Source organism: Maridesulfovibrio ferrireducens, assembly GCF_016342405.1.
Classification (GTDB): Bacteria; Desulfobacterota; Desulfovibrionia; order Desulfovibrionales; family Desulfovibrionaceae; genus Maridesulfovibrio; species Maridesulfovibrio ferrireducens_A.
The window spans coordinates 57,672-114,364 of sequence record NZ_JAEINN010000012.1 but is presented as its reverse complement, the minus strand read 5'-3'; the positions used below and the strand labels follow the sequence as shown (position 1 = coordinate 114,364).

Annotated in this window: 64 protein-coding genes and 2 tRNA genes (2 of these 66 cut by a window edge); 29 read left to right on the top strand and 37 right to left on the bottom strand. The window is 44.1% G+C overall.

Going from position 1 to position 56,693, the window contains the following annotated elements; all coding sequences use genetic code 11:
- From JEY82_RS13665 to JEY82_RS13645, 5 genes are all read right to left on the bottom strand, one after another.
- On the bottom strand, positions 1-346 hold the 5' end (the start) of the coding sequence (locus JEY82_RS13665; RefSeq protein WP_304086381.1) for a hypothetical protein. It extends 374 nt beyond the left edge of the window; only the first 346 of its 720 coding nucleotides appear in the window; it begins with the start codon at positions 344-346; the stop codon falls past the left edge of the window.
- Between the two features lie 43 nt (positions 347-389).
- Entirely contained in the window at positions 390-578 is a 189-nt protein-coding gene (locus JEY82_RS13660; RefSeq protein WP_304086378.1) for a hypothetical protein, read from the bottom strand.
- A gap of 2 nt (positions 579-580) precedes the next feature.
- On the bottom strand, positions 581-1,069 hold the full coding sequence (locus tag JEY82_RS13655) for a hypothetical protein (RefSeq protein ID WP_304086375.1): 489 nt from the start codon (positions 1,067-1,069) through the stop codon (positions 581-583).
- 3 nt (positions 1,070-1,072) lie between these two features.
- On the bottom strand, positions 1,073-1,294 hold the full coding sequence (locus tag JEY82_RS13650; protein ID WP_304086372.1) for a hypothetical protein: 222 nt from the start codon (positions 1,292-1,294) through the stop codon (positions 1,073-1,075).
- 106 nt (positions 1,295-1,400) lie between these two features.
- Positions 1,401-2,498, bottom strand: coding sequence for a S24 family peptidase (locus JEY82_RS13645; RefSeq protein WP_304086370.1), 1,098 nt, complete (start codon positions 2,496-2,498; stop codon positions 1,401-1,403).
- 131 nt (positions 2,499-2,629) lie between these two features.
- On the opposite strand from JEY82_RS13645, the gene JEY82_RS13640 reads away from it, so the two are divergent.
- From JEY82_RS13640 to JEY82_RS13580, 13 genes are all read left to right on the top strand, one after another.
- Positions 2,630-2,884 carry a hypothetical protein gene (locus JEY82_RS13640; RefSeq protein ID WP_304086367.1) on the top strand — a complete coding sequence of 85 codons (255 nt, stop codon included), beginning with the start codon at positions 2,630-2,632 and terminating at the stop codon, positions 2,882-2,884.
- Between the two features lie 2 nt (positions 2,885-2,886).
- Positions 2,887-4,701: a helix-hairpin-helix domain-containing protein gene (locus JEY82_RS13635; RefSeq protein ID WP_304086366.1), complete on the top strand. Its 1,815-nt coding sequence runs from the start codon at positions 2,887-2,889 to the stop codon at positions 4,699-4,701.
- A gap of 81 nt (positions 4,702-4,782) precedes the next feature.
- The gene (locus JEY82_RS13630) at positions 4,783-5,199 is read left to right on the top strand and encodes a phage regulatory CII family protein (protein WP_304086363.1); all 417 of its coding nucleotides are present in this window, start codon (positions 4,783-4,785) and stop codon (positions 5,197-5,199) included.
- A gap of 26 nt (positions 5,200-5,225) precedes the next feature.
- Positions 5,226-5,498 (top strand): hypothetical protein, encoded by a 273-nt coding sequence (locus tag JEY82_RS13625; RefSeq protein WP_304086361.1) that lies wholly within the window; start codon positions 5,226-5,228, stop codon positions 5,496-5,498.
- 131 nt (positions 5,499-5,629) lie between these two features.
- Complete coding sequence (locus tag JEY82_RS13620) at positions 5,630-5,839, top strand: hypothetical protein (RefSeq protein ID WP_304086359.1); 210 nt, start codon at positions 5,630-5,632, stop codon at positions 5,837-5,839.
- 217 nt (positions 5,840-6,056) lie between these two features.
- Positions 6,057-6,626 (top strand): hypothetical protein, encoded by a 570-nt coding sequence (locus JEY82_RS13615; protein ID WP_304086356.1) that lies wholly within the window; start codon positions 6,057-6,059, stop codon positions 6,624-6,626.
- Between the two features lie 9 nt (positions 6,627-6,635).
- Positions 6,636-6,995 (top strand): hypothetical protein, encoded by a 360-nt coding sequence (locus tag JEY82_RS13610; protein ID WP_304086353.1) that lies wholly within the window; start codon positions 6,636-6,638, stop codon positions 6,993-6,995.
- Entirely contained in the window at positions 6,988-7,725 is a 738-nt protein-coding gene (locus tag JEY82_RS13605; RefSeq protein ID WP_304086350.1) for a hypothetical protein, read from the top strand. Before JEY82_RS13610 ends, JEY82_RS13605 begins: the two co-directional genes overlap by 8 nt.
- Positions 7,718-8,035 carry a hypothetical protein gene (locus JEY82_RS13600; protein WP_304086348.1) on the top strand — a complete coding sequence of 106 codons (318 nt, stop codon included), beginning with the start codon at positions 7,718-7,720 and terminating at the stop codon, positions 8,033-8,035. The genes JEY82_RS13605 and JEY82_RS13600 overlap by 8 nt, the downstream gene beginning before the upstream one ends.
- Entirely contained in the window at positions 8,028-8,879 is an 852-nt protein-coding gene (locus JEY82_RS13595) for a DNA adenine methylase (protein ID WP_304086346.1), read from the top strand. Before JEY82_RS13600 ends, JEY82_RS13595 begins: the two co-directional genes overlap by 8 nt.
- A 4-nt stretch (positions 8,880-8,883) precedes the next feature.
- Positions 8,884-9,201 carry a hypothetical protein gene (locus JEY82_RS13590; protein WP_304086343.1) on the top strand — a complete coding sequence of 106 codons (318 nt, stop codon included), beginning with the start codon at positions 8,884-8,886 and terminating at the stop codon, positions 9,199-9,201.
- Positions 9,202-9,205: 4 nt separating this feature from the next.
- Complete coding sequence (locus tag JEY82_RS13585) at positions 9,206-9,364, top strand: hypothetical protein (RefSeq protein ID WP_304086340.1); 159 nt, start codon at positions 9,206-9,208, stop codon at positions 9,362-9,364.
- A 187-nt stretch (positions 9,365-9,551) separates the two neighbouring features.
- Entirely contained in the window at positions 9,552-10,580 is a 1,029-nt protein-coding gene (locus JEY82_RS13580) for a site-specific integrase (protein WP_304086337.1), read from the top strand.
- 72 nt (positions 10,581-10,652) lie between these two features.
- Here the strand turns inward: JEY82_RS13580 and JEY82_RS13575 are convergent.
- The 9 genes from JEY82_RS13575 to JEY82_RS13535 form a co-directional block, all read right to left on the bottom strand.
- Positions 10,653-10,744, bottom strand: a tRNA-Ser gene (locus JEY82_RS13575).
- Between the two features lie 178 nt (positions 10,745-10,922).
- Positions 10,923-11,582, bottom strand: coding sequence for a response regulator transcription factor (locus JEY82_RS13570; RefSeq protein WP_304086334.1), 660 nt, complete (start codon positions 11,580-11,582; stop codon positions 10,923-10,925).
- A gap of 192 nt (positions 11,583-11,774) precedes the next feature.
- Positions 11,775-11,869 (bottom strand) — tRNA-Ser (locus JEY82_RS13565).
- A 101-nt stretch (positions 11,870-11,970) separates the two neighbouring features.
- Entirely contained in the window at positions 11,971-13,314 is a 1,344-nt protein-coding gene (gene der, locus JEY82_RS13560) for a ribosome biogenesis GTPase Der (RefSeq protein WP_304086332.1), read from the bottom strand.
- A 238-nt stretch (positions 13,315-13,552) separates the two neighbouring features.
- Complete coding sequence (gene mtnA, locus JEY82_RS13555; RefSeq protein ID WP_304086329.1) at positions 13,553-14,587, bottom strand: S-methyl-5-thioribose-1-phosphate isomerase; 1,035 nt, start codon at positions 14,585-14,587, stop codon at positions 13,553-13,555.
- Positions 14,588-14,601: 14 nt separating this feature from the next.
- Positions 14,602-16,047, bottom strand: a complete 1,446-nt coding sequence (gene gatB, locus JEY82_RS13550; protein WP_304086326.1) for an Asp-tRNA(Asn)/Glu-tRNA(Gln) amidotransferase subunit GatB — start codon at positions 16,045-16,047, stop codon at positions 14,602-14,604.
- 45 nt (positions 16,048-16,092) lie between these two features.
- Complete coding sequence (locus JEY82_RS13545) at positions 16,093-17,367, bottom strand: MltA domain-containing protein (protein ID WP_304086323.1); 1,275 nt, start codon at positions 17,365-17,367, stop codon at positions 16,093-16,095.
- Positions 17,368-17,372: 5 nt separating this feature from the next.
- A complete protein-coding gene (locus JEY82_RS13540) occupies positions 17,373-19,118 on the bottom strand; it encodes a hypothetical protein (protein ID WP_304086321.1) in 1,746 nt (581 codons plus the stop codon).
- Positions 19,119-19,124: 6 nt separating this feature from the next.
- Positions 19,125-19,976 carry an NAD(+)/NADH kinase gene (locus JEY82_RS13535; protein WP_304086318.1) on the bottom strand — a complete coding sequence of 284 codons (852 nt, stop codon included), beginning with the start codon at positions 19,974-19,976 and terminating at the stop codon, positions 19,125-19,127.
- A 378-nt stretch (positions 19,977-20,354) separates the two neighbouring features.
- Between JEY82_RS13535 and JEY82_RS13530 the strand changes: the two genes are divergently transcribed.
- The 3 genes from JEY82_RS13530 to flgM all read left to right on the top strand — a co-directional run bounded on the left by JEY82_RS13530 (position 20,355) and on the right by flgM (position 22,154).
- Entirely contained in the window at positions 20,355-21,125 is a 771-nt protein-coding gene (locus tag JEY82_RS13530) for a cyclopropane-fatty-acyl-phospholipid synthase family protein (protein ID WP_304086315.1), read from the top strand.
- A 250-nt stretch (positions 21,126-21,375) separates the two neighbouring features.
- Positions 21,376-21,792, top strand: a complete 417-nt coding sequence (locus JEY82_RS13525) for a DVU0524 family FlgM-associated protein (protein ID WP_304086312.1) — start codon at positions 21,376-21,378, stop codon at positions 21,790-21,792.
- A gap of 62 nt (positions 21,793-21,854) precedes the next feature.
- Positions 21,855-22,154: a flagellar biosynthesis anti-sigma factor FlgM gene (flgM, locus tag JEY82_RS13520; protein WP_304086309.1), complete on the top strand. Its 300-nt coding sequence runs from the start codon at positions 21,855-21,857 to the stop codon at positions 22,152-22,154.
- Between the two features lie 96 nt (positions 22,155-22,250).
- Here flgM and fliW read toward each other — a convergent pair whose 3' ends face one another.
- The 12 genes from fliW to JEY82_RS13460 form a co-directional block, all read right to left on the bottom strand.
- Complete coding sequence (gene fliW / locus JEY82_RS13515; protein ID WP_304086306.1) at positions 22,251-22,703, bottom strand: flagellar assembly protein FliW; 453 nt, start codon at positions 22,701-22,703, stop codon at positions 22,251-22,253.
- Positions 22,679-22,918 (bottom strand): carbon storage regulator CsrA, encoded by a 240-nt coding sequence (gene csrA, locus JEY82_RS13510; RefSeq protein ID WP_031482008.1) that lies wholly within the window; start codon positions 22,916-22,918, stop codon positions 22,679-22,681. Before csrA ends, fliW begins: the two co-directional genes overlap by 25 nt.
- A gap of 153 nt (positions 22,919-23,071) precedes the next feature.
- Positions 23,072-24,637, bottom strand: coding sequence for a flagellar hook-associated protein FlgL (flgL, locus tag JEY82_RS13505; protein ID WP_304086300.1), 1,566 nt, complete (start codon positions 24,635-24,637; stop codon positions 23,072-23,074).
- A gap of 39 nt (positions 24,638-24,676) precedes the next feature.
- Entirely contained in the window at positions 24,677-26,815 is a 2,139-nt protein-coding gene (gene flgK / locus JEY82_RS13500; protein ID WP_304086298.1) for a flagellar hook-associated protein FlgK, read from the bottom strand.
- On the bottom strand, positions 26,815-27,294 hold the full coding sequence (gene flgN, locus JEY82_RS13495) for a flagellar export chaperone FlgN (protein ID WP_304086296.1): 480 nt from the start codon (positions 27,292-27,294) through the stop codon (positions 26,815-26,817). The genes flgK and flgN overlap by 1 nt, the downstream gene beginning before the upstream one ends.
- A gap of 76 nt (positions 27,295-27,370) precedes the next feature.
- Positions 27,371-28,129 carry a rod-binding protein gene (locus JEY82_RS13490; protein WP_304086294.1) on the bottom strand — a complete coding sequence of 253 codons (759 nt, stop codon included), beginning with the start codon at positions 28,127-28,129 and terminating at the stop codon, positions 27,371-27,373.
- A gap of 1 nt (position 28,130) precedes the next feature.
- Entirely contained in the window at positions 28,131-29,264 is a 1,134-nt protein-coding gene (locus JEY82_RS13485; protein WP_304086291.1) for a flagellar basal body P-ring protein FlgI, read from the bottom strand.
- 60 nt (positions 29,265-29,324) lie between these two features.
- The gene (locus JEY82_RS13480) at positions 29,325-30,023 is read right to left on the bottom strand and encodes a flagellar basal body L-ring protein FlgH (RefSeq protein ID WP_304086288.1); all 699 of its coding nucleotides are present in this window, start codon (positions 30,021-30,023) and stop codon (positions 29,325-29,327) included.
- Between the two features lie 21 nt (positions 30,024-30,044).
- Complete coding sequence (flgA, locus tag JEY82_RS13475) at positions 30,045-31,052, bottom strand: flagellar basal body P-ring formation chaperone FlgA (protein WP_304086285.1); 1,008 nt, start codon at positions 31,050-31,052, stop codon at positions 30,045-30,047.
- Between the two features lie 71 nt (positions 31,053-31,123).
- Positions 31,124-31,906: a flagellar basal-body rod protein FlgG gene (gene flgG, locus JEY82_RS13470; protein WP_304086284.1), complete on the bottom strand. Its 783-nt coding sequence runs from the start codon at positions 31,904-31,906 to the stop codon at positions 31,124-31,126.
- 17 nt (positions 31,907-31,923) lie between these two features.
- Positions 31,924-32,691 carry a flagellar basal-body rod protein FlgF gene (gene flgF, locus JEY82_RS13465; RefSeq protein WP_304086282.1) on the bottom strand — a complete coding sequence of 256 codons (768 nt, stop codon included), beginning with the start codon at positions 32,689-32,691 and terminating at the stop codon, positions 31,924-31,926.
- A gap of 183 nt (positions 32,692-32,874) precedes the next feature.
- Positions 32,875-33,147 (bottom strand): hypothetical protein, encoded by a 273-nt coding sequence (locus JEY82_RS13460; protein ID WP_304086279.1) that lies wholly within the window; start codon positions 33,145-33,147, stop codon positions 32,875-32,877.
- A gap of 462 nt (positions 33,148-33,609) precedes the next feature.
- Between JEY82_RS13460 and rimP the strand changes: the two genes are divergently transcribed.
- The 10 genes from rimP (at position 33,610) to pnp (ending at position 44,080) form a co-directional block, all read left to right on the top strand.
- Entirely contained in the window at positions 33,610-34,077 is a 468-nt protein-coding gene (rimP, locus tag JEY82_RS13455) for a ribosome maturation factor RimP (RefSeq protein WP_092162116.1), read from the top strand.
- A 75-nt stretch (positions 34,078-34,152) separates the two neighbouring features.
- Positions 34,153-35,568: a transcription termination factor NusA gene (gene nusA / locus JEY82_RS13450; protein WP_304086275.1), complete on the top strand. Its 1,416-nt coding sequence runs from the start codon at positions 34,153-34,155 to the stop codon at positions 35,566-35,568.
- A gap of 15 nt (positions 35,569-35,583) precedes the next feature.
- Positions 35,584-35,814, top strand: a complete 231-nt coding sequence (locus JEY82_RS13445; protein WP_092162453.1) for a YlxR family protein — start codon at positions 35,584-35,586, stop codon at positions 35,812-35,814.
- Between the two features lie 6 nt (positions 35,815-35,820).
- The gene (gene infB / locus JEY82_RS13440; RefSeq protein ID WP_304086272.1) at positions 35,821-38,745 is read left to right on the top strand and encodes a translation initiation factor IF-2; all 2,925 of its coding nucleotides are present in this window, start codon (positions 35,821-35,823) and stop codon (positions 38,743-38,745) included.
- A 52-nt stretch (positions 38,746-38,797) separates the two neighbouring features.
- Entirely contained in the window at positions 38,798-39,085 is a 288-nt protein-coding gene (locus tag JEY82_RS13435; RefSeq protein ID WP_304086270.1) for a DUF503 domain-containing protein, read from the top strand.
- Between the two features lie 41 nt (positions 39,086-39,126).
- Positions 39,127-39,480: a 30S ribosome-binding factor RbfA gene (gene rbfA, locus JEY82_RS13430; protein ID WP_092162108.1), complete on the top strand. Its 354-nt coding sequence runs from the start codon at positions 39,127-39,129 to the stop codon at positions 39,478-39,480.
- The gene (locus JEY82_RS13425; protein ID WP_304086266.1) at positions 39,443-40,411 is read left to right on the top strand and encodes a bifunctional oligoribonuclease/PAP phosphatase NrnA; all 969 of its coding nucleotides are present in this window, start codon (positions 39,443-39,445) and stop codon (positions 40,409-40,411) included. Before rbfA ends, JEY82_RS13425 begins: the two co-directional genes overlap by 38 nt.
- Positions 40,412-40,422: 11 nt before the next feature.
- Positions 40,423-41,361: a tRNA pseudouridine(55) synthase TruB gene (gene truB, locus JEY82_RS13420; protein WP_304086263.1), complete on the top strand. Its 939-nt coding sequence runs from the start codon at positions 40,423-40,425 to the stop codon at positions 41,359-41,361.
- 68 nt (positions 41,362-41,429) lie between these two features.
- Complete coding sequence (gene rpsO / locus JEY82_RS13415) at positions 41,430-41,699, top strand: 30S ribosomal protein S15 (protein WP_092162102.1); 270 nt, start codon at positions 41,430-41,432, stop codon at positions 41,697-41,699.
- Positions 41,700-41,899: 200 nt separating this feature from the next.
- On the top strand, positions 41,900-44,080 hold the full coding sequence (pnp, locus tag JEY82_RS13410; RefSeq protein ID WP_304086258.1) for a polyribonucleotide nucleotidyltransferase: 2,181 nt from the start codon (positions 41,900-41,902) through the stop codon (positions 44,078-44,080).
- Between the two features lie 68 nt (positions 44,081-44,148).
- Here pnp and JEY82_RS13405 read toward each other — a convergent pair whose 3' ends face one another.
- Positions 44,149-44,319, bottom strand: a complete 171-nt coding sequence (locus tag JEY82_RS13405; protein ID WP_304086255.1) for a hypothetical protein — start codon at positions 44,317-44,319, stop codon at positions 44,149-44,151.
- A gap of 201 nt (positions 44,320-44,520) precedes the next feature.
- Positions 44,521-45,810, bottom strand: a complete 1,290-nt coding sequence (locus JEY82_RS13400; RefSeq protein WP_304086253.1) for a phenylacetate--CoA ligase family protein — start codon at positions 45,808-45,810, stop codon at positions 44,521-44,523.
- A 119-nt stretch (positions 45,811-45,929) separates the two neighbouring features.
- Here JEY82_RS13400 and JEY82_RS13395 point away from each other — a divergent pair, with 119 nt between their 5' ends.
- Positions 45,930-46,727 (top strand): A24 family peptidase, encoded by a 798-nt coding sequence (locus tag JEY82_RS13395; protein WP_304086250.1) that lies wholly within the window; start codon positions 45,930-45,932, stop codon positions 46,725-46,727.
- 59 nt (positions 46,728-46,786) lie between these two features.
- On the opposite strand, the gene JEY82_RS13390 is transcribed toward JEY82_RS13395, so the two are convergent.
- Positions 46,787-47,047 (bottom strand): hypothetical protein, encoded by a 261-nt coding sequence (locus tag JEY82_RS13390; RefSeq protein WP_092162096.1) that lies wholly within the window; start codon positions 47,045-47,047, stop codon positions 46,787-46,789.
- Between the two features lie 209 nt (positions 47,048-47,256).
- Between JEY82_RS13390 and lpxB the strand changes: the two genes are divergently transcribed.
- On the top strand, positions 47,257-48,384 hold the full coding sequence (gene lpxB / locus JEY82_RS13385) for a lipid-A-disaccharide synthase (RefSeq protein ID WP_304086245.1): 1,128 nt from the start codon (positions 47,257-47,259) through the stop codon (positions 48,382-48,384).
- An 82-nt stretch (positions 48,385-48,466) separates the two neighbouring features.
- Here the strand turns inward: lpxB and JEY82_RS13380 are convergent, their stop codons facing one another.
- The 8 genes from JEY82_RS13380 to JEY82_RS13345 all read right to left on the bottom strand — a co-directional run bounded on the left by JEY82_RS13380 (position 48,467) and on the right by JEY82_RS13345 (position 54,912).
- Positions 48,467-48,742 carry a hypothetical protein gene (locus tag JEY82_RS13380; protein WP_304086242.1) on the bottom strand — a complete coding sequence of 92 codons (276 nt, stop codon included), beginning with the start codon at positions 48,740-48,742 and terminating at the stop codon, positions 48,467-48,469.
- 40 nt (positions 48,743-48,782) lie between these two features.
- Positions 48,783-49,328: an N-acetyltransferase gene (locus JEY82_RS13375; protein ID WP_304086241.1), complete on the bottom strand. Its 546-nt coding sequence runs from the start codon at positions 49,326-49,328 to the stop codon at positions 48,783-48,785.
- Complete coding sequence (locus tag JEY82_RS13370; protein ID WP_304086239.1) at positions 49,318-50,316, bottom strand: ATP-grasp domain-containing protein; 999 nt, start codon at positions 50,314-50,316, stop codon at positions 49,318-49,320. Before JEY82_RS13370 ends, JEY82_RS13375 begins: the two co-directional genes overlap by 11 nt.
- On the bottom strand, positions 50,316-51,317 hold the full coding sequence (locus JEY82_RS13365) for a D-alanine--D-alanine ligase (RefSeq protein ID WP_304086237.1): 1,002 nt from the start codon (positions 51,315-51,317) through the stop codon (positions 50,316-50,318). The genes JEY82_RS13370 and JEY82_RS13365 overlap by 1 nt, the downstream gene beginning before the upstream one ends.
- Before the next feature lies 1 nt (position 51,318).
- Entirely contained in the window at positions 51,319-52,560 is a 1,242-nt protein-coding gene (locus JEY82_RS13360; RefSeq protein WP_304086234.1) for a KamA family radical SAM protein, read from the bottom strand.
- A 34-nt stretch (positions 52,561-52,594) separates the two neighbouring features.
- Positions 52,595-52,936, bottom strand: coding sequence for a hypothetical protein (locus tag JEY82_RS13355; protein ID WP_304086231.1), 342 nt, complete (start codon positions 52,934-52,936; stop codon positions 52,595-52,597).
- Between the two features lie 19 nt (positions 52,937-52,955).
- On the bottom strand, positions 52,956-53,258 hold the full coding sequence (locus tag JEY82_RS13350) for a hypothetical protein (protein ID WP_304086230.1): 303 nt from the start codon (positions 53,256-53,258) through the stop codon (positions 52,956-52,958).
- A gap of 229 nt (positions 53,259-53,487) precedes the next feature.
- Entirely contained in the window at positions 53,488-54,912 is a 1,425-nt protein-coding gene (locus tag JEY82_RS13345) for a sigma-54-dependent Fis family transcriptional regulator (protein ID WP_304086228.1), read from the bottom strand.
- A 299-nt stretch (positions 54,913-55,211) separates the two neighbouring features.
- Here JEY82_RS13345 and JEY82_RS13340 point away from each other — a divergent pair, with 299 nt between their 5' ends.
- Positions 55,212-56,693, top strand: the 5' portion of a protein-coding gene (locus JEY82_RS13340; RefSeq protein WP_304086224.1) for a mechanosensitive ion channel family protein. The gene runs 849 nt beyond the window's last position; the window shows 1,482 of its 2,331 coding nt (coding positions 1-1,482); its start codon is at positions 55,212-55,214; the stop codon falls past the right edge of the window.

The following is a 56,693-nucleotide window of genomic DNA, read 5'->3' as shown; positions in this document are numbered from 1 at the left end:
CTTGGGAGGAATTCCAATCAGTAAAATTATATAATTCAATACCACTAAACAAGTATACCTCCATGCATCTGTATGCTTCATATAGATTGTCCCAAGCGATAGGCAGAACTTCAAATTCCTTCTTTTGCACCATGCTTACTTTATCAAAAAGAGTATCAATTTCGTATTTGGTATCTTGCAGTTCTTTAGCAAGCTTTGCTTCGTGATCTTTAAGTTCCTTTGCGAAGTAACTTTCAATCTTTCTTTTACCCCAAAAAACGAATATTCCTATCAATAGTCCAACGATTGCGAAAATCTCAGCAATGATCCTTAAAACAGTATTCCAATCCCACATATATTTACTCACGAAACTAGCCCGCTAATACAGTAGCAAACGGGCTAGGTTAATATTATTTGCACTTACTATCGTCTAGAATCTCAACCTTAAAACCATTTTTTCTGATAATCTCTATATCTAATTTTGGCAGTCGCTTTACGACATTGACTTTGGTAATACGAAATTCGCCGTTATTATCATACCTAATAGTTTCATCGTCACCATCCCAATGGACGATTACACATTTCCATTCTTCGCTCATTGTTACTCAACCTCATAAGTTTTCTTAAAAACCATCCCACCCACTAAACCAGTCTGCGGCAACTTCTCCCATACTTCGCGAGGAATATCTTTCCCCACGGTATTAACCTGCCACATCGGAACATCACTACCACCAGCATCCTTTTTGCCAGGAATATAAACAGCCTTTGCCAACACTTCACCTCTGCCTATCTGACTTTCATCAATCTCTGCATAAATCTGGGTGATGTCGCTTGGCTCTTCTTCATAAAGAGTGAACGCGGCTTTGATCACAGTCTGAGCTAATGCCTTTTGTGTAATTGCATCTTTGGTTAATGGGTCTGGTTGAATTTGTATGTACCTTACCATCGAAGTTTTATCGTTAGCAGAATGAGATTCAGTCTTCAGGTAATTATAATTTAGAGCCTCAGAAGTACCAGGAACATCAGAGGAACCACACCCGTTCAAAACAAAAGCCATTAAGCATATGGTGAGTAATAATATTTTCCGCATGAGTTATTCCTTTTCAGCTAAACTTTCGACAGCAGATGCAAGTCCATCAATTGACGTAGCGACTGATTCAAGACCGTCTTTAATACTTTTTGCCAAGACTTCTATTGCGCCTTCATCTGTTCCAGCATTGCCAATACCGAGTCGATTCAACTGATTAGCAATTGAATAAAGAGCATCTGCCGTTGCCGTAATTTCTTCCGGTTTTGAACTTTTATCTTTGGTCATATAAATTCTCCTTTAAATTATCTACCGACATTTCAATAAACTCTATAACTAGCTTATCAGGCACAAAAAATACCCCTGACCGAAATCAGGGGTTAATCCTCAAAAATTAAACTCGCCTTCGAATCATAACGACCGGAGCGACTACCTCAACTTCATCAAGATGCTGCTTGATTTCAAAATCTCTCTGATGAGGTTCTCCGTTCTTCTGCAACCATCCCTTCATGTACAGCCATTCGTCATCCTGCTTTACGAAAAGCTTGATTGTAGCGTCGCCTTCCTTATCCGCATCTCTCCCGCGCCGGATTACGAAAATAGGCTCGTTTTTCAACGGCTCCAATCTGGGGTCACAATAAACAATATTGCCCGGATTAATTCCCGCCGGAACCATGCTGTCACCGATTGCGAGCGCTGCAATCATATCTTTATGAAATGTCGGAACCGAACTCGTAGCTGCCAACGGCATTGTGAGCGACCAACCCATCGGCCCGCACTGAGCAATACCTATGAGCTTCAATTCTTGCCCGGGACAAAGCATATTTTCAGTTACTTCCGGCAGCGGTTTCTTGTGCCTATCGTGCTCGTATGGTTCACCATCATATAAATCACTGTCGAGATTCTCAGCCTCTCTTGCAAAAGGCGGATTACCGCAACCTCTCGGATATTCGTCTTCTTTATCGCGCTTACGTACAGACATAAGCGGACCGTCTTGCTCGTATTGCGCTCTTGTAAGGAGCGGATAACCCATCTGAGCAATTATATAGTTCATGTTAACACGATACCGCACACACCAGTTTCGCAGCGTCATTGCCGAAGGCTGAATCTTGCGTTGCATAATAGCGGTCAATTCATCCACAGAAATACCACCAATCTCAGCAAAATTTTCTGGAGTCGTACTCAACCGCTCGAAAAGAACCTCATGAATAGTATCCGCAAAGCATGTCAGCTCGGGATTTTCTTCTAATTCGCGCGGATCATTAGAAATAGATCCTTCTCCGAATAGTAACCAGTGAGCGGAGATATTCAAAATCTTAGAAATTTTTGCCAAATCTTCAGCACTAGGTCTTTGACCGCCCTTCCACGCAACCCATTTGTTTTTGCTAACACCGATCAAAGCTTCAGCTTTGGCATAACTAAACTTCTGACCGTTTTCGGCAAGTTTTTTTGTTGCAATTTCTGCAATTATTTCAAGCTGTTTTGACCACATAATAAACTTTTCTTTTATTTAATAGAAAATTCTGTTGACTATTGCTAGCAATTTCTATTAAAACTATTTTTACGAAGTTGATTTATTAGAAATCTCTACCAAGATTTTCTACACAAATGGAGTTCACTAGAATGATTAACCAAACTAAAGCAGAAACGCAATCCAAAAACCTTAAGATCTGGTTGCTGGAAAACGACAAATCCTATCACTGGATTGCCGACATTTTAGGCGTTGGATCAAAACGCGGAAACCAAATTGTCAACAAGGGTATCTGCACACCTGAACAGCGCACCACCCTTGAAGCCGCCAAAGTTCCTTCTGCCGCCCTCCCTCTTGAGTCTCGCGGCAAGACTGGCCCTCTCCCTACCAACGAAGTGAGGATATAAACATGTCTAACTCCGAACTCGTCACCAAACTGACCGAAGCAAACGAAGCATACCGCGCTGGCAACTCCATCATGGACGACCATGTATATGATGAAATGCTGGACGAACTCCGCGCGACTGATCCAGACAACAAATTTCTGCATGCGGTTGAGCCGGAAAAGTCCGACCGGCTTAAAGTGCGCCACGCTTCGCCCATGCTTTCTACTGAGAAAGCTTATTCCATCGCTGAGATAGAAAAGTTTATTGAACGGTGCGAAACTGCGGCGGCTGAGATTGGGCTTGATGAAGTTTTTTATCTCATCACGCCTAAGCTGGATGGCATGGCGGCACACTGGGACGGTGAAAGATTGACTTCCCGTGGTGATGGCGAAACGGGGTTTGATATTACCGATGCTCTTCATAAGGGAATTCTTATTTGTCCTGATGAAATTGGTCCCGGTGAAATTGTTGTAGATAAGGCTTACTTCAAACATTTTCTCTCTGAAAATTATTCTCACCCTAGGAATTTCATAGCAGGTAATATCCTTGCTGATGAACTTTCGAAAAAAGCACAAAGAGCGTTCGGCAAAGACGCTGTTAGATTTGCAAATTTTGGACACCTGAAAAGACTCTTTGGTCCTCCATGTTCTGGCAAGGACATAATGGGAGCCTTGACCGATGAAGAATGGATTGCTGATGCTTACCAGCTTAGTGATCCTATCGATGGCCTCGTTCTTGAAGTGACGAATTCCGATCTGAAAAAACACCTCGGCTCCACATCCCACCATCATAGATGGCAGATCGCATTCAAACGCAAAGGCGAAACTGCCGAGACTACGGTCAAAGCTATTCGCTGGCAGGTTGGGCGCACTGGAGCGGTCACTCCCGTTATCGAGATTGAACCTGTAAATATTTCCGGTGCAAAAATCAGCAATGTGACAGGGCACAACTCCGCATACATAGAAGATAAATGTATCGGCGTTGGAACCCGGCTGCGCATTGTTCGAGCTGGCGAAGTTATTCCGAAGGTTGATGAAGTGTTGAAAGCCACAACTCCCCGCCTCCCTTCCAACTGCCCTGAATGCGGCGGCTGGCTCCATAGAGAAGGCGTGAATCTTATTTGCGATGCTGAAAACTGCGTTGCGCGTCAGTGCCGCCAGAAGGAGCACTTTTTTAAGACGCTGGATATCAAAGGATTCGGCCCTTCGACCGTTGAGAAAATGGCTACTGTCCCGCTTCATCATTTCTTTGATCAGATGGACGACGTACATTATATCGGTTTCGGGTTCGGAAAGACGCAAAGTGTCAACCTTAATAGCGCAATTCAGGATCGAAAAGCGAATCCTGTCAACCCTGCTAAGTTCCTCGCCGCGCTCGGCATCGATGGACTTGGCGAATCCACAGCTAAAAAAATCCTGACTGAAATGTCCTTCATGGACCTTGTTTTCGCTACTCCTGACGCGCTGATGAACATCCCCTCCATCGGTGCGGCTACAGCATCCTCGATCGTTGCCGGACTCCAAAACAACCTCTCCCTGATTGAAAAGCTCATACATCACTTTAAGTTTGAAGTGTCCACTGAGCCGGAGTCCGGCAGCATCGCGGGTAAAATGACAGGTATGTCTGTTGTCTTCACTGGTAAAATGGAAACCGGAAGCCGCAAGGATTGCGAAAACCTCGCTATCCAGAACGGAGCGAATGTCCAAGGTTCCATCACCGCCACCACAACGCATCTCATCTGCGGCGCGAACGTCGGCAAAGCCAAAACGGATAAGGCCGCCAAGAGCGGAGCCAAGGTTCTGAGCGAGGCTGAATTCCTCAAGCTGATCAAGAGTTAAACCGTTTAGCATAGCAACAATAATAAGGTTTTTTAGAGCCATATCAACGTTGAAATGGGCGTTTATTTAACGGAGCGAATAATGACAAAGACATTGACCGAACTTTTACACGAAATAGTTCAAAAATCAGGATGCTCGCGAGAAGTCGCTGAGGCTGTAGAAAAAAAATACCATGTCCTGCTCAATGAACTGAACCCCGATAGTGACAGCCATAAACTCGGCGTAAATATGCTGATCCCGATTATGCGCATATGCCGGACTGTGGAGCCGCTTCATTTCTTAGCTAAAAAATTTGGCGGTGTTTTCATCAAACTTCCCGAATCAGATTCTTGCGAACGCGACGTTATCAAAGTCGTGAAGGAATTCGGTGAATTTATTGCCGCTTACGGTGAAGGCATCAAAGACGGAAGCCTCAGCTGTTCCGACAAAGTAAAGATCCGCAAAGAAGGACACGAAGCGTTAACCGCGATTCAGGAATTGCTCTGCAGCTTAAAATAAAACTCATTCAAAAAACGGAGGACATCATGAGCGACACTATTTTTGACTACGCCAATTGCGAACATAATGAAGGCTTTTGCGATGGAACCGACTGCTCGGTTTGCGAGCATGGTCCGAACAGCTTCAAGCTTCTCCCGAATCCTCCGGGCATGGCTTGCACAGAGTCTTTAAGCGAAGCCGTGCATGAAGCGGTTAAATATCTTGAATCCCTCTACAAATTTAAAGGCGATTTTCAAGCCGCATCCCATGCTGCCCGTTTAGAAAACGCATTGGTGAGAGACGGTGTTACAGCATCTTAAAATTATCCGCAAAGTGACTTTCGATTGCACCTGCTCGGCGTGTGGATGCCACGCTACTCTGAACGGTGCAGAAAAAGTGAAAGAGTTCGAGCGGGATCATAAGAAGTGCAACAAAGCTTTTGGAGATTGTCATGTCAAAACAAGTGAATCCGTATGTGAATCAGGAAGTGGAAAACATGAGAGCACGACTGCTTGAAATGCGCCCTCAGCTAACGGGCAGAGGCAGTGCAATTCTAGGCGGCCTGTTAGTGGATCTGCACAGTTTGAAAGAGCATGCACAACCACAGTGCCCACCAGAAGAGCCGACAAGAAGATGTGAACGCGGAGCTTATCTAGATTAGCCATGTTGAAAGCTGGAATGCGAGTGCAGGTAAAAGCAACGCCGCGCCGACACTCATACATGGCACAAGTTGACCGCTTAGATTGTCGCGGATTTTGGGTGGGTTTTCGAATCCATAACGGACGCATGAATAAGACTAGGCTCTGCATAATCAGGCCAAAGAATGTAACAGCCGTATTAACCGAAGACGGAATGCGGTGCGTATTTGAGGAGGCATTATGAAAAATCAAAAAGACTTTATTGAAGCAGAAGATCAAAAGCCGGTGCGGAAAAAGATCAAAGGTTTTAATTACGAAATTGACGATCAGGGCCGACTTTACAGCACTCAGTATCATTCGGGATACGGCTTCGGCTGGCAGATGATGCCGGGCAAACCGGGTAAATCTGTCCGGCCTCAGTACACACTGACTTGCAATAAAGAGAGTATCAATTTCAGTGTGCAGGAACTTGTGTCGGAGCACTTTATCCCCGCAGTTGAATTTGATGTCGCATGGTATCGCAAAACTCGCGAGGAAGCGAAAGAGAACAACACCCTGCTCCGCGCAAAATGGTTGAGAGAAAGAAGACAGGCAAACGAAATAGGCACAACAGCAAAGGCTTCAATAGAAGAAACAAAACTGGTGGAAGAAGCACGGAAGATTGCAAACCAACAAGAAAAACAAGATTCAGTTTCAAAGTTTGCGCCCTGGGCAAATAAACATGAACTGAATTCCAGTTGTAGGATTTTTGAACAAGCTTGCAGCACTGGTTTTGATTTTCGTGACTCTAATTTTTATCCGTTTTCGTAGGGGATGGGAATGAAAACGTCAACAACACACGATGAGTTCAAGGGGTTCGTTCTTCTTTACGTTGTCCTTTTATTACTTTTCGCACTTGGTGTATTTTTTAATAATGGAATAGTGACCTACCCGTTTATGATTCTTGAGTGGTGCTCTTTCTTCTACGGAGTCGCTACTTTCTTTCAAAATAAAAAGCCGGAAAGACCCTCTGATGCCGACTCACTCGTAAATAAAATAGACGGGATATGTGTCATCACTCTAATCATCTGTTCTGCATGGTGGACTCTACTCGCATTTTGCGGCGGCTGGGTATCGCTTAAAGGCTCTGCACTCTATTTGGCGCGGGTTGATAGGTTGCGGGAGGGTGAGAATGTCTAAACCCATCCCCTTCACCGCTCCTATGGCCCGAGCCAACCGCATGAAAATAAAAACCAACACTCGGCGGCTTGTCCCTAAAAAATTTACAAGTTGCATTGAACTCACTGACGGGAAACCATTTATTGAGGATGAATACGGTAATTTTATTCCTCTTCAAGATTGGGCACCTTATCAGCCCGGCGATATACTCTGGCAACGTGAACCTGCAATAGTCATTGATACTTTTTTCGAATTCAAATGTCCTCTTTTTTCCGGGGATATCCTGAAAATTAAATTTCTCGCTGATGGAGCAAAACGCTTATGCAAACTGCCGGAAAGGATTTCGGATCGATGGAACAAAACAAGTGATCCTGCATCTAATTTGCCTAACTGGATAAGCAAAAAACAGGGCATCCCTAACGGCTGTTTTAAAGAGGCAGCCCGCACATGGCTTAAAGTTACGAGTGTTCGTGTTCAGAGGTTGTGGCAGATCAGCGAAGAAGACGCGATTGCAGAAGGGGTTGAACATGTCGGCTTCTGTGGCAACATGAATGACCGATACCCTCTCTACAAGGATTACAGTGCAAAAATTGTAGATGAAGAAGAAGGCTTCACACGCACAGCCAGAGGGTCATTCGAAACCCTCTGGGACTTACTCGCTAAAGATGGTTCTCGATGGGAAGACAATCCGTGGGTGTGGGTTTATCGTTATGAATTGTGCGGTAAGCCGGAGGGGTGGGACAATGCGTAAATATCTACCTCAATACATACCCGAAGGTGAAATCCCCACAATTAAACTCTTACACGACATTCGTGGTGATTTATTTGCCACCGATACTAGAGCGCGAGCCGGAGAGTACAAAGCGTACATGAACAGATATGGTGCTGTTAGCGTCATTGCTGATAATGGGAAAAGGCTCGGAGTGTTGCCGCATGAAATGGAATGGATTTCTGGCAAGCCTAGCAAGTGGTGTAAAAGAAAAAAAGGTATAACTTTTTTAATCGAACCGTATGCTGGGGACTGGACTCTCGAAGCAGCAGAGAAGGCAGCAAATGCTTAACCCAACCCGCCCAATCCTACGCTACCACGGCGGAAAATGGAAAATGGCCCCGTGGGTTATTGAACACCTACCACCCCACGTCACCTACTGCGAACCATTCGCCGGAGCCGCTTCGGTGCTGATGCAAAAGGACCGTGTGAAATGCGAAGTCCTGAACGATCTGGACGGTCGACTCTGTTCTCTTTTTTCAGTCCTGCAGGACAAAACTCAGGCCGAAGAATTGCGGAGACGTTGCCATCTTACACCTTTCGCAAGATCGGAATTTGACATTTCATATGAAGAAACAACCGATCCAATCGAAGCCGCTAGACGGCTGATAGTTCGCTCCTTTTTCGGCTACGGCTCGAAGAGCTGCGTTTCCATCACAAAGAACGGTTTCAGGTCCAGACGGGCAAATACAAATTCTCCGGCAGTGGATTGGTCAACTTGGCCCGATCAAATTCCGGCCTTTGTTGAAAGGCTTCGCGGGGTCGTAATCGAAAACCTTCCTGCGCTGGAAGTCATTCAGAAATATGACCATGACGCGCTTTACTATGTTGATCCTCCTTATGTTCACGACAGTCGGAACTTGAATCAAGGTTCATACCTGTTTGAAATGTCGGATAAGGATCACCGCGAACTAGCCGAAGCTCTTCATGCGGTCGAGGGCTATGTAGTCGTTAGCGGCTACCCGTCCGAACTATACGATGAAATTTTCAAGGGCTGGCCACAAATTCAGCGCAAAGCGTATGCGGATAAATCAGCGCCGCGCACTGAGGTTTTATATTTGAGTCCGAAGACGGCTGAGGCTTTGGAGCGGAATCGGTTACCGGAGCAGGGATCACTTTTAGCGGTGGGACAATAAAAGCATGAACGATAGAATCACAAAACTTTTAGGAATGTGTCTCAAAATAGATAACACAACGGACCACTCCGTTTCTTTTGAATATTCAGGACATTGTAAGTGTGTAGAAGTTTATCTTTATGTTGGCGGATGGAAATCCAATACATGTTCCAAGTCTCGCATAAAGATTTGTGAGATATTTCAAAACCATTATCCACGCGAAGAACTGCCAAATGAATTTTCGAAAACCGAAAAAACATTGAAATTATATTTACCTAAATTAACTAGCCTGAGTGATATGGCTCGTAATAAATTTAAAACGGCGAAGGCGGTGGGGGAATAAAATCATGAGCGAAGAACAAGAAGAAGTAACTTACACGGTAGAAATCAGAATTTCAGGCATTCCAGCTGAGGGTTGCGAAGAAACTGTTACTGAGATCGAAGATATGATTAAGATGGCTAATTTTGAGCTCGATGTTTTTGTCAGCGTTCCTGAACCTGAATAGAGTTGGAGAATATAGATCATGCCGCCATTAACCGCACCAGAGGTAGCTGAGCTATTGCGTAAACCATTAAACTGGGTGTATCGCAACAAACTAGCACTGGGAGGGTTTCAGCCCCAAAAAGGCGGCTCTATTCTCTTCTCCTCAGATGTCATTGATAAAATATTGCGAGGAGAACATGCCTTACAAAATGAAAAACGGGAAATGGAGGGCGCAACGGATGATCGACGGACAGCGTCGGTCAAAGTTATTCGACAGCAAACGAGACGCAACATCGTGGGAAGTAGTTCAGCAAAAAGAGGATTGGATTCAGGTCGAAATACCTGCGGAGATCCTCACGGTCTTCTCGCTGGCAACAGCGTACTTAAGCCACGCAAAGGACAACTTCGTGCGTAAAACCTTTGAGCGTAAAAGGCTGGCTATGAGACGATTGTTTCAGACAATACATCCAGAGCTGGCTCCTGAAGCACTAAAAAAGCCGATGTTCCTTAACGCTATGAAAAACGTGAAGGCAGAGTTCGGTTCAGGTGCGGCGAATACGCTTCGCAAAGAGGTTTCGGCAATGTGGGTATGGGCTGTTGATGTTTATGATCTGGACGGCATCAACCCGGCTTCATCCATCAAGAAATATGTAGTGGATGAAAAACCTGCGGAGGTTCCCACTGAAGCGGACTTCTGGACTGTCCATGCGGCGGCAAAGCCTGACGATCAACTGATGCTGCTTTTCTATTTCCACACAGCAGCGCGGAAAGACGAAGGGTTCAGATTGCGCTGGAACGATGTGGATCTGGAGCGTGGACTTGTACAGCTCGGCACTCGCAAAAAAGGCGGCGGCATGAAGTTCGATTGGTTGCCACTGACTAACGAGCTGCACGAAAAGCTTAAGGCGCATAAAAAACAGGCTAAGAGCGTGTATGTGTTCTGCCGGGAGAACGGCCAGCCATACACCAGCCGGGGAAAGTATATGCGGCGTATCTGTGAGCGTGTTAACGTGAAGCCATTCGGATTCCACGGAATTCGGCATCTTACCGCATCATTGTTGATTGCGAGTTCTGATCTTGAAGAGACGCGGGATAGCTTGCGGCATAGGAACGTTGAAACAACCAACAGGTACATTCATAAGATATGCGGTAAAACAAGCGCGTTAAACCGTGTGTTTGACAAAAAAGAAGACCACAGTGCGGATACACTGCGGTCTATAAATATGAAGCAAGGCTAAGTTTCTGAGTGCGCTTTTACGCTTGCTTTTACGCATAGCACCCAGATTGAACAATTAACCCTTTAATTTCAATGGCGGAGAGGGAGGGATTCGAACCCCCGGAAGGCTCACACCTTCAATAGTTTTCAAGACTACCGCGTTCAACCGGACTCTGCCACCTCTCCAAACGCAAAATGAACCTTGTCGATATCGCTCAGAATGTCAACCGTTTTTATTAAAAACAGCTAAAATATTCGTTTTTGAGCTTACATTAAATTATCTGCATAGGAAAAATTCAAAAAAAAGACTAATTTTAAAAATATCAGCTTATATTTGAGCAGTTACAGCTCAAAAAATATTCGATTATAAAAATATATCACGGGAAGAAAGCTCTTCGCCGTACGCTCTGAGTTCCGTAATGGATTTTAGCCCTAATTTTTTCATTAAATTTGCGCGATGCTTTTCTACGGTCTTAACGCTTATAATCAAAATGTCGGCAATTTCACGATTTTTGTAGCCCGCGAGAATATTTTTCAAAATTTCTCTTTCCCGCTTAGTCAGCGTTTCAAGCTTGTCACAACTTTCCCCACGCCCTTTCTGTAAAAAACCTTTAGCAACTTCTGCGGATATTCCCGGTGCAAGATAAACTTTACCTTCCATCACAGTCCGAATAGCCATTACCAACTCTTCGCTGGTTGAATTTTTGAGAACATACCCACATGCACCGGCATCAAGAGCCAAAAAAACGTGCTCAGCATCAACATGAGCAGTAAGAGCCAATAGCTTGATCCGCCCATCATCTTTTGCAAGCTCCTGAATAGCCTGAACACCGCTTTTAACAGGCATAGACAAATCCATGAGCACAACATCAGGATTTAAGCGTTTACACAAGCGAACAGCCTCAAGACCATTCTCAGCCATACCCAAGACATTGATTCCGTCCTGAGCCTTCAGAATGTTCTTCAAACCTTCTCTGACTAACGCATGGTCATCAACAATGATTATACCGACAAGATTAGGCATTTATCCTCTAACGAGTTACAAGCAGCCAATTATTATAAAAAAACACCGCGGAATTGAACTGGTAAACGCATAACACACGGTAACAGAATAAAACAAGTACACGAAATTAAACAATCGTATAAATTGGCAAGACATAATTCTCAAACACAAAAAAAGGCAGTTGAATAATTTCAACTGCCTTTTTAACATTCATGGCGGAGAGGCGGGGATTCGAACCCCGGATAGAGTTTTAAGCCCTATACTCGCTTAGCAGGCGAGCGCCTTCAGCCTAGCTCGGCCACCTCTCCATTCATTGAACCGGTTTTGCGCAATGCGCTTCACCCGCTCGGAGCGTTTAAATATGTTTTCTCCGCTCTGTTGTCAACCATTAACTTATTGTTTTCTTAAATTATCTTGTTTCTTTATCTCTTGCTGTAGATCTAAAGTAAATATTCAAAGGAGCAATCTTAATATTTAAAATCTTTCTAAGCTTATTCTCAAGGAAACGGTGATAAGTCGGCCTGATTAACCTTTCATCATTAATGAAGAAAATAAAGGTCGGCGGCTCTTCATCAGCCTGAGTCAAATATTTAAACTTAGCCCTTCTACGTTTAACAACAGGTGGCTGATGCTTCTGAATCACTTCTTTCATGATTCTATTAAGCTGACCTGTAGAAACTCTTATGGAGCACTCTGCTTTAAGCTTTGCAGCCAAAGGCAGAATCCCACCAAGGCCGGATTTAGAAATACAAGAAGTATAAATCACCGGAACATGATGCGCCATCCTAAGAGCTCTTTCAAACCCTTCTTTAAGTGCGTCACGTTCTTTCTGTGAAACCAAATCTATTTTATTAACAGCAATAATAAACGGAGTTGCTTCCTTTGCAAGGAAATCAAGCAGTCTTTTATCCTGCTTTGTCAGTCCGCCCAGAGCATCAACAACCATAACGGTTACATCTGCTATTTTGCTGCTCTTCAGCGCCCTGAGAACGCTGTATCTTTCAATTGTATTTGCAATATTGGTTCTGCGGCGAACACCGGCAGTATCAACAAAAGTAAAAATCTTCCCGCCGGATCTAAAAGTAACGTTAACACTGTCACGGGTTGTCCCGGCAATGTCACTTACGATAACTCTTTCTTCTCCGGTCAAAGCATTTACCATTGAGGATTTACCAGCATTAGGCCGTCCGAGCATGGCAATTTTCAGCCCGACTTTTTCAGGATCTTCTTCCTCGGGCACAATTCCTGTTTCCTCAGCAAGCTGAGCAACTTTAGCGCGCAAAGCTTCAAGATTGTAACCATGCTCTGCGGAAACAGGCATAATTTCAAATCCGAGACCATGAAATTCTGACAGACACTGAGCTTCAAGCTCGGAGCCATCAACCTTATTTACCAAAAGAACAATAGGTTTATTGCTCTGACGAATAAAAGCGGCAACCTGTTCATCAAGCGGAGTAAGACCGGCACGCCCGTCTACTACTAAGATAAGCGCATGAGATTCTTCGATTGCTTCCCGGGCCTGATCAAAGATATCTCCCTGAAATTCTCCGGAATCATTGTCGCTTTCCATTACGAGTCCACCGGTATCTACAAGGGCATATCTAACGCCTTCATAGTGACCTTCATCATAGATACGATCGCGGGTAATCCCGGGCATATCATGAGTCAGAGCTCTTTTCTTTCGTAACAATCTATTGAATATAGTGGACTTTCCAACATTAGGACGTCCTACAAGTGCTATGGTCGGCAACATGGCCAGCCTCCTGAAAAATATAACGTGTAAACCGTAAACCGTGGATGAAGCGTGTTACGAAAGAAACTCTAACTGAAAAAAGACGGAAAGAGATCATCTTTCCGTCCTTGGTGTCCAATAGCGGCATATGGCACAAGGAGAGTCACTCTGTAAAGCCTCAACTGCAATTAGTCAAAATAAAAAAATTGCCTGAAAAAACTTTTCGGGAACAAGTAACTATCTAACCATATAATTTTAACTAACTAAACAGTTTTTTTATAGCTTCAGAATAAGGAGGTCTAAGCACGCCCTTCTCTGTGATAATTCCTGCAATCAGCTCATTAGGAGTCGGGTCAAAAGCAAAGTTGAAAACTTCAACTCCTTCGGGAGTAATTCTTGTATCACCGACATGAGTAACTTCACGCGGAGTGCGGTCCTCAATGGGCACATCATCTCCGGTGGGAGTTTCAGGATCAATTGTATAAACAGGAGCAGCCACATAAAAAGGGATACCAAATTCACGGGCAAGAAGTGCAACCCCGTAGGTTCCTATTTTATTAACAGCGTCACCATTTGCAGTAATCCTGTCAGCACCTACAACGACTTTCTGCACCAACCCTTTTTTCATGAGCAAAGCGCAAGCATTGTCGCAGGCAACCTTTACAGGAATACCATCGCGGTGAAGTTCATAAGCTGTAAGTCTGGCACCCTGTAAAAAAGGACGCGTTTCGTTTGCAATAACCTGAACTTTTTTACCCTGATCAACCGCTCCTCTGATAACACCCAGCGCTGTTCCGTATCCTGCGGTTGCAAGTGCTCCGGCATTGCAGTGAGTCATAACAGTGTCACCGTCATCAATAAGCGCACCGCCGAAACGTCCAATGTCTTCACACATACGGATATCGTCAACGTGAATGACTTTAGCACGTTCAAGCCAGGTGGAACACAAATCATCAAGAGAAACGTCACCGGCTTCCTGCCAGATTCTTCTCATTTCGCGAACCGCCCAGCGAAGATTTACAGCTGTCGGACGGGCTTTCTCGATTTTATCAAGATTAACTTCAAGAGCTTTTTTCCAGTCATCACGGCCGGCGACTTCGCGCGCTGCCAGATAACAGCCGTATGCGGCTGTCACGCCGATGGCGGGAGCTCCGCGCACAACCATAACAACAAGGGCCTCGACAATATCATCGGTGTTTTTGCAATCGAACCACTCTTCACGAGTTGGAAGATAGCGCTGATCGAGGAGAACAAGTGCGTCTTTTTCCGCAGAAAACTGAATATGTTCGGTCATTGAATTAATCCTTATTAAGAAAGTTTTTGCTGAATCATTTTACTGACGATACCGGGGTTGGCCTGTCCTTTGGTCTCTTTCATGACTTGTCCCATGAAGAAGCTGACCAATTTCTTTTTGCCGCCTTTGTACGCTTCAACCTCATTTGGATTATCCGCAAGCACCTTATCTACAGCAGCTTCGAGACTGGAAGAATCCGAATTCTGCTCAAGCCCTTTGTCCTTTACGAATTTAACTGGATCAAGCCCTTCAGTGAAAATTTCGTTGAAAATATCTTTACCTATTTTAATACTGATAACTTGTTTATCAACCAATTCCACAAGCTTAGCCATCATCTCAGGTTTAAACTTGCACTCCGAAACAGATCCGCCTGATTGATTGAGTTCCCTAAGAAACTCACCTTTAATCCAGTTAACAACTTTTAGCGGTTCGTTGTAGGAATCAAGAACAGCTTCAAAATAATCAGCAACATCTTTTTCAGAGGTAAGAAGATCTGCATCCTGTTCGCTCACTTTGAAATCACTTTCAAAACGGGCCTTGCGTTCGGCTGGAAGTTCAGGAAGCGAAGCCTGCCATTCGGCAAGCCATTCATCTGCAATAACCAGCGGAACAAGATCAGGATCAGGGAAATAGCGGTAATCATGAGCATCCGCTTTTCCGCGCATGGAATGAGTGGTTCCCTTGTCCGCATCATAAAGACGTGTTTCTTGAATAATTTTTTCGCCATCTTCAATAAGATCGATCTGACGAGCTACTTCATAATGAATAGCCTTATGAACATTTCTAAACGAGTTGATATTTTTAAGTTCAGCACGGGTGCCGAACTCCTCCTGACCAAATGGACGGACCGAAATATTTACATCACAACGAAATGAACCTTCTTCAAGGTTACCGTCACAAATATCAAGATAAAGCAGAATACTGCGCAATGATTTAAGATAAGCAACAGCTTCTTCAGCGTTACGCATATCCGGTTCGCTGACTATTTCAATAAGCGGAACGCCTGTGCGGTTAAGATCAACAAAACTCGCATTTTCAGCGGCAGAATGAATATTTTTACCTGCATCTTCTTCCATATGAATACGAGTAAGACCAATGCGTTTTTTACAAGGCTCACCGGATTTATCTTCATAAGCAATATCAAGATGTCCATGCTCACATATGGGCAATTCAAACTGTGAAATCTGATACCCTTTTGGAAGATCAGGATAAAAATAGTTTTTACGAGCAAAAATTGATTTCTGATTTACGGTGCAGTTAGTTGCAAGGCCCATTTTGGCTGCGTATTCCATAACTTTTTCATTCAAAACAGGAAGCACACCGGGCATTCCCGAGCAGACTTCACACACGTTCTCATTAGGTTCTTTCCCGAACTCAGTGGAACAACCGCAAAATATTTTTGTTTTAGTCTTAAGCTGAGCATGAACCTCAAGCCCTATAACTGTTTCAAACTGAACCATATATCACTCCTTGCAATTTCATATTACACAGGTGTTAGCCTGATATTATCTTCTTAGTGCCGCCCGGCTGATCAATAAATAAACCGGTACTCTCTTTTTCAAATGATGTGCTGTATATTTAAACTCATTTCCGGTTCCGATATAATAATCGAGCCTTGCTCCGCGTATAGCTTTACCCGCATCCTGAGCAAGACCAAGGCCGTTTACCCTGCGCGAGGGGCTACCTTTTTTCGGAAAAATATCTGTACGGAATGCGACTATTGACCCCAACGGAATAAGCGCGGGATCAGAAGCGAGACTGACCATTGACATCAACGGCTTGCCGTTCGCTCCGAGGGGTTGCCCGCGAGTCAGCTTAAAAAATATATAACTGTTATTTTCCGCCATCAATTCCCACATGCGTTCGGGGTGGCTGAGGAGATAACCTTTAATTTTTTCACGGGAAAGCTGACTCTTCTTGAGAACTCCCTTCTCAAGCATAATTCGACCAAGCCCTTTAAAGGAAAGTCCGTTGGTTCCGCTAAACACGGCGGTTCTCAATCGACCATCAGGCAAGCGAAGCACTCCGCCTCCCTGAACGTGCATATAAAACAAATCTACGGGATCTTTAAGCCACGCAACTTCAAGCCCGCGTCCTGCTAACACTTTATTAACATCGATAGCTCGGCGGGAATGATACGGAAGAATTTTTCCATTTTCAACCCGGTAAGCTTTACGCAATTGCTCAGACCACGGATGAGTCTGTCCCGGACGGGCCTTGCGTAAATCCGGCGGAACTCTATAAACTGGATATTTATACGGCCCTGTTTTGACAAGGCTGGCCTCAATAACAGGAGTATAATACCCTGTCATTTCTGCCCCGGACTGGAGTTCGTACCAGACAAAATATCTTCCAAGCAACTCCGGATTAATGTCTAAACGAGGCAGCAACCGTTCAAGATCTTCAAGAGACTTACGAAGCTGTCCCCATGTAAGACGCAAATCCTTTCTTTTAAGAGCCAGCCCCCCCGAGGGGTTACGACCTGCATATTCAATAGATTTACGAATTTGCGGTCCAAGCTGTCTCCACGAAGAAATAGCCTGAGATTTTATATTAATCCTTCGAGCAGCAATTTCAGAAGATGAAGATGGAAGCATAGAAAATTTCACAGGACCGGAAATTGCTTTTCCTTCTTTAGCTCGCTTGCTTTTCCACGCTTTTGACCGGGCGCTCGAAGAAGTCTTTCTTACACTGGGAATTTTTGTCGCACATCCGCTGATAAATAACGAAAGGAAACAAATACCTAACAACGTTTTAATAAAATAAATTGATTTAAGCATTAATTTTAAGGCTCAATAACAACATCGCTAAATCTGCCGACTCCGTACTCACGCCTGCGCAAAAATTTATCAGCACCGGGGCCGATTATCTGCAATTCGCGATATTGCCTCTGAACATCCTGCGCTATGTGCATTTCCTTAGTACAGCCCGTTGAATAAGTTGCGTCCTTACCAACCCAGACTGTCGGAACCTTTTTACCCATAAGCTCAAAACTTTTTTCAATATCAGCAGAAGTCTGGAATCTCCAGGTTGAAATTAAACCGCTGCGCTGAACTTTTTCCCACATAAACATGAGATCATCAGCATCCATGCCTTCTTCAAAATGTTCCGCAGGATTAATAATATATGTATCTTCCAGTCTATTACGAAGATCGGCAACAAAAGTTTTCAAAAGCTGAATCGCAACGTCAACCTGTCCCGGAATACTGCCGACAATTCCGCTGTAGAACATCACTGCTTTTCTTGCTGACCGGGCTTGCTGCATTTCCGCAATTATCTCATCAGCTTTAGCAGAGATATCCGATTCACTGAACTTATGAGCTGTCGGATATTTAGCTTTAAATTCGAGCTTAAATTTACCGTCAAGATTTCTATGGAAGCACATCACATCCCGTGTGAAACGGTGTGTATTTCTGATCAGTCTACGCCTGTTGGACCAGCCTTTTGCAAGAATAAGATCGGATTCCTTCCAAGCTCTGGCAAAAGTAACACTGCAACGAACCAGATTGAGACGTTCTCTTGTTCCATCTGAAATAATGACAAAAGGATTCTTACGCAGTGTAGACAGAAGATCATTTTTGGAAATTCTGTTCTCTGTTATAAAATAAGCACCTTTAAGGGCCTCAGCAAGAGCCGGATCATTTTCATTATCCCAGAATGTAGGGCTGTCAAAACAAAACCCCTCCTTAAGAGACATGATGACACTATGACCCTGCCTCAAAAGAGATTTAATCATTAACAAGTCCGCCTGCAATCCACCGGACTCGTCTGGTAAAAACAAAATTTTAAGCCCGGATCTACTCTTGCAAAAAATATCTCTAATACCGGAAAAATCAATTTTATCTTTAGAAAAACATGTGGAGTAACGAGAAAAATCGCCGGAAAACAAATCCGAAGACCATATATCAGGAAGTGTTGATAATCTGAAAATCCTTTCAAGTTCGATCATATCAAGCTCAAAGCGCATATCTTCAAGACAGTTACACTGCAATGGCGGATAAGGGCACGATTCCATTGCCCTCTTAAAAAAATCACTTTCAACGTATGCCCGACCTCTGCTGGTCAAAACATTTTTACGGTTACGATAAGGATCATCAAGTCCACTTCGGGAAAGAAAAATTGTAACCATCCCTTTTAGCAGCCGCCAGGGGATAAGGATGGAGGCATCAATGGCCTGCTTAAATTTATGACGGCAGAGATTCAAAATCAATCTGCGCTGATATCTATCGGAAACATGAGTTCTGACCAGCTTGATCAGTGCTTTCCATACATAAATGTATTCCTGCAAAAGATCAGAGGCAAGTCCGGGTGTAACCAGCCGTTTGAACAGCCAGTCTGAACAAGGTGCAAAGACTTGGTTTTCATCAAGCGCAACCATAAAGCGCAACTGTTCCGGAGAAGCGTTTTTAATCGGGTCCATAAAACTTTCCAGATGATTGGCCGTCATAAAATGAAGAAGCCAAGCATCTGAAACCGGATCTTTTCCGTAACGAACATCTTTTATAGATGTAAAATCAAGCAGGACACTCACTGTCTGTTACTCCGAAAAGAAGCCCTTGCTTCTGAGTTTTTCAAAAAAAGTATTGCTGCGGATGCGGGCCAGTAACAAATCATTTTCATGCCTGGTCACAATTACACGGTCGCCGGTATTCAGCGGGTAAGGAACTCTTCCGTCCTCGGTAATGTATACATCCCCGCTCGACTCAGAAACATCTATAGTCATAGGCCGGTCAGCAGGCAGGACCATAGGCCGTATACCATTTAAAAACGGGCATACGGGGGTAACACACATAACCGGCAATTCTGGATGGACAAGCGGTCCGCCGGCGGAGACATTGTATGCGGTGGAACCTGTGGGAGTTGAAATAATCAGCCCGTCAGCACGGATATTTTTAATCCACTGCCCCTTCTGTCCTATATCGAGAGAAATGATACGGGCGACCGCACCCCGGGAAATAACCAGATCATTTACAGCGACGCCTCTGGCTATAATAGAATGGCCGCGCTGTATTTCGTAATGAAACGCAAGTCTTCGAGAAATATCCAGTTTATTACTGAAAAAATTCTCAAGTGCGACTTCCCAGTCATCAGGCAAAACTTCTGCAAGAAAGCCGACTCTGCCATGATTAATACCAAGAACAGGAATTTTCCAGTCTATAACGACTCCGGCAGTACTTATAAAAGTACCATCCCCTCCCAGCACAAGCACAAGAGAGCAATTTTCTCTAAACTCAGCCACCTCAACATGGGCTGGGGGAGCGGGATGTGCAATGATTTGAGAATCCACACCACGCGCAGAAAGCCATCTTGAAATAATTATTCCAAGCTTGGCTGCGGCGCCTCCTCCGGCCTTCGTAACTATAAGTACAAAACCTTTACAGTCGGACATAGACTTCTACCTATTAGAAAGAAGCTTAAGATTCAACCTTAAGCTGTCGTTAAATTTCATCGCATTAACTTAATTAACCTATAAAGAATGGTCGGCTCTATTTTGAAGACATTTTTTTATATTCAACACAAAGACTATTTTCAAAATAGTCATATTGACACCGCTAGCTACGTTAATTATAAATCCGTTTCATTGGCTGAGGTAGTACTTAATATTTTCTCACTTTTTTAAACACTATGTGGATTTTTCATGAAAAAGAGCATTGTAAAGTAATCCGTCTGTTGGACGGCTTGTGTGTCCTCACAGACGGAGGAATCCTGTTTACAGCGGCGGAAGCAGTTTATGCTTCTTCGATTAAAACGTTAACAAGGATATCCAATGACACATTTTAAATATAACAAGTCGACAAAGTATACCGATTTAAAAACGATCTATGCACAATGCAGTGGCCCCGGCGGACTTAAACTTGCTGAGTTTATGGCCGAAAAAATGGGAGTTAGCAAAGGTTCCCGCTTGCTTGATGTAGGTTGTAACCGAGGTTATCAAGCTTGTTTTCTTGCTAAAGAATACGGTTTGTCCATTGTCGGAATTGATCCGTGGAAGGATCGCATGGATGGATTACCCATGTCGGAACACCTGCAACGCAATGCAGAGTTATGGGGTGTCGAAAATTCAGTCTTGGCACAGCAGGCCGGAATGCCTGAGACGAACTTTGCGTCAAATTCATTCGACTATGTATACTCTACAACCGCACTTGAAATGGTGCGGATTCTAATTGGAGAGGAAGGATACCTCAATTGCCTGAAAGAAGCTTTGCGAGTACTTAGACCCGAAGGAATTCTTGCCATAGGCGAGCCTATGCATTTGGACGTACCTCTGCCGCCGGACCTCGAACCATTTGTGTCACAGGACGAATTCTCATGGAAAGAATGTTTCCGTGATATTCATCAAACCTGTGCGGCTATAAAGAGTGCCGGATTTGAAATAATCGAGGCAGATTATGCCCCCGATTCCCAATTATGGTGGAGTGAATATGCTGAATTTGATCCGTTTTGTATCCAAACACCTGACGAGGACCCTAAAACTTTGTCAATCGACAACGGACGCTGGGTCAGTTTCGGCTACATTATAGCTTGCAAAAAGAACTAAAACTTCAATTGTATTGTAATGATTAAAACAACAGCCGCAGCGTTGAACATACTGCGGCTGTTTTTATTTTTTTAACCCGAGATTTCTTATAAATTTACTGCTATATTATACCCCACAATAAACACAAACCCGACCTTACTTTTATAACAATCTGAAATTTAAAACTTATTTAAATATATTTTTTTCATATTTTCACCCTAAAGTATACATAGCAACCTGCCGATAGAGCTAATAAGAAGGAGTACATGCTGTGGCTAACAACCCTGCCGAAATTAGAAATATGCTGCGAACCTATGGTAAGCAGTTGACGAACGCCAAGAGACTGGCCAGATTCAGGCGCGCCCTGAAAATGAGCGAGTCTGTTGACGTTGTCACTATTTCACGGCAGGCAAGGCGCCGCGAGCTGATAGAAAAGATTTCAAGGGAAATTATCGAAAATCTCATTGTCTCGGGTAATGAAAATCCGGTAGTGTCCGATATACTAGAACAGCTGGAGTTGGATTTCGGAGAAAGGTACTTATTTGAGTACCCTCTTGACGGAAGTGATGTTCAAGTGCTCAAGAAAAGCGCTGAAGGCGTTATAGATCTGCCTCCGGAAGAAAAGTCGGTAATTATGAACCGATTGTGGGAAATAACACTGGAAAAGGTTGACCGGACAATGCTCTGATTTACACCATCACCCTTTTTTAACCTATAAATGAACAAACCCTGGTAACCCCGGAGGGGATCATGAAGATCAACCAGTTTAACAACGCCCCCCTCAAGGCCTATTCTGATAACCGGGTAAAGAATCCTGCAGAAAAGGCTCAGTCACAGAGTACAAGCTCTGTGTCCACTCGTGATGTCGTGAATGTCTCGTCGCAGGCAAAGTTACTCGGCACAGCGAGGCAGACTGCTGCAGAAAGTCCCGACATGAGAGAACAGAAGGTCAAAGACTTAAGAGATCAGGTGCGCGCAGGAACATACAAGCCTGACATTCGCAAGACTGCGATGAATCTTGTCCGTGAAGATATAGACTTTTTGCGCTAAAAAAAAGGTGAAACCCATAAAGAGTCTCACCTGTAAATCACATTCTAAACAATTAAACGGGAATAAATTCAACCCGTCAAAATACCCGGCAATGTCCTAATTAGACTCATCATTTGCCGGGCGGTAGTGCGTTGGATATTTTGAATCCACTTGCGGAATTTGCATGCCGCGGCGGGCTTCAGAGTTTATCACAATCGGACCGCCCAAATTAAGAGTTGTTTCGTCAGGTCTTCCCGGAGGAATTGTCACAGTGACCAACACGCCCAGTTGACGAACATTATCTAATCTGAGGATTCGTTTTTCAGCATCACTCAGCTTGACTTCATATTCATCCATAAAACTGTACGGATCGACTACTAACAGACCTAAGTTAGGATCCTCAATACTTTGCAACAACAGAAAAGGAGAATCTTCCCTGATCTGAATCAGAGTAAAATCTCTTTTGTCGTCAAAGCCGATGAGACCTCGGGAAAAGTAAATAATCCCTTCCTCAGTGATCTCTCTTTCGCCAAGCCGAGTCCTGATTATTTTTTTTCTTTCTTTTGCCATAATTCGGTCGCAGCAAAGAGGTCCTGCTGTCTGTTTTCAAGCGCCATACGGTTCTGTTCTTTAATTTTGAGGTAAACCTCTTCCCTATAGACAGTAGTTTCTTGCGGTATTTCGAGGCCCAGCTTAACCTGCCTGCCTTGAACACTTAATACCGTAATTTTTATATTGTCATCCAGGTAAAGAGCTTCGCCCGGTCTCCGAGTCAGAATCAGCATATTCTCTTGTGTGTAAGTAATCCTTTCGGATCGTTTTTGCTTTCAGTAAAAACATTCGCCACTGCGGAGAACATTTTCAACCCACTGAAAAAACTCTTACCGCATCATTGCCATTGCGGGCAAGCAGAATACGGTCCTCAACTGAATAAATACTTATATATAATTTAAAAGATTCATCTTCATAATCATTGAAGAACTCTTCAGCACTGCCTCGTAAACAATTTGCTGCTGTGAAAGCTGAGTCATAAGTTCTCCGACATCAATATCTTCAATATGTGAGATTCTTTCCTTTTCATTCAATTCAAGGCTTGAAAGAACATTATCCGCTACAGCAAGTCTATTCTCCCTGCCCCCGACATCAGCCAGCTTAGTGAGCAGATATTGCTGTGACTTATCAAGACTGGCAAGACATTCCTGAACGCCGGACTGATTATTGGTTTCAAGAAACGCAACCAGATTACCCATTGTTTCAAGTAAATTCTGAGTCGAACTGGCATTACTTCCGGTCAGCATACTGTCATCGTTAAAAACAGTACTGGCCGCAGATTCTCCCGGAGCCTGGTACACTCCACCGAAAAGATCTTTACCAACGTCATTAACTCTTACATATTCATTTTCCTGAATCTGAAAATTTATAGCCGCAGTATCAGGTCTGACAATAAACTGTGAATTAGATTGAAGCTGATTTGTTCCGCCTGCTCCGGCATTTGAATATATTGTCAAGATTCCGCCGGGAATACTCAGAACCGCATTTGAAGCAATTCCGTCCGCCGACTTAACATTACCTTCTACCCAGTTAATACCTCCATCAATACTGTAAGAGTAACTGATATTAGACTGAAGCTGGGCTGCAGAATCAATTCTTACAACAACATCGTTAGTAAAAACACCCTCGGCTTTGGTTCTGCCGCCGGCAAGGGTTGTGTTCATTCCGACAATGTTTACGGCATCTTCATCATCACCCATGTATTGAGCAGTAGGCCTTACCCACATCCATGTTCCAGTTGAATCATTGGTATTTGCGAGGGGATTGGCCCGGACTGTTGTTCCGGTTTCAAGGGACATAGTCACGCCGTCAAAATCCAGCGTATTGGTGCCGGTTGTTAAAGTCTTTGTAGTAAAAGTTTTCCCGCCGTCTTTTGAATAACGATAATCAAGGTCTGCAGCTCCAATATTGCCTGAATCGAGGAACTGAACGACTATAGTTTTATCAGTGTTTCCCTCAATACTGAACTGCTGCGAAGAAACATTAGAATCATTTGTGGTCATCCATAAGGTTTCTTTAAACGCGTTCTGATCAACCTTATGACCAGCGTAAATGCTCTTGCCTTCATATTCAGTATTAGCGAGAGATACAAGTTGCTGAAAAAGCTGGCGGGCTTCATAACTTAACTGTTCTCTGTTATCTGCGGTAATCGTACCGGACGCAGCCTGTTCAGCAATCTCCTTGGCTCTGGTGATAATTGTTGAAGACTGATTCAAAGTGGTATCAGAAAGTGACAACCACCCCTTGGCGGTATCAATATTATTTCGATACTGCTTTACAGTTGCAAGAGTTTCACGGTGGTCAAGAATACGCGCCATGCCCACAGGGTTATCAGAAGGTTTATTAATCTTCTTCTGAGTCTGTGCCTGAATATTGCTTTCTACCAGATCCGTAAGAGATCTGTTCATATTAGACACATAGGTGCCGAAAAGCATTTGTTGCGTAACTCTCATAACCTTTCTCCGTTAACCTTTTTCATTGTTCCTGCGGCCTTAATTTTTCAGCCCGAGTACAGTCTGAAGCATCTGATCAGCGGTTGTGATTAGCTTTGCCGCTGCGGTGTAAGAATGCTGGAACTTAATAAGGTTACTCATTTCTTCATCAATATTCACACCTGAAATTTCTTGCTGCTTCTGATTGAGATCAGAAGCCAGAGTGTTCTGAAAATTAAAATTGAACTTCGCATTACCAGTATCCGCGCCGACAACACTGACAGTAGAATCATAATATTCAATAAGAGTCTGACTGGTCGTCCCGTCAAAAGGAGTCGTAATCGTCACCTTGCCCTGAGCCATCTCTTTGATTTTCAGTGCGGTTGTGTTGTCCCCGGAGTTGGCTTCTCCGGCTCCGTTTACATGCCCGGCATTTATATACCCGACATCTTCACTGACTTTTGCATTCAATGAGAGATCACTTGCACTGGAACCGGAAAAATATGTGTTCAAGCCCAGCCCTGCATAAAGTCCTGATGTATCAGTCCCCATCTGAAACTCATAACCCTGCTTTGCGTTAAGCTGCAGCTTGTGGTTAACAACCGAAGCATTTACATAAGTTCCGAAAGTATCGTTAATGGCAGAGACAACATCATTCATTGAATGCTGGTCTGGGTCGAAATTTTCAATTCCGGGAGGAATTATTCCGCTAAAATCAAGAGGACCGAAAGAAGCAGAAGAAGCAAGCTCACCGGTAGTTGAATCATAGAAATACATCATAGCATTTCCGGATTCCAGTTTATCGGCAAAAGCCAGTCCAGATGAACCGCTGCCGAGAGCAGTATCATCGGTTGTAACAGAGTACGTTCCTTCCATTGAAGTGTGAGCCTTAAGCCCGGACCCCTGTGAATGGATTCTGTTGGTCTGCCAGATCATTTCATTCGCCAGAGCATCCATGCGGGACTTGTATTTGCCTACATGCTCATCTCTGAAAGAGAAATAACCTGTCAAAGTACCGCCGCAGAGTCTTCTATTATCATCCTGACCGGAGAAAGAAGTCTGCGGAGTGATGTTTTCCTTGGTGGAAGTATTCTGTACCCAGTAAAGGGCACTCTTAGGAACAACTGTGAATCTGTCACCCTTAGTAAAATCATTTGCAGGGACCGCACCGGAATCATCAGCGGTTCCGAACCATATTTTCAGATCATCAACCTGTATGGCCTTCTCTTCACCGCGGGCATAGAATGTTCTTGTGTTTCCGTCTGCATCCTTGAGCCATGTATTCCCGCCGTCAAGTGAGACTCTGAACTGTGCAGCTCCGGCACCTGAACCAACGTTCTTGCCTGAATCTACAACATCAAGAGTATATTCAAATTCACTTGAACCATCGAAATAGGCTTGTCCGTCAAAATCAGAATCCGGCTTCAGATTATTCTGACTGCGAGGACCTTCATATGAAAGACTGAAATGTTTGTCGCCATCTACCAAAGTCTGTCCGGCCTTGGTAATGATGGTCATGCTCCCTTTGCCGTTATCAATTGTCTGCGTATCCATTATCTTTGACAGATCGCGAACTAAACGAGCTCTCTCATCGTAAAGAGCATTCGGATTATTCTGACCGTCAACCTGTTCAACATTTATACGCCCATTAATATCCGCAATACGAGTCATCAGATCATTGGCGGAATTTACGTCCTGCCTGATATAATCTTCAACCTGCTCCTGATAGCGAGTCAAATCTCCCTGCATACTGTTCAGGCTGCTGACCATGTTTTTGGAATCATTCAAAAGCTGCTGTCTGGAAGCGGCATCATTCGGACGCTGACCGAGATCCTGCCAGTCATTGAAAAATTTTGTTAAACTGGAGTTAATACCATAACCGCGTGATTCATTAAAAAGACTCTCTACACTGCCAAGGGTATTATACAGAGAATCCCAGCGTTCACGTTGGGAAGATTTATCGTTATAGCTGTTCTCGATAAACTGATCAAAATTACGATAAACTTCAGCAGCTCTGACACCTGTACCGATCTGACCGGGTTTCCAGTTGATGCTGGCATTTTCTTCAAGACGTACGTTACGACGTGAATACCCCTCAGTGTTAACATTCGAAATGTTATCACCGGTAACCTGAATGGCTGACTGGGAGGCAAACAAAGCCCCAGTGCCTAAGTTAAAAAGGGAATTTACGCCGGGCATTACAATCTCCCGTTAATCAGTGTTGCTGGTGGTGCTACGTTCTGGTATCTCCCGCGAGCGGAGTAAACATTATGATTCTTAGGTGTTATTTCGCGATGCAAAAAATCAAGCATTGAAGAGGACTGATCCAGCAAGGCCTGTGCAAGCTGCTGATTCTTAGTAGCCTGAACCGCGCATTCCTGTTCACGAGTATCCATCATGGCAAGCAGATTCTCAATTTTCTCTCTCTGCTCATCAGCAAGTGCCGGCAAAATTTCTTTCATTCTCTTCGCAGCAGGGTCAACTTTTTGAACTAAGCCTCTAAGGGACATACGTTCAGAGGCAATCTGGCGCATAAGCTCCTGAATTACCATCTCAACTCTAGTCACTCCATGAGGATCTTTGTTCATAAGTAAGGAAAATTCTTCCTTAAGGAGCATGAAAAGCAACAATACAGCCTTTGACTGCCTGTTAATATTTTCCTGTATGAGTCTAATCATTTCATCTCCCCTAACTGCTAAGCAACTATTTTAATTGAGATTAGTAAAATTTCTTTTTAATATACAAATCCTGTACTTATATACCAGCAAGTTTCCTGCCAATTTCGTCAGCAGTGACTCCCTTTCCATAAACTTTCTTGTCATGTTCCATCTCAATTCTTCGAGCCAAATTTTCAATCCTGGCCATTGCTTCCGGTCTGCTCAAAAAAGAAACATCTTTCACAGCGGACTTTTCAGTTCCGGACTCAGTCTCTTCATTTATAGCTTCCATTTCACGAGACAGCTTTCTTTCAACCTGATGAGCAAAAGGAAAATCGGAGTCATCCAGAGCAATCCCCGGCTTAGGAAGTGGAATCCCCGGAATACCGTTAGCCCCGATATTTTCATTCTTTTTAAGATGATCACCTTCCCTTGAACCTTTGCGTCCTACTTCATCAAGAGTCTTAAGTCCTGTAGAGTTTCCGGTTCCGGGAAGAGTCGCTTTGCTGGCGTTATCAAGCTTTGACCTGAGCTGCTGATAAAGCATGTCTCCGAGTCCGATTCCGCCGCCATCAGCAAGCTTTTCCGAAAAGTCCTTATCAAACATTGAAGTATACTGGTCTTCATACCGATTGCTCAGATAACCGGACTTCTCAACGCCCTTACGCATCTGCTTCCAGATTTTACCCATAAAGACAGCTTCAAACTTCTTACAAGCGGTACGGAGGCCTTCTTCGACATCTTTGCCGCCTGAGATTTTATCATTGAGAGAATTCAATTGATTCTTAAAACCAAGCAGTTCCTGACCTTCGGCACTTGCTTTTGCTGTAGCAGCATCATGTCCGGTGATAATCATGTTATATGACCTCCAGTTCTGCGTGCAGTGCTCCGGCAACCTTCATTGTCCTGAGAATGGATATGAGGTCACGCGGGGTTGCGCCGATAGCATTTAATCCGTCAACCAGTTCCTGCAAAGTGGCACCTTCAACAAGCATCAGCCTGTTATTATCTTCTTCAACCTGTAAGTCTGTTTCAGGGGTAGTGACTGTTTGAGCACCTTCAGGAGCAAACGGACCGGGCTGGCTGACATCTGCGCCTTCAGCAATGATCACCTGCAAGTTTCCGTGAGCGATTGCGACCTTGGTCAGGCGTACGTTACGTCCGAGAACAACTGTGCCTGTCTTTTCATCAACCACGACTTTCGCTTTTACATCCGGGCTGATTTCAAGATTCTCAAGGGAAGCCATCAAAGGAACCATATTTCCTCTGAAATTATCAGGGATGGCAAGATCTACAGTTGAAGCATCAACTGCTGTAGCGTATTTCCCGCCGATAGCAGTATTTATCCTTTTAACAACTTGCATGATGGTTCCGAAATCTGACATACCGAGATTGATGGTAATCTTTCTCTGCTTATTAAAGGCAAAAGAAACTGATCTTTCAATTGTTGCTCCGTTAGGAATCCGGGCAACAGTGACTACGTTCTTCGAAGCAGTTGCGGCTTCACCGGTGGCCGAAAAACCACCTACAGTAAGCGCTCCTTGTGCCAAGGCATAAACATTTCCGTCTATACCTTTAAGAGGTGTAAGCAGCAGCACTCCGCCGAAAAGACTTTTAGAGTCACCGATGGATGAAATTGTTACATCAAGCGGTGCGCCGGGCTTAGCAGATACCGGCATTTTAGCAGTTACCATTACCGCCGCAACGTTCTTGGGCTTGATGGAGCTGCGATCAACCTGCACACCCATTTTTTCGAGCATGTTCATCATGGAGGTAATCGTGAAAGCCGAATTCGTTCCGTCACCGGTGCCCGAAAGACCGACAACAAGACCGTATCCGACCAGAGCATTGTCACGCACACCACTGAAAGAAGAAATATCCTTCAAACGGACAGCTTCTACCGGCTGTGCGTGCATAAATATGACGAACAAAAGCAGTATGGTTGCCGTAAACCCTGCTGATATATTGTTCATCCTATTACCACGTTTCATCTTATCCTCCGGTTTGGTCAACTTTGACTCGAAATTAAACTGCTGAAAATATTATGCTGACTAGAAAGGCCATACGTTATCAAGAATTCTTGAGAGCCATCCGGGTCTCTGCTTATCTGCAAGAATGCCGCGTCCGTAGACTTCAATCTGAGCATCTGCAAGATAACTGGACTGCACAGTGTTGCTGGGGCCGATATCTCTCTGTCTGAGCAGACCGCGAACAACCAGAACCTGTGTTTCTTCATTAATTCTGACCTGCCTTGCACCTTCAACCTGCATGACATTGCCGGGAAGAATTCTAACTATCCGGCAGGCAACAGAAGCTGTGAGAGTCGACTCATTCTTTGTTTCGCCGGTACTTTTAAATTTGTTGGAAGTATCAGAGCCGATAAGCGGAGTATCTCCGGCATTTCCCTTAAGGTTGAAAGCATCTACTACAGCTAAAGGACCCCCGTAGAAATTCGAGACGCTCATACCTGTTTTATTTTCACGCTCAGCTTTTGAATTCGAAGTATGCTTGCCCTTGCTGATTTCAGTAACAGTCACAACAACTATATCGCCGATTCTGCGAGCTCTGTTGTCATCAAAAAGATATTCTGAATTTGAAGGTAAAAAGAGAGATCCCGGATTATTCAACGCTTCCGGTTCGTAAGACACTGGCGGAGTCATAACCGGCATAGGTGTTGGGGTCTGCTTGGCAGGTGTGCATCCGGCACTAAGGATTATTAATAGCGAAACTGCCAATACTGATTTTTTCATTTTTCCTTCCTCCGCGGTTACTTACCTGACTGAAACAGTCTGAGCGTTGAGAACTTTAGCAATAACTTTTCTTTTAGTTTGCAAGTTGCGTACCGTTATGGTCTGCCCAACGCCTCCGTCCTCTAATGACTCGACGGGAGTAGTCAAACGCAGGTGAGCACTTTGAAAAACTAAGGAGACTTTATCCCCGCGTGCAATGACCGGAGCAGGCTCAATGGAGGACTTCATAATAGGCTGTCCGGTTCCGACAGGAACCCTGACTCTCCAAGGACCGCCTTTGCCATCCCAAGCCCTGTCACCCATATGAGCCATATTTTGATTTTTCCAAGTAATCAGGTCTGGTGTAAGTATTTCCTTGCGATTCAGGGGGCGAACCGGACAAGGAACAGGCTTCCAAAGATCCATAAACACACTACCGGACAAATTACGCAAAACCTGTCCGTCGACGCTGACTATTTCCATTCTGAAAGAATTATTTCCAGGCTTCAAATTCTGCGGCAGTTGAACTTTCAAACTGTCCATTACATCAGAATAAAAAAGATGATCCGGCAGTTTGAAATCTCTGAACTTGTAATTACCATCCAAAGCTCTGGCACGAGGAGTCAAGACTTTGACAACCACTCGTTGAAGCTCTGCTCCGCTCATAACCTTACCGCCGGATTGAATAGTCAAAGTGGCAGGAAGTACGCAATTTGAGATCATATCACCGAGATAGTGCTTTAAGATGACTTTAAGTTTCGTGCGGTTAACACTTATGGGTTTGCGACCTCTGGGCGGCGCATTCCATAACTCTACTTGTGAGAGATCTCTCTTCGTTTCAGCCGGAAGATTGCCATAAAAATCAGCAACATCTCCAAGCCTGACTCTCGCATCGTTAACAGTTGCAGCAGACTTGATGACTATACGCCAATCATTATTTTCCTTTGTTGCCGCATCAGCAGAAGTAACAGCAAGAACAGCTATAGCTGCTATTACCAGAAACATTACTGATGCCCTGCTAAGGTTTATATATCTTTCTGCAAACGTCATAAGTACCACCCTGTTCCGAGCAGGAGAAATCAAGTAATCCCGCCGAATGACGACATTACCCTTCACCCGGTTTATCTTTTCACATTAATTGCGGTCTGAAGCATAGAATCTGAAGTTGTTAGAACTTTGGAGTTGGTTTCATAAGCTCTCTGTCCGACAATAAGTCCTACCATTTCATCTACCAACTCCACGTTTGAACCTTCAAGATACCCCTGAGAGATGGTTCCGAACCTGTCATCTCCGGGCACTCCTTCTACCGGCGCACCGGAAGCTTCAGTTGTCACATAGAGATTTTTACCGACAGCATTAAGTCCGGCTTCATTGATAAAATCATAAATAGGAATATCAACTGCCGCCAATTCAATACCGTTCTTATCAAGAGCTGCCATATGGCCTTTTTCAGAGACAACAACGTTAACAGCTTCAGGAGGAACAACAAATTCAGGCTGTAGTGCATATCCGTTAGAGGTTACGACACGCCCTTCATTATCAAGTTTAAATGCTCCGGCACGGGTATAACCGTCTTCGCCATTATGATCGATACGGAAAAAACCGCGTCCTTCAATTGCCATATCCAGCGGGTTTCCGGTATTTTCAAAAGAACCCTGACTGAAAAATTTATGGATACTTACTTCCTTAACACCCATACCAATCTGCATACCTGTAGGAAGCCTGTTGCCACCCTGAACCTGAGTCCCGGCAATTTGCATGGTCTGGTACATCAAATCCTCAAACTCAACCCTGCTTTTCTTGAAACCCTGAGTATTTACGTTGGCAAGGTTATTCGAAAGAACATCAATATGAGTCTGCTGTGCAACCATTCCTGTTGCAGCTGTCCAAAGAGAACGCATCATAACTCTATCCCCCTATGTTACATTGCTGTCTGACCGACTTGCTGAATAACTTTCTTGTCAAGTTCATCAGTGCCGGAAATCATTTTCTGATACATTTCGAAGCTGCGCTGACATTCGATCATAGAGACCATTTCAGTTACAACTTCAACATTGGATTTTTCAATAAACCCTTGAAGAATATCTCCGGTTCCAGGAAGAACCTCTCCGCCGATTGTATATAAATTTTCGCCCTCTTTCTTTACGGTTCGAGGGTCTACAGCCTCAACAAAATCAAGCTGCGCAAGCTCCTCCCCGTTCGCCCGGATAACTCCGGTTCCATCAACTGTAACTTCAGCCCTTGGAGGGATCGCCACAACACCCCCGGAAGCCATCACAGGATAACCCTGCTCAGTCATCAGGTTTCCTTCAGGAGAGAGAGTAAACACCCCGTTACGAGTGTAGAACTCGCCTCCGTCCTTCTGAACTTTGAAAAATCCGTCACCCCTGATAGCAAAATCAAGTGAGTTACCGGTTTTTTGAAAAGAGCCTTGAGACATATCTATGACCTCTTCAGACAACCTTGGTCGGGCCATTATTTTAGGCTCCGGAAACATGTTTTTGTCCCGTATGAACGGCTTTGCATCCACAACGTAATCGTGAGCAAATTTAACAAAGGTGTCTTCGAAAGCGCAGGTGTCCCGTTTAAAGCCTGTAGTATTCACGTTCGCCAAATTATTGGCGCTGATATTAACCCTGTGTTCGTTGGACATGGCCCCAAAAAGGGCACTAAATGTACTGGTTTGCATATCTTTTCTCCTAAAAAAGGCGATTGCTTGCAACTGTACTTGCAAACAGCAGGCCAATATGAACAAAAGATAAAAATCAAATAATGAGGTATGAAGAGTGAGAAGAATAATTTTGAATAAAAAAAATCCCGGTTGAGTGTTAACTCAACCGGGACAGTTCAAAACATGTTTATGGGGATATAATCAGGCCGTATAATGAATAACAACCCCGACAGATGATTCTGGGAAAACAGCCTGAGTTGCGTCCACGCCCTCAAAACCCTGTGTCGCATCCAAAACTTCGAAGGCCATGGTGGCATCAGCACTTCTTACACCTTGAGTCGCCGGTAAAATTTGAACATGACCTGCCGGCCCTGCTATTACTGCACCGGGACCACCCGCGGAAAAAGACCCGGCTGGTCCGGCTGTGATGTGCCCTGCTGGCCCTGCTATAATATTATCTGTAAGAATAGGCATAATTCACCCGCTTTTTATTTACGTATATCTACCTATAAAATAACACATGATCCGAACATGTCAAATCATCAAGCTAGTCTTAAAATATTGATAAATTCCCTACAATTTACAATTGCGAATATGATTTGCTGTAAGCCTATCTTATATGGTATTAATTCTACAAGATACCCGGACTGAGTAAAAAGACTCTCCTACAGTACCAAAAGCCTCTCAGCTTAAAAAATCACAAGGCTTGACATTGCAAATCGATACGCCTAAGTTGCTGTCCTCGGTGCGGGTGTATCTCAGAGTTTGTTATTTGGTGAGCAATATACTTCTTAAAAGAAGCTTGGCACACCTATTCACTCCGCATCAGGCCTCATACTGTAACCTTTTTGTTGGGTTTAAGATGCTGAGGTGGGCCTTTTTCGGGTCCACTTTTTTTATTTTGGTCGCCAAGCGACAATAAAAACGGGGATTATCGTGGAGCAAGGCTCATTAGCCAAGAAAATAAGTGATTTCGTGGAACCTGCACTCGGTGCCATGGGACTTTCACTTTGGGGTGTTGAAGTGACCTCCGCAAACCGTCCGACCGTAATCATTTATATTGAGAACGAGTCGGGTGTCAGCATTGATCAGTGCGCCAAGGTGAGCAGAGAAATAGGACTTATGCTTGAAGTTGAAGAAGTTATCGACAACGCATACGTTTTAGAGGTTTCCTCTCCGGGATTAGAACGCAAATTTTTCAAACCTGAACAGGTTGCAGCCAACATCGGTAAAAAATTGGAAGTTGCGCTCATCATGTCATTTGAAGAGCGTAAAAACTTTCGCGGAATTTTAATCGAAACCGACGATGAAGGTTTAGTGCTCCAGCTTGCAGATCAGGAAGAGCCTGTCAAACTGGAATGGGACAGAATTAGAAAAGCAAAACTCATTCACGAGTTTAAATAATACAAATCAGGCAATTATTTGGCTTGCCGGTACGCGTTATATGCCTTGAACAATGTACCGAAGCGGAGGAGCGACATGGGATCTGAACTGAAAAAAGCGATCGATCAAATCAGCAAAGACCGTGGGATCGACAGAGATCTTCTGGTAGATACACTTGAAGAAGCAGTTCGTTCTTCTGTGGCTCGCAAATATGGCGACGCCATGGATATCGAAGTCAACTATAATGAAGATATCGGTGAAATTGAAGTTTACCAGTTTAAAGTAGTTGCTGAAGAAGTAACTGACGAGATAAGCGAAATCGTCCTTTCAGAAGCTAAAGAACATGATCCGAATGTTCAGGTCGACGACGAAATGGGCTTTAAGCTCAAAATCGAAGATCTTGGAAGAATCGCAGCTCAATCCGCAAAGCAGGTAATTATTCAGCGCATGCGTGATGCTGAACAGGAAATTATCTACGATGAATATAAAACCCGCAAAAACGAAATCGTCAGCGGTATTATTCAGCGCAGAGACCGTTCCGGTTGGATTATCAACTTGGGACGCACTGAAGCAGTTCTACCTAAAAACGAGCAGATTCCCCGCGAAAGATACAAACGCGGAGACAGAGTTCAGGCTTTCCTCATTGATGTACAGAAAGAAGCACGCGGACCTCAGATAACTGTGTCCCGTTCTCACCCTGATTACATGACCGCACTTTTCAAGAGAGAAGTTCCTGAAGTTGACGATGATACAGTAAAAATTATGGGTGTAGCCCGTGATCCAGGTCTCCGGGCCAAAGTTGCTGTTAACTCACTGGACAGAGATGTTGATCCTGTAGGAGCTTGCGTAGGTATTCGCGGTTCCCGCATCCAGAACATAGTTCAGGAACTCCGTGGTGAAAGAATTGATATCGTAGTCTGGAGTCAGGACATTGCTGTCTATGCCCAGAATGCACTTTCACCTGCTATTATTTCCAGAATTGCCGTTGATGATGATGAAAAAATTCTTGAAGTGGTTGTTCCTGACGACCAGCTTACTGTTGCAATTGGTCGCAAAGGACAAAACGTTAAGCTGGCATCAAGACTGCTCGGTTGGAAAATTGATATATTCACCGAGAGCCGCTACGGCGAAATGAACGCAGCAAGCAAAGGAATGGACCAGCTTGCAAGCGTTGCTGAAATAAGCCTTGATAATTTCATTTCAGCCGGTTTCGAGACCGTCAATCAGATTGCCAGAGCTTCTGAAGAAATTCTCATGACAATTGAGAATATGACTCCTTCAAAAGTAGCCGATATCAAATCAGCAATTAAGCTGCTTGGCATGGGTGAAGATGAAGAATCTTACATGGAAGAATCTTTGAGAATCAAACAAGCATCTCTGGAAGAAGCTGAGGGAAAAGCAAATGTTCCCGAAGAAGAAAACGAAGATGCCTCAGTTGTAGAAACTGAAACTGAAGAAAGTAAATCCGAAGAAAACCAAACTTCGGAAACTGATAAAGAAATAAGCGAGTAGTAGTCTTTGACCGGAATGGATAGCACTGACGGAAATGATCCAGTCAGATCGTGCGTGATTTGCAGGCAGCGATTTGCCAAAAAAGACCTACTCAGGTTCGTTATCGGCAAGGGGGCTTCCGACTACGAGCTTATTCCGGACAACAAGAAAATAATGCATGGACGCGGATACTACGTCTGCGAAAATGAACGCTGTCTGGAAAAAATTAAATTTTTTAAGCCGCGCAAGAAGAAATTCAGGGGGTAGTGTTATATGACTGCAAAGATAAAAGTTAAGGAATTGGCCGTCGAGTTAGGCGTCAATCCCAAGGATATTCTTCAAAAGTTGCGAGATTTAGGAGTGCAGGCAAAAAGTACTGTTGCGGACATTGATGCGGATTCCGCTCAGACCATCCGCAAAGAACTTGCCGGAGCATCCTCAAATGTTGTTCAAAGAGAAGTTCAGCCCGGAGTTATAGTGCGCCGTCGTAAAGCCGGACCACCTAAAGACGAAGCTGAAAAGCCGGAAGAAAAAACAACTGAAGTTAAAAAAGCTCCTGTTGAAAAGCCAGCTAAAAAGGACGTCAAAACTCCTGTTGCCGATGCAAAAGAGGCAACTGAAAAAGTTGCCCCTGCTAAAAAGAAAAAAGCTAAAAAGAAAGAACCTCTTAAGGATGCTAAACCTCTTGTTAAAATTATCAAGCCTGAAGACCTTGAAAAAAAGAAACAAGAAGAAGCTCCTGTGAAGGAAGAAACCGCACCGGTTGAAAAAGCGGAAACACCCCCATCTGCGGACTCAGCCGAGAAAAAAGCTCCCAAAAAAGTAGCTGCTTCGGCTCCCCCTGTAGAAAAAGCCACTAGCGAACAAAAGAAAGAACAGCCCGCTGCTGATAAAAAAGACGTTAAGGCGAAAGATTCCGAGCCTAAAAAGAAAAAACGCAAGAAAAAGAAAGAAATCGAGCCTCCTAAGGTAAAAATTATTTCAAGGCCCGATCCTAATCTTCAAGCTGCACAGCGTGCGGCAGAAGGTCCAGCAGGAGCAAGAACTGCCGGAGATAGAGGACTGCCAGAGCGTAGACCTGCGGCCAGACCGGGCGGCAGACCTGCTCCGGGTGGCAGACCTGCTCCGGGCGGTAGACCTGCTCCGGGCGGTAGACCTGCTCCGGGTGGCAAACCTGCTCCAGGTGGCAGACCTGCTCCAGGTGGCAGACCTGCTACAAGCGGAAGACCTGTTCCGGGTGCTCCTCAGCCAGGCTCAGATGAAGGCCAGAGCAAAAAGAAGAAATTCAAGAAAGATAAACGCGTTGTTGAGTTTGGTAAAGATAACAAAAAGACCAATCAAGAACGTGATATGGATAGTAAGTTCCGTCACAAGAAAAAAGGCAAAAAAGGCAAAAATAAAGAAGTTGAGCCTGTATTGCAGAAGCCTTTGAAGGCCGCAAAGCGTAAAGTAAAATTCAATGAAGCTATCAGACTAGCTGATATGGCTCACCAGATGGGACTCAAAGCGCAAGAGCTTATTAAAACTCTCTTCGCTCTCGGAGTCATGGCGACCATAAACCAGTCTCTTGATTTGGATACAGCGACCCTGCTTGCAGCAGAATTTGAATATGGAATCGAAAACGTATCCTTCTCCGAAGAAGAATTATTAGTACCGGTACACGAAGCTGATGATGAAAAAGAACTTATGCCTCGTCCTCCCATCGTTACCATCATGGGACACGTTGACCATGGTAAAACATCACTGCTTGACGCCATCCGTCACAGTACTGTTACCGATGGTGAAGCAGGCGGCATAACACAGCATATCGGTGCTTATCATGTCTCCACCAATCGCGGAGATATCGTATTCCTTGATACTCCCGGCCATGAAGCTTTCACAACCATGAGAGCCCGTGGAGCACAGGTTACTGACATCGTAATTCTTGTTGTCGCCGCCGATGACGGAGTTATGGACCAGACCCGTGAAGCAATAAGCCATTCCAAGGCTGCCGGAGTTCCCATTGTTGTTGCAGTCAACAAAATGGATAAAGAAGGAGCCAACCCTGAAAGAGTTCAACGCGAACTTGCTGATTTCGACCTTGTACCAGAGGCATGGGGCGGAGACACAATGTTCGTTCCCGTTTCAGCTAAAGAACGCACAGGACTTGATCAGTTGCTCGAAATGGTTCAGCTCCAGGCAGAAGTTCTGGAACTTAGAGCTAACCCGAACAAATCAGCTCGCGGTAACATTGTTGAAGCAAAACTCGACAAGGGTCGTGGCCCTCTCGGAACCGTCCTGATTCAGGAAGGAACCATCAATCAGGGAGATCCTTTCGTCTGCGGACTTTACCACGGACGAGTCAGAGCCATGTTCAATGACCGTGGACATAATATTAAAACAGCTGGTCCCGCTTTCCCTGTAGAAATTCAGGGATTCGACGGAATACCTCTAGCAGGTGATGAATTCATCTGCGTAGCTGACGATAAAATTGCTCGTAAAATTGCTCAGGAACGTAAGCTGAAACATCGCGAACGTGAGCTTGCAGGAAAATCCAAGGTTACTCTTGAATCATTCCTTGCATCAAAACCTGATCAGGAAATTCAGACTCTCAACGTGGTTCTTAAAGCCGACGTACAGGGATCACTTGAAGCAATTGCTGAAGCTCTCGCAAAGCTTGCTACTGAAGAAATTAAAGTTGAAGTCATTCACGGAGGAGCCGGTGCCATCACAGAATCTGACATTCTGCTCGCATCTGCAAGTCAGGCCATCATCATCGGTTTTAACGTAAGACCTACTGTTAAAATCAAAGAAGTGGCTGAACGTGAACAAGTGGAAATCCGCTTCTACGACATCATCTACAAACTGGTCAGCGAAATCAAAGACGCTATGGCCGGTATGCTCTCCCCTGATATTAAGGAGAACTACTTAGGTCAGGCTGATGTTCAGCAGGTATTCACTGTACCGAAAATCGGAACAGTTGCAGGTTGTAAGGTTATAGACGGAAAACTCACAAGACATGCTAAAGTCAGACTTCTGCGTGAAGGTGTTGTAATCTATACCGGAACATTGACCTCGCTCAAACGTTTCAAAGACGACGCTAAAGAAGTAGCAAAAGGCTACGAATGTGGTGTTGGACTTGAAAGATACAACGACATCAAGGAAGGCGACGCAATCGAAGCCTTTGAAGAAGTCGAAGTAGCAAGAACTCTCGAATAGCAAATCATAGGGGCGGCACTTGCCGCCCCTTTTTTAAATTTCCGGCACCCAAATGATAATCGGCGTACTTTCACTGGAATTCAGACTTCACGGGAACAGGTCTCTAAAAGGCAAACGGAAAATATCACTTAGCCTGAAACAAAAATTGCGTAATAAATTTAATGTATCGGTTTCTGAGATAGAAGCGCAAGACTCCCATGAAAAACTGGTGCTGGCAGTAGTGACAGTAGCAGGCGAAACTCGTAAAGTTGAAAGTAGATTATCAAAAGCGCTGTCCATGATTGAAGCAATTTCCCCGGCAGAATTGGTGCACTGTAAAACCGAATTTTTTAGTTCCTGACCACAACGGTCAGGATAGTCTTTTTTTAAAGGTAGATAGATATGAAAACGTCCACATCACGCCGCTCAATAAAAATGGGTGACATGATAATGCGAGAAATCGCAACAATGCTTATTGAAGATGTAGCAGATCCGCGTCTTGAACTTGTTTCAATCAGCGGAGTCAGACTCAATAAAGATCTCAAATTTGCTGAAGTTCTTTTTACTCTTTCAGGAGACAAAGAACGAATTGCTTCTGCACAACAAGCACTGCAGAACGCTGCCGGTTATATGCGCAGCACACTCAGCAAGCGCATGAGAGTCAGACAGGTTCCACAGCTCACATTCATTCACGATAATTTCCTTGAGGAGATGGTATATGGAAAACCAATTCAAAGAGATCTGCCAGATTCTTAAGGGTGAAGACGATTTTCTTATTGCAGCACATTACCATCCTGATGGTGACGCACTAGGCTCTACTGCCGCACTCGGTTTCATCTTAAAATCTCTCGGAAAACGCTTTCGCATCTATAACCAGAGCGGCGTTCCCGAGTCTATGGAATGGCTCCAATTTCCAGCTCCCATGCTGACCGAAATCCCTAAAGGATTCGACGGCTGGTACATAATTCTGGATTGTGGTGATGCTCCACGCATGGGTGAAACTCTCATGAATGCTATGGACCCTGAAAAATCCATAAACATTGATCATCACATGGGCAATACTGATTTTGCCACCATCAACTGGGTAGATACAACACGCCCTGCTGTCGGTGAAATGATCACGCTTATCGCACGTGAACTGAAAATTTCTCTTTCAGGCGCTATTGGTGAAGCACTATATTTATCAATCGCCACAGATACCGGTTTTTTCACTTACGGGAACACCAAACCTGAAACACTTGAAATAATTGCCGATATCATCAGACACGGCCTACAGTTAGACGAATTCGTTCCAAAAATACGCAACCAGTGGACCATGAAAAGGATCAAACTGTGGACCCTTGCGCTGGACAAAGTCAAACTGTATCATAATGACCAGACAGCTATAATTTTCATCACTCAGGAAATGCTGACTGAAACTAATACCGGTGGGCCGGATTGTGAAGGATTAGTCAATTTCATCCGCAGAATTCGTAATGTGCGTGTTGCAATTGTTGTCCGCGAAGACTCTCAGCACAGATTTAAATTCAGCTTGCGTTCGTCCGGTTCTGACAATGTTCAGATGATCGCTTCCATGTTCGGCGGCGGCGGACACAAAAACGCCAGCGGCGGCATGATTGAAAGCTCTGCTGAAAATGTTCGCACTAGACTCACCACAGCTTTAGCTGAAAAGCTATATCATATATAAAGGATAATCCTGTGGGAAGAAAACCTCGCGTAAGCCCTCATCAGAAACATGGAGTCCTCGTCCTGAATAAACCTTCAGGCCCGACTTCAGCAGATTGCCTCAACTCGATCAAACGGGAATTGATGCAATATAAAATAGGTCATGCCGGCACACTGGACCCTCTTGCTGAGGGTGTTTTGCTGGTAATGCTCGGGCAGGCCACCAAGCTCGGCCCGTATTTGACTGAAAATGAAAAAATTTATTCCGGAAGCCTGATTATCGGTAGAACTACAGACACTTACGATATTCAAGGCCAAGAAACTTCGACCCATGATATTTCCGGCATTACGGAAAAGATGGTCGAAAATGAAATTTTAGCATGGAATGACTTGACTAGTCAGGAGGTTCCCGCATATTCGGCAGCTAAGCACAAGGGCAGACCGCTCTATGAGCTGGCTCGAAATGGCGAAGAAATTCCCGTCAAGATCAAGAGCATTAAAATTTTTGAAGCTAAACCGCTGGAAGTGAGTCTGCCAATGGCCCGTTTTCGAGTTGGGTGCTCTGCCGGCACCTATATTCGCTCCCTCGTCCACAGCTTGGGGATGCGGCTCGAATGCGGCGCAGTAATGGAATCACTTAAGCGTGAAGAAAGCCGACCTTTCAGGTTGGTGGATGCGCATGACTTAGACGAGGTTCTTAACGATCCTGACGGTTTTGAGAGCCGTGTTATTCCTATTGCGGAAGCACTGCCTCACTGGCCTAAGTTCACTGTGGGTGAACAGATGGCAACCGATATCATGAACGGAACAAGAATCCCGGTCGAAAATGTGCCCGGATCAGTCGGAATTGCTTTAATCGAAGGAGATAGGGCTATGTTTCTTGCCTCCGACGGTACTCCGTTATCTTTAGCGGAAGCCAAGATTATTGATAATCGTCTGCACTGGACTGTTCTTCGCGGCTTGTGGGGTTGATTCCCTGTGGGAATTTTACTTCCGGCACAAACAGAACATCGCGCACGGGCGCGTAGGAGGGTATCGCTGTGGTAATGACTGCTGTAGATAAGGCAAAAGTAATTGAGGACTATCAGACAACACCTGGAGACACCGGTTCCCCTGAAGTACAGGTAGCACTCCTTACTGCAAGGATTACGTATCTTACTGACCACTTCAAGACTCACAAAAAGGACTTTCATTCCCGCACAGGCCTCCTGAAAATGGTAGGACAGCGCAGAAACATCCTGAAATACCTGAAGTCTAAAGACATTCAGCGTTATCGTGATCTTATCGCAAGACTTGGTCTTCGCAAATAAGTTGTTTTTTGGGGGAGGTATTACCTCCCCCTTCTCATTTTTAAACACGGACTCATGCATCCCACTATGGATTTTTAGTTGGCTAAGGCAAGCGTTCAGATTTTAACTCTGAAATCTTCCCTAAGCCGGCTAGAAAATTCGGGCTGCTTCGAAATCCGTTTGTACACAATAGTTTAAAACCAAACTCACAAGGAGTTTAAATGTTAGTACCACTCGATAAAATCGAAGTAACAGGTCAAGTCGGCGCACTTGATATCAAACTTGAAACAGGCCGCATGGCTAACCAGACCAACGGAACCGTATGGATTCAGTCCGGTGGAACCGTCGTTCTCGTAACAGCTGTCAACATGGCTACAAGTGAGCCTAGAGACTTTTTCCCGCTTACCTGTAACTATCTTGAAAGAACATATGCAGCCGGCCGCATTCCCGGTGGCTATTTCCGCCGTGAAGTTGGTCGCCCTTCTGACCGTGAAACTCTTGTTTCCCGCATGATGGACCGTCCTATCCGCCCTATGTTCCCTAAATCTTTCTGCGACGAAGTACAGATTATCGCAACTGTACTTTCCGCTGACGAACACACCAACCCTGATGTTCTGGCTATGACAGGAGCTTCCGCAGCACTTCATATTTCAAATATGCCTTTTAACGGGCCTATCGCTGCAGCCAGAATCGGAATGGTCAATAACCAGTTCGTTCTCTACCCTACTTATAAAGGTATTGCTGAAGACAGCGATCTCAACCTTGTTTTTGCAGCGACACGCGACGCAGTAATCATGGTTGAAGGAAGCTCTCAGTTCCTTTCTGAAACTACAATTGCTGAAGCACTTGAATGGGGACACGAGCAGGTTGCTCCAATGTTCGACCTTCAGGACGCACTCAGAGAAAAAATCGGCAAACCTAAAATTGAAGTAGTTGAAACTGTCAAAGACGATGAAGTTATCAATTTAGTTTCTGACAACTTTGCTGCCGATCTCGACACAGCTCTTACTATTCCTGAAAAAATGGCACGTAGATCTGCCAAATCAGAAATTAAAGGAAAGGCTGTTAAATTCATCGAAGAAAAATTCCCGGAAGAACCTAAAAGAGCTAAAGCTGTCGGCGAAGCAATGGCTGCTCTTGAAAAGAAAATAGTTCGTAATCGCATTGTAGAAAAAGGAATCCGCATTGACGGACGTGACCTTACTACAGTCCGTAACCTTTCCATGGAAGTCGGCACACTGCCTATGACTCATGGTTCCGCTCTGTTCCGCAGAGGTGAAACATCAGCTCTTGCAATTTGTACTCTTGGTAGCTCACGCGACGAACAAAGATTTGAAACCCTCATCGGTGACGATTCTAAACGTTTCATGCTCCATTACAACTTCCCTCCATATTGTGTTGGTGAAGCCAGATTCCTTCGTGCTCCTTCTCGCCGTGAAATCGGACATGGAACACTCGCAGAACGCGCTCTTACTCCTGTTCTGCCTTCTGCTGAATCCTTCCCGTTCACCATGCGTGTAGTTTCAGAAGTTATGGACTCTAACGGATCATCCTCAATGGCTTCCGTATGCGGCACAACTCTGTCTCTCATGGACGCAGGTGTTCCAATCACAGCTCCTGTTGCAGGTATTGCAATGGGTCTTTGTAAAGAAGGCGACGACTACTTCGTACTAACCGATATTCTCGGCGACGAAGATGCTCTCGGCGATATGGACTTTAAAGTTGCCGGTACTGAAGAAGGCATCACTGCCATCCAGATGGATATCAAAATCAGCGGTATTCCTGCTGATGTTCTTCGCAAAGCACTTTCTCAGGCCAAAGAAGCAAGAATGCTTATCCTTGATGACATGAAGAAAGTTATAGAAGCTCCAAGAGCTCAGCTTTCAAATCATGCTCCTCAGATGCAGGTTGTTAACATCAACCCGGAAAAAATCAGAGACCTCATCGGACCTGGCGGTAAAAATATCAAAGCGATCACTGCTGAAACTTCAGCTGATATCGATATTGAAGATTCAGGTAAAGTTTCCATCTTCGCACCGACTCTTGATTCTCTCAAGAAAACTGTGGAAATGGTTCAGTACTACGACCAGACAGCAGAACTCGGTAAAAACTACGTTGGTACCGTTAAAAAGATCCTCGAAATCGGCGCAATCGTTGAGATTCTACCCGGACTCGAAGGCCTTCTGCACGTTTCACAGATTGACGTTGAACGCATCGAAAACGTAACTGACGTGATTCAACTCGGTCAGGAAGTAACTGTTAAGGTTGTTGAAGTTCAGCCTAACGGACGTATCAGACTTTCCCGTAAAGCTTGGCTCATGGAGCAGGCTGGACAGGAAGTTGATCTTGATAGATTCAAAATGCCTAGCGGTGGCCGTCGCGACAGCCGTCCACGCAGATAAGCTACTTAAGATCTAAGCCTTAAATTACAAAATAAAGGCCGCTGAACTGTAACAGTTCAGCGGCCTTTTTATTTATCTTTTATTTCCTGCTTACCCTGCTCATACCCTTCCTTAAAATCGTCAGGAGATTCCTTCACACTTTCTGTAACCTTTCCAGTCTGCTTTCCCATCCATGTACAAGCTGGAATTACTGAAAAAAGAAACATAGCCAACATAATTGAACAAATTAACTTACTCATAAACATCTCCTTTTAAATATCCACCGAAAAGAATGAGCACTTAAAAAATATTATTTCATAATTACATATTATTTTAATTTCTTAAAATATTTTATTCAATATTCTTCATAAATAAAAATTCCAAGCAGTAAGCCTCTATCATCGGCTTACAACTTGGAATTTTAATAATTTGAAAAGTAAATTAATTAGTAACTATTTAAATCAAGATCTCTCATCAAAAACACGTTTTGTTTTTGCGAAACTTCTCGGCAAAAGTCCGGGCTTCAAAATTTGAACATTTGCCCTGACCAAAATAAATTTACGGATTCTATCACAAATAGCTTTGGCTAGATTTGCATCATTTTCTGCGGAGATCCCGGGTTTACGCTCAACCCTGACAGACATGTGATCAAGTCCTTCGCGTCTTTCTAGAAAAATCTGATACTCCGAACTGGCTTCCGAGAAAAATTCAAGCACAGAACCGATCTGCCCCGGATAAATATTTACACCACGGAAGATAAACATATCATCGCTTCGACCTGAAATATGGTCATGACGCGGCATAGAACACCCGCATGAGCACTTTCCGGGAATAATCCGGGTTAGGTCATGAGTCCGGTAACGCACAAGCGGAGAAGCTTCTTTATTGAGTGTAGTAACAACAAGTTCCCCTGTTTCACCATCTGCGACAGGTTCAAGAGTAACGGGATCAATAATTTCAACAATGTATTCATCACCCCAATAATGAATTCCGTCATGAGCCTGACATTCAATGCCCGCTCCCGGCCCATAAAGCTCGGTCATACCGGAAATATCGTGACTTGATTCAAGCCCGAGTGACTCTTCAAACTGTTTACGCATTTTGGGAGTATGAGCTTCTCCTCCGAAAATACAACGCTTGAGTTTAAGCTTATCAGTTAAACCCGCCTTGTGAGCCTCTTCGCCCAAAAGCAGCGCCATGGAGGCGGTCGAGCAAAGACATGTAGCCTCTAGATCAACCAAAATTTGAAGTTGAATTTCCAGCATTCCCGGCCCGACAGGCAGAGTCATTGCTCCGAAATGTTCAGAACCGAGTTGGAATCCGGCCCCGGCAGTCCAGAGACCATACCCCACACAAATCTGCACCCGATCAAGAGTTGTCAGCCCGGCAAGTTCGTAACAGCGGGCAAACATATTTTTCCATGTATCAAGATCTTTTTGAGTGTACGATAAAATTTTCCGTTTTCCGGTTGTTCCGCTTGAACCGTGGATTCTTACGACTTGTTCCTCAGGAACAGACAAAAGCGGCAACGGGTAGCCGTCTTTCAAATCATCTGCGGAGGTAAAAGGAAGTTTTCTAATATCATCCAGAGTTTTTATCTCACCGGGTTCAATAGATTTTTCTTTATATTGCGAAGCATAAAACGGACAGTTCTCAGCAGTATGAGAGACCGTCCACTTGAGTCCTTCAAGCTGCTTCTTCGCTAATTCCTCAGGTTCAAGCTCTGGAATAAGTCTATATTTACCGCTCATTGGGGTCTCCTTGAAAACTTGTTCAATCCCGATAACTGTCGTAATCATATCTGAGTGACTTTGTTAAACTAATTTTTTTTGCAAGAAAACCATAAATCTTCGAGTAAGACCTGATCATCATGCCATTATCCACAATAAATTTTATGAATGCATCTCCCGCCGCGATTACAGCAGCAGCCCTAATCGGCGCAGTGCTCGGCAGTTTTTATGCATGTGCTGTATACCGCTATATTGCAGGACAAACCCTTACAAATCCGCCACGCTCAATGTGCCCTGAGTGCGGACATAAAATCAAGTGGTATGAAAATATTCCACTGGTGAGCTTTTTTTTACTGAGAGGAAAATGTTCGGAATGCCGCAAACCGATCAGCCCCATGTATCCGGTAATAGAATCCGTTTCCATATTATGGGCAATTTTACTAATGTTTATGTACGGTCCATCAACTTTATGGATTATGTACATGTTTTTCGGCGGACTTATGATTGTCGCATCTTTTATCGACCTGAAAACTTTTATCCTCCCGGACATCATAACCATCCCCGGTTCAATAGCAGCCATTCCCTGCGCGGCTCTGTTCACAAATGTAGGATGGGAAGGAGCTCTGCTCGGAGCAGTTCTCGGCGGAGGAATGTTCTGGTCGCTGAGGCTTCTTTATCGCGGACTCAAAGGAGTTGAAGGATTGGGGCTCGGTGATGTAAAAATTATGTGCATGATAGGAGCGTTAGCCGGACCGCAAAACCTTCCGCTTGTAATTACGATTGCCGCTTTTTCGGGATTATGCGCGGGACTTATTATGATGCTGGTAAAAAAGAGAGAGTATGGAAGCATGATCCCCTTCGGGCCTTTTCTGGCTCTGGGAGCAATGCTCAGCATTCTTTACGCAGAACCATTCTGGTTATGGTATTTACTCGGCTAAACATAAATAAAAAAGGGAAGTCCTCACAGACCTCCCCTTTTGGATCGGATAAAAATTAATTAAACTCCGAATGGACCGAACTTTTTAACATATTCCTGAAGTTCTTCCCAAAGGTGTTCAGAAAATTTGTCATACTTTTCAGCAGCGGTGTCATAGCTTTCAAGCTTTTTAACAACATTCGCAGCTTTATCATAAACAGTTTTAAATTCAGCTTCATCCATGCCTGTCATTTTCATGGCTTCTTCTTTGGAAAGATTGCCGGTATGGACAAAGACTCCGGACAGCACGCCCATCATCTTTTTTACGTTCTTCTGAGCCATCTCGCACTCCTTAAAAATAATGTTAATAAACCCCTTGTTAGCTATATCGAATTAACACCATTTTATACGTTATTGCAAGTAATTCAGCATACAACCTTGATTAAGCTGCCTTCTAAATATCCATCCGACACCCTCTGCAGCACAACCGTTGCCTTTTTTACGCAGCAAACGTATTATCATTTTTTATAACTTATTAAATAAATACAGACATGAGCAAAATAAACAACAGCATCTGGATTAACGCAGGGGAAGCTTCCGGTGATATGCACGGCGCATTGCTTGCTTCCAAACTTATAAATAAAGACCCCGACCTGAAAATTTTAGGTATGGGCGGATCAGCAATGGAAAAAGCGGGGTGTGACATCCGCTACCCTATGCAGTTGATTTCCCTCGTAGGTTTTACCGAAGTATTTCCCAAACTGCCCCGTCTGTTAAAATTATTCGGACAAATCAAGGACATTCTGAAAGCGGAACGCCCCAAGGCTGTCATATTAATTGACTGCCCAGACTTTAATTTCAGGGTCGCCAAGATTGCCCATGAACTCGGCATTCCGGTATATTATTACATTACGCCGCAAATATGGGCCTGGCGGCAGGGAAGAGCCAAATTCCTGCAAAAATATGTACGTAAAATTTTATGCATTCTACCCTTCGAACAGAAATTTTTTAAAGATCGCGGAGTAGACGCTCAGTATGTAGGACACCCTCTGCTGGACCTGATTCCACTTGCAGAACTTGATGCAATAGATCCTGACCCGAATCTCGTGGGAATTCTTCCAGGCAGTAGAAGCAAAGAAATCTCTTCACTACTACCGGAATTTGCTAAAACAGCCGAAATGCTGCTTGCAGATTTTCCTTATCTGAAATTTTCAATAGCACGCGCTCCGGGAGTGACAGAAAAAAAATTACGCAGTTTCTGGCCTTCCAATATTCCCGTCACCATTAATCAGCCTGAAAACCGCTATAGGTTAATGCGCAACTCAAATGTAATCATGGCAGCGTCCGGCACTGCAACACTTGAATGCGCCCTTATCGGCACGCCAACACTGGTCGCATACAAAATGTCAGCATTTTCAGCGTTCCTAGCCCGAAAAATTATATCCGTGAAATATGTGAGCCTTGCCAATTTAATCCCCGACAAACCCATTCTTCCTGAGTGCCTGCTCGAAAAAGCCTCAGCTAAGTTTTTTTATCCCCATATGCGTGAGTGGATTGAAAATCCTGCCTCAGCCGCTGCGGTCAGAAATGAGCTAAAAGATCTTCGTAAAATGATCGGAGAGCCGGGAGTTGCGGACAGAGTTGCTGAAATAATTCATGACGATCTTAATTCTCTATAAAAAATAAGTATTCACAAGACACAAAAAAGCCCGACGTTTCATAAACTGAAGCGCCGGGCAAATAATACTAATCTGTAATTTTCTACCAGCCGTCATCTTCCTCGTCCCAATCGTCTTCGTCGGAAACCTGAAAAGAGTGTACGCAAATGCGCAGACAACTTTCACCTTTTCTAATTACGCCAGAAGCATCAACCCAGTCGCCTACGTAATCTTCCAAGTCTATTCCGGCATTAGTCTGATCAACCACAAGGTGCTCATTTTCATCCGTTGCGATCATAAGCAGATAAGAATCTTCAGGACTCTTTTCCCACGGTAAAACTCGTCCGCAAATTTTTGTCAGTCCATTTGTTTTTTTCATAAAAATCTCTCCGGCAAAATTTAAAATCAGCCGGTTCAGTTTAGATCAGTTCTTTTACAAATATTATACAATCTTCGCCACGGTCATAATAATCCAAAAGACGGGATTCCAATACATAGCCACTGGACTCATAGAAGCCTCTGGTTGAAGAGTATTCTTCTCGGGATGATGTTTCCAAGAATATTTTTCTTCCGTCAACAGCCCGTATACGGCTCTCAACTTCCTTGATAATTCTTCTGCCGTATCCGCATCCCTGAACTTTTTCATCAACTACAATCCAATAAAGATCCCAGCTGTCTTTTGTTCCCGGAATCGGCCCGTAACAGGCAAATCCTAAAGGATTTGCACCCCCCTCATGCTGCGGGAGGACCAGCAAAAAGTGATAACCACTTTTCTCTCCTTCGGAAATGGAAGCCCATGCCAACTCTTCAACAATCAGCACTTCCTCTTCTGAGAAAAAGCCTGTCTGAGCAGTCATTGAACAAAGTTTTTTGACATCATCGAAAACAAGTTCAGTCAAAAAACAAATCTCATAGGGCAAAACTTCAGGAGTGACTATATCCGCGCAATTTCGTTTAATTTGCATATCTTCCTAAAGCACTTTTTACGATTGCGGAAATGACAGCCTCAGATTTCCAGCCAACTTCTATTGCCGTCGCTATGAATCCCGCATCTTCCGAGAGACACGGGTTGGCATTAACATCAATGATGTAAACACTCCCCTTATCATCAACCCGGAAATCAACACGGGCATACCCGCTGAGTCCCATCTCCTCCCAGCAATCAAACGCAGTTTTTTCCAGAAGACGTGACAACTCAGGCTCCGCTTTACGAAACCCAAACCCTCTGACAGTGGATTTATCCGCGTCAGAGCCTTCTTCCCACTTTGCTTCATAGCCGACGATTTTCACAGGCATGTCGGCTCTGAAAGCAATTTCAGCAGAACCGAGAATCAGGCACTCTCCATTGGGTGATTCAAGGAGAGAAACACTGAATTCACGCCCAGCAATAAACTCCTCAGCAATACAGAAACCGCCCAACCGCGACCTTTGGTCGTCCATTGCCGCAAGAAGATCTTCGGCTTTCTCGGCGTAAACCACTGACGTTTCATCGAGTCCAAGGGAAGCATGTTCGTATCGGCTTTTAATTATGTAGCGCCCCGGACGGTTAAAACGTCCTCGTTTAAGCCCTATTTCATCAAGTCCGAACGGAGTCGGCAAAGCAACAGACAGCATATGACGTTTAGCGGCTAACTTGTCATTGGTCATAAACAGCACAGGACTTTCCGCTCCTGTATATGACAGTCCTAGATTCCTGAATATCACAGGAGCCATGCTAGCTAACTCATCCGAGCCCATGAAACTTTCAACGAGGTTGAAAACAACATATGGCCTGATTCCCCGCAATGTAGACACAACCTCTCCTATATCAGTGCCCAGTTCCACTTCAACAACGCTCCAGCCCTGTTCGCGAAGCACTCGACTCACGAAACGACTTTGATTGATTACGTCCTGAACATCCATCGAAGCGTTGGGGGAAACGTGATTTCGCACAATTGCGGCAATCTTTTTCATTATGCAGCGCCCCTGTAGGCTTCTACCCGCCCCTGACGAAGGATTGCGGAGTGTAAAATTTCTTTAATTAAACTTTCATATTTGCCACCGCCAAGAGCCCACAGAATGGGAAGGTCTGAGCTTTCGGGATTCAACCCCGGAAGGGGATTAACCTCGATAAATCTGGGAGCTCCATCCCGTCCTAGACGAACGTCTACTCGTCCGGCATCAAGACATCCCATACCGCGCCATGCTTTAATAGCTAACGAAGCAGCACTCATAGCGGCTTCATCATCAACAAGTTCGTAAGAAACCCGATCCTTCCATTCCTGCTTATTCTCATAAGTATATGCAGAAGAATCGCCTTTTCCGACAGCCGCGACTTCAATGACTCCGGCAATCCGGCTGTCACTTCCGCTGCCAAGCAAACCTACTGTGAACTCGCGGCCTGGCAAAAATGTTTCCACCAAAACAGGCTGTTTGAAATTTTCAAGCAGTTCAGTACAGATACTCCGAAGTCCGGCTTTATTATGAAGCAAAGACCGGCTGCTGATCCCCTTACTCGTGCCTTCCGCTACCGGTTTGGCAAAAAGCGGAAACGGAAGATTCACGAGCGAAATTTCTTCCACATTTCTGACCAGAAAATTATCCGCAGTTGCGACTCCCAAAGAGCGCACCACGGCGTTTGTCATGGCTTTGTGTAAGGTTAATGACATCAGTTCAGGGCCGGAAAAAGTATAAGGAATACCCCACGCGTCCAGCAAAGCCGGAACCTGAGCTTCACGGCCGAGACCTTTAAGGCCTTCAGCAATATTAAAGACCATATCCCATGTTCCGCCTGACGCGAGCCGGGACACCAGATCAGTGATATTCCCGATACGGTCCACGGTGTGACCGCTTTTTTTTAAAACGTTCTCGATTCCTGCAATAGTCACTTCGGAATCGAATTCTGCGGCCTCTTCATAAGACAAACCCCGTTTAAGGTAGTCGTCTTTGAGATCGTATGTCATGCCTATTTTCATTTTATGCCCTCAATGACCCAAGACATGCTTCAGCATTCGGCTCTGGATCAGGGTAATTGTATATATTGCCTTCGTAATTCCTAAGAAGAACACCTTTTTCATCTCTACCCACATAATACTCAGGCAGAAGCGGAATTTTACCTCCTCCTCCGGGAGCATCAATCACATAATTGGGAACTGCGTAACCGGAAGTATGGCCTCTGAGTCCCTGTATAATTTCCAGACCTTTTTCCACCCGGGTTCTGAAATGGGCTGAGCCGGGTATCGGATCACACTGATACAAGTAATAAGGGCGAACTCTGACCTTGAGTAGTCCCTGCATCAACTTTTTCATGGTATCAACATCATCATTCACATCTTTCAAAAGAACAGTCTGACTTCCCAGTGGAATACCTGCATCCGCCAACATGGCACATGCTTTTGCTGTTTCAGCAGTCAGCTCATCTGGATGAGTAAAATGTAAACTCATGAAAAGCGGATGATGCTTTCTAAGCATTGCCACTAATTCCGGAGTAATGCGCTGAGGCAAAACAGCCGGTACTTTAGTTCCGATACGGACAATTTCCACATGTGGAATGGCGCGCAATTCAGTCAACAACCAATCCAGCTTTTCATCCGGAAGAGTCAGCGGATCTCCGCCTGACAAAAGAACATCACGTATAACGGGAGTTCTTTTAATGTACGCAATCGCACTTTTCCACTTCTTCATAGAATGAGGACGTCCAGTTTTACCGACCAGCCTGGAACGCGTACAATAACGGCAATATGTAGAACAATAATCTGTCACCAGAAACAACACACGATCGGGATATCTATGTACTAATCCGGGAGCAACCATGTGCCCTTCCTCCCCGAGAGGATCGACACTTTCATTCGTATCAGCCATAAATTCATGTACGGTCGGTTCTATACAGCGCCGAAGCCCCGCTGTACCGGAAGAGGCTACGACTCCCAGATAATAAGGGGTCACCGCCGCAGGAAGTCCCTTGTTCAGAAGCATGGCACCAGCCATTGAATCACCAATAATTTTTTCTATGGTGCCAACGTCCTTCACCCTATTTGCTATTTGCCAACGCCAGTCGTCCCACTCTCTATCGGAAACACTTGGATAAACGCGTTTCCGGAATTCCTTAAGAGAGGAGTCTGCACCATTTTTTTCTATCCCTGCATCTGACCACACCTTGGCAAAGGCGTTCAGAGAAAGGGGAGGCTCCAATTCTGAACTTTCAGCAATTTCAATCATTTTTTTTATCCTTATTTATAAACCATCAGCTTTGTCAGCCGTTGATATTTATACTGTTTGTGCTGTTTCCAGACTCGCCTTCCTGAGGAAGCTCATCTATAATAGAAATTACTTTAACTTTAATCGCCGGAGATCCATCAACGGCCAAAGATTCACCAATAACTTCAACGGTTAAACCAGCGTATTGAGGATCATCCATTCCAACCATAAGATGTATCTGCGCTCCATCATCAATGAAAATTCCGTCATCCATATAAATGACTACACCGACTATTGTTATATCCTCATCTTCGGAGGGGGCTTCCGCGGCGATAGCTATTGCTGAGAAGGCCAACAAAAGACATAAAAACAGCAAAGAGCTACACACTTTTTTCATAAACAATCCCTTCCACTCTTTATTTGTTTGTATTGCTGTCACTTACTACTTTAAATGAAACAACTTTCACGATTTCAAACTCCCCGTCCTTCATCACTGTTCCGGCGACTTCTATTTGTCTTCGAAGCAAATTAAAAAGTTCCGGGTGCTCTTCTAAATTTCCGATTCCCACCTCTCTCTCTTCATCACATGCAAGAGAAAGATTAATTACGTCGAACCTAGCATTCCAACCACTCGGAATAAGCACCCCGACAAGGATTTCCTTTTCAGTTTCGGGTATTATCATCTTTTCTTCCATGCACGCTCCTCCAAGAAAAACCATGCTCAACCACCTAAAGCATATTCAATGCCACCGCATAAACAACTGTATTTACTATTTTTTTATAAAACAAAAAAAACGAGATAGGAACTTTAAGTTCTTATCTCGTTTTTATCTCGTTCTTATAAAGCTATCAGTACAGCTTAATTACGGGGGTAATCGGTGAGTTCGGGCCAAACGGAGGATCTTTGAAGAGAGCTTAAAAAAGGTGAATTCAAAGTTCCTAAAATATTTACTGTGAAGCGCCGGTTCCTTTTTTTTCAGGAGGCCGAAAACTTCTGCGTTGCAGCCCATGACGAGACATTAATTTATGGAGCTGACGGGGCGTAATTCCAGCCCATTTCGCAGCTTCTTTTATCTTGCCGTGCGTAGCTTCAAGAAGTTCGGAAAGGTAGGCCTTCTCAAACTTATCAACAACAAGCTGTCTGGCCCTTCCGATCGCCATGGAAATGTCAGGACGACTGCATTCTGCCCCTTGAAGAAGGCCAAACAACTCCTGAGGGATACTGGAAAGACTGATGCGATCATCTTTCTCAAGAATACATGCCCGCTCAATCAAGTTTTCAAGCTCCCGAACATTTCCGGGCCAAGAATATCGCTGAAAGGCATCCAACACTTTCGGATGCAAACCTTTTATATCCTTTCCAAGTTGCAGGCTGAAATGACTGACAAAGGCTTCCGCAAACGACAGAATATCACTCTTACGCTCACGAAGAGGCGGAATTTCAATCGGAAACACATTTAAGCGATAATAAAGATCCTTTCTAAAAAGTCCTTTTTCACACATGTCCCAAAGGTTATCATTAGTAGCGGCTATTATCCGTACATCAACCGGGATTGACTCATCACTGCCAACCCTCTGAATTGTCCTCTCCTGAAGAAAATTCAGAAGCTTAATCTGCATAGACTGTGAGATTGTCCCTATTTCATCAAGAAATAAAGTTCCCCCCTCAGCAAGACCGAACTTACCTATTTTACGCCGGATTGCTCCGGTAAAGGCTCCTTTCTCATGCCCGAAAAGTTCGCTTTCGATAAGGGTATCAGGCACTGCTCCGCAATGAACACTTACGAAAGGATCATTTTTTCTGGAACTGTGTGTATGAATAAGTTTGGCTATAAGACTTTTTCCGGTTCCAGTCTCACCGGTCAAAAGAACTGTCGTTTTGGTTCCAGCCATCTGGCGAACTTTATCGAAAGCGTCGCGCATGGCTATGCTGTCTGTTCTGACGACATGAAGTGCGTCTTCATTCCAAAACTGGTCTCTTAAATAATCCAGCTTTGTATGGAGCATTAACGTCTTATCAAGCCGCTCAAGCACAACCTGAACTTCACCAGGATTAATAGGATAGGTAAGATAATCAACAGCTCCAGACTTCATGACATCAACAGCACGCCGAATATCATCCGGCATAACAAGAACAACAATCTCAACGTCAGAGTGTCCTTGCCATATAGCACTCATACCATCAGTATATAATGAACAATCTTCCATAAGAAGATTGTAATCAACAAAAATAACATCCGCAGGATTAACCGCAAGAGCAGATCTAGCGGCAGCAATATCAGTCAGGGATTTCCCCTCACCCGAGGATGCTAGAATTTCTTCCAAAGCTGCCTGAGCCGATATATCCAAAGTTACAATCATATAATTGCGCATCACATATTCCCCTCGTCCACAATAACTCCGGCCAATATATATAAAATATTTCCGAGATTAAAACGTATAAAATCTAATATGCTTACCCACACTAAAAGACTACTCAAAAAAAACTCAATTTCATTTTAAATTAATCACTATAATTAAAACAAATCTCTCAGAAAAAGGAACTACGGAATAAACAGATATACTTAATTACATATATACATTCCAACAACAAGATCGTATTATTCGTGTTAATCGTAGCTTTACAAACATCATATTACGCCAATGATAGCTATCAACTGGAGAAGAAATATATGCCTAGACACTCAACACTCATTAAAAAACTAATATATTGCACAATTACAGTGCTCGCCATATCTCTGACTCTTAGCTCCACAACTTTTGCCGAAACGAATCAAAATCTTGAATTATTAAGAAAGCGGATTCACAGTTTTCAAACATTTGAAGCCGAAGAACTGGCAACCTACTCACAAATTGAATTGCTACTGATGCTAACACAGAAAAAATATGCAGAATCACTGCAACATTTTCAATATATTCTTATATCTGAAAGAGCCTCAACAAGTTCACCGATAGATCGCAAACAGGTAAAAAATGATCTTTACCAACTACGCGAAAAAATTAAAACTACACTCAGTAAGCTTCAAGAGGCTCAAGAAGAATGCGTCTCCAGAATTGATGTTATTAATTCTTTCGATAACATTTCCATACCCTCAGAAACTCCCGACTCGCTTAAAATTATTTATCGGAATAATATAAACTCTATTTCCCAATTGCGATTTAAGTCTAAAAAACAACTCTCAAAAATTGGCTCATTGTTAACAGAGGGAAACCGTGTACTTAAACGTCTGGACAAGCTTGAACAGGGGGAAAAACATAACCTGTTGCAGTTATGGAGTTCCTATTTATTAGTAGGGAAAAATCCAGTATTCAGCCCTGTTTTCTGGAGCACATCCTTCCAGAATAACAATTGGTGGACTATCAAAAGTTCTGAATTCCAGAGTGCTCTTGATAGTTATGATGAAAAAGCTTTAAGGCATTTATCTCTCTTTGCAATTTTAATTTTAGCAGGGTTGGCGCTGAAAAGTTTTGTAGAAAGACAAGTAAACTGGCACGAAGTACTGGGAGATAACCAGTTTAAAATCAAATCACTGTTTATCGCTTCTCTTTTCGGCTTTGCCTTATATGTAGCGACAAGGATAACGTTCCCTTCCACAATGGAATCCTTGGAAATACTTGCTTTCGGCCTTTTTTTCATATCGGTATTGAAAATTTCTAAATACATATGCACAGACAATTTTATACTTACCAGCGGACGTTCAAGAACCGCTGTCCTGTTTACACTCAGTTCTTTTCTGCTGGCTCTTCATGTACCCAGTAAATGGGTCACTTTATTTTTTTTAGGATTCCTCGTGTCCTCATGGTTTCTAAATTCTGCATCGGCATGGAAAAAAAGACGCTTTCAAGGACTACTCGATTCTACGAAGAAAAGTAGTTTTCTTAGCCCTTTATTAGTTATTTCTTTTTTCGGATTTGGCAGACTGGCATGCTTCCTGGCTATCCTCTGGAGTCTGGGCATATTTATTCGCTCTTTCGGAATGCTCTGGGGGCAAATTCTGTTTTTGAGTACTGAAAAAAATGTGAAGCTATTTAAAGGGCTGGTTCGCAGCTTGGCGGTCCCCTTAGGATGGGCAATTGCGTTCAGCATCGCATACTTCTGGCTGGTCGGCTTTTTCGGACAAAGCACTGTGCTGGATGTTTTAGCTATGAACACA

Bases quoted from the DNA above. Each gene is read 5' to 3' on its own strand.
- JEY82_RS13660 (WP_304086378.1), bottom strand. From the start codon at position 578: ATGAGCGAAGAATGGAAATGTGTAATCGTCCATTGGGATGGTGACGAT.
- JEY82_RS13655 (WP_304086375.1), bottom strand. From the start codon at position 1,069: ATGCGGAAAATATTATTACTCACCATATGCTTAATGGCTTTTGTTTTG.
- JEY82_RS13650 (WP_304086372.1), bottom strand. From the start codon at position 1,294: ATGACCAAAGATAAAAGTTCAAAACCGGAAGAAATTACGGCAACGGCA.
- JEY82_RS13645 (WP_304086370.1), bottom strand. From the start codon at position 2,498: ATGTGGTCAAAACAGCTTGAAATAATTGCAGAAATTGCAACAAAAAAA.
- JEY82_RS13640 (WP_304086367.1), top strand. From the start codon at position 2,630: ATGATTAACCAAACTAAAGCAGAAACGCAATCCAAAAACCTTAAGATC.
- JEY82_RS13635 (WP_304086366.1), top strand. From the start codon at position 2,887: ATGTCTAACTCCGAACTCGTCACCAAACTGACCGAAGCAAACGAAGCA.
- JEY82_RS13630 (WP_304086363.1), top strand. From the start codon at position 4,783: ATGACAAAGACATTGACCGAACTTTTACACGAAATAGTTCAAAAATCA.
- JEY82_RS13625 (WP_304086361.1), top strand. From the start codon at position 5,226: ATGAGCGACACTATTTTTGACTACGCCAATTGCGAACATAATGAAGGC.
- JEY82_RS13620 (WP_304086359.1), top strand. From the start codon at position 5,630: ATGTCAAAACAAGTGAATCCGTATGTGAATCAGGAAGTGGAAAACATG.
- JEY82_RS13615 (WP_304086356.1), top strand. From the start codon at position 6,057: ATGAAAAATCAAAAAGACTTTATTGAAGCAGAAGATCAAAAGCCGGTG.
- JEY82_RS13610 (WP_304086353.1), top strand. From the start codon at position 6,636: ATGAAAACGTCAACAACACACGATGAGTTCAAGGGGTTCGTTCTTCTT.
- JEY82_RS13605 (WP_304086350.1), top strand. From the start codon at position 6,988: ATGTCTAAACCCATCCCCTTCACCGCTCCTATGGCCCGAGCCAACCGC.
- JEY82_RS13600 (WP_304086348.1), top strand. From the start codon at position 7,718: ATGCGTAAATATCTACCTCAATACATACCCGAAGGTGAAATCCCCACA.
- JEY82_RS13595 (WP_304086346.1), top strand. From the start codon at position 8,028: ATGCTTAACCCAACCCGCCCAATCCTACGCTACCACGGCGGAAAATGG.
- JEY82_RS13590 (WP_304086343.1), top strand. From the start codon at position 8,884: ATGAACGATAGAATCACAAAACTTTTAGGAATGTGTCTCAAAATAGAT.
- JEY82_RS13585 (WP_304086340.1), top strand. From the start codon at position 9,206: ATGAGCGAAGAACAAGAAGAAGTAACTTACACGGTAGAAATCAGAATT.
- JEY82_RS13580 (WP_304086337.1), top strand. From the start codon at position 9,552: ATGAAAAACGGGAAATGGAGGGCGCAACGGATGATCGACGGACAGCGT.
- JEY82_RS13570 (WP_304086334.1), bottom strand. From the start codon at position 11,582: ATGCCTAATCTTGTCGGTATAATCATTGTTGATGACCATGCGTTAGTC.
- der (WP_304086332.1), bottom strand. From the start codon at position 13,314: ATGTTGCCGACCATAGCACTTGTAGGACGTCCTAATGTTGGAAAGTCC.
- mtnA (WP_304086329.1), bottom strand. From the start codon at position 14,587: ATGACCGAACATATTCAGTTTTCTGCGGAAAAAGACGCACTTGTTCTC.
- gatB (WP_304086326.1), bottom strand. From the start codon at position 16,047: ATGGTTCAGTTTGAAACAGTTATAGGGCTTGAGGTTCATGCTCAGCTT.
- JEY82_RS13545 (WP_304086323.1), bottom strand. From the start codon at position 17,367: ATGCTTAAATCAATTTATTTTATTAAAACGTTGTTAGGTATTTGTTTC.
- JEY82_RS13535 (WP_304086318.1), bottom strand. From the start codon at position 19,976: ATGTCCGACTGTAAAGGTTTTGTACTTATAGTTACGAAGGCCGGAGGA.
- JEY82_RS13530 (WP_304086315.1), top strand. From the start codon at position 20,355: ATGACACATTTTAAATATAACAAGTCGACAAAGTATACCGATTTAAAA.
- flgM (WP_304086309.1), top strand. From the start codon at position 21,855: ATGAAGATCAACCAGTTTAACAACGCCCCCCTCAAGGCCTATTCTGAT.
- fliW (WP_304086306.1), bottom strand. From the start codon at position 22,703: ATGGCAAAAGAAAGAAAAAAAATAATCAGGACTCGGCTTGGCGAAAGA.
- csrA (WP_031482008.1), bottom strand. From the start codon at position 22,918: ATGCTGATTCTGACTCGGAGACCGGGCGAAGCTCTTTACCTGGATGAC.
- flgL (WP_304086300.1), bottom strand. From the start codon at position 24,637: ATGAGAGTTACGCAACAAATGCTTTTCGGCACCTATGTGTCTAATATG.
- flgK (WP_304086298.1), bottom strand. From the start codon at position 26,815: ATGCCCGGCGTAAATTCCCTTTTTAACTTAGGCACTGGGGCTTTGTTT.
- flgN (WP_304086296.1), bottom strand. From the start codon at position 27,294: ATGATTAGACTCATACAGGAAAATATTAACAGGCAGTCAAAGGCTGTA.
- JEY82_RS13490 (WP_304086294.1), bottom strand. From the start codon at position 28,129: ATGATTATCACCGGACATGATGCTGCTACAGCAAAAGCAAGTGCCGAA.
- JEY82_RS13485 (WP_304086291.1), bottom strand. From the start codon at position 29,264: ATGAAACGTGGTAATAGGATGAACAATATATCAGCAGGGTTTACGGCA.
- JEY82_RS13480 (WP_304086288.1), bottom strand. From the start codon at position 30,023: ATGAAAAAATCAGTATTGGCAGTTTCGCTATTAATAATCCTTAGTGCC.
- flgA (WP_304086285.1), bottom strand. From the start codon at position 31,052: ATGACGTTTGCAGAAAGATATATAAACCTTAGCAGGGCATCAGTAATG.
- flgG (WP_304086284.1), bottom strand. From the start codon at position 31,906: ATGATGCGTTCTCTTTGGACAGCTGCAACAGGAATGGTTGCACAGCAG.
- flgF (WP_304086282.1), bottom strand. From the start codon at position 32,691: ATGCAAACCAGTACATTTAGTGCCCTTTTTGGGGCCATGTCCAACGAA.
- JEY82_RS13460 (WP_304086279.1), bottom strand. From the start codon at position 33,147: ATGCCTATTCTTACAGATAATATTATAGCAGGGCCAGCAGGGCACATC.
- nusA (WP_304086275.1), top strand. From the start codon at position 34,153: ATGGGATCTGAACTGAAAAAAGCGATCGATCAAATCAGCAAAGACCGT.
- JEY82_RS13445 (WP_092162453.1), top strand. From the start codon at position 35,584: ATGGATAGCACTGACGGAAATGATCCAGTCAGATCGTGCGTGATTTGC.
- infB (WP_304086272.1), top strand. From the start codon at position 35,821: ATGACTGCAAAGATAAAAGTTAAGGAATTGGCCGTCGAGTTAGGCGTC.
- JEY82_RS13435 (WP_304086270.1), top strand. From the start codon at position 38,798: ATGATAATCGGCGTACTTTCACTGGAATTCAGACTTCACGGGAACAGG.
- rbfA (WP_092162108.1), top strand. From the start codon at position 39,127: ATGAAAACGTCCACATCACGCCGCTCAATAAAAATGGGTGACATGATA.
- JEY82_RS13425 (WP_304086266.1), top strand. From the start codon at position 39,443: ATGGAAAACCAATTCAAAGAGATCTGCCAGATTCTTAAGGGTGAAGAC.
- pnp (WP_304086258.1), top strand. From the start codon at position 41,900: ATGTTAGTACCACTCGATAAAATCGAAGTAACAGGTCAAGTCGGCGCA.
- JEY82_RS13405 (WP_304086255.1), bottom strand. From the start codon at position 44,319: ATGAGTAAGTTAATTTGTTCAATTATGTTGGCTATGTTTCTTTTTTCA.
- JEY82_RS13400 (WP_304086253.1), bottom strand. From the start codon at position 45,810: ATGAGCGGTAAATATAGACTTATTCCAGAGCTTGAACCTGAGGAATTA.
- JEY82_RS13395 (WP_304086250.1), top strand. From the start codon at position 45,930: ATGCCATTATCCACAATAAATTTTATGAATGCATCTCCCGCCGCGATT.
- JEY82_RS13390 (WP_092162096.1), bottom strand. From the start codon at position 47,047: ATGGCTCAGAAGAACGTAAAAAAGATGATGGGCGTGCTGTCCGGAGTC.
- lpxB (WP_304086245.1), top strand. From the start codon at position 47,257: ATGAGCAAAATAAACAACAGCATCTGGATTAACGCAGGGGAAGCTTCC.
- JEY82_RS13380 (WP_304086242.1), bottom strand. From the start codon at position 48,742: ATGAAAAAAACAAATGGACTGACAAAAATTTGCGGACGAGTTTTACCG.
- JEY82_RS13375 (WP_304086241.1), bottom strand. From the start codon at position 49,328: ATGCAAATTAAACGAAATTGCGCGGATATAGTCACTCCTGAAGTTTTG.
- JEY82_RS13370 (WP_304086239.1), bottom strand. From the start codon at position 50,316: ATGAAAAAGATTGCCGCAATTGTGCGAAATCACGTTTCCCCCAACGCT.
- JEY82_RS13365 (WP_304086237.1), bottom strand. From the start codon at position 51,317: ATGAAAATAGGCATGACATACGATCTCAAAGACGACTACCTTAAACGG.
- JEY82_RS13360 (WP_304086234.1), bottom strand. From the start codon at position 52,560: ATGATTGAAATTGCTGAAAGTTCAGAATTGGAGCCTCCCCTTTCTCTG.
- JEY82_RS13355 (WP_304086231.1), bottom strand. From the start codon at position 52,936: ATGAAAAAAGTGTGTAGCTCTTTGCTGTTTTTATGTCTTTTGTTGGCC.
- JEY82_RS13350 (WP_304086230.1), bottom strand. From the start codon at position 53,258: ATGGTTTTTCTTGGAGGAGCGTGCATGGAAGAAAAGATGATAATACCC.
- JEY82_RS13345 (WP_304086228.1), bottom strand. From the start codon at position 54,912: ATGCGCAATTATATGATTGTAACTTTGGATATATCGGCTCAGGCAGCT.